We start from the raw sequence: 57,671 nt of genomic DNA, 5'->3' as shown, positions 1-57,671 counted from the left end.
GAGTCGGGCGGCCAGGTGGCCGACAAGGGCACCATCGTCGGCCCCGGCTTCGAGCTCGAGGTGCTCGACGTGCAGCGCCCCGTGGCGGGTCTCATCAGCCACACGGTCGAGGTCACGCGCGGCGAGGTGGGCGTGGGAGCCGCGGCCACGACCGTCGTCGACGCCGTCAACCGGCGCGCCGCACAGCAGGCGCACTCGGCCACGCACCTCGTGCACGCCGCGCTGCGCGACACGCTCGGCAAGGGCGCGACGCAGGCCGGATCGCTCAACCGCGCCGGCTACCTGCGCTTCGACTTCTCGTGGGGTCAGGCGCTCTCGGACGCCACGAAGAGCGAGGTCGAGGAGATCGCCAACAACGCCGTGCGCGACAACCTCGAGGTCACCACGCGCGTCATGTCGCTGGACGAGGCGAAGGCCGCGGGCGCCATGGCGCTGTTCGGCGAGAAGTACGGCGAGACGGTGCGCATGGTCGACATCGGCGGCCCCTGGTCGCGCGAGCTCTGCGGCGGCACGCACGTGGGCTCGAGCGCCGAGATCGGCCTCATCTCGCTCATCGGCGAGTCGTCGGTCGGTGCGTCCAACCGCCGCGTGGAGGCGCTCGTCGGGCTCGACGCGTTCCGCGAGCTCACGCGCGAGCGGGCGCTCGTGGCCGAGCTGACGAACGCGCTGAAGACCCCGAAGGACCAGCTCGCCACGCGCGTGGCGGAGCTGTCGGCGAGCCTCAAGGCGGCCGAGAAGCGGATCGCCCAGTACGAGGCGCAGGCGCTGCAGCAGCGAGTGCCCGAGCTCGTCGCCGGGGCGAAGCGCGCCGGGCGCGTGACGCTCGTGGCGCAGGACCTCGGTGCGGTCGGATCGGCGGACGACGTGCGCTCGCTCGTCACGCAGGTGCGCGAGCGCCTGGGCTCGGAGCCGGCCGTCGTGGCGCTGGCCGGCACGGCGAACGGCCGCCCCGTGGTCGTCGTCGCGACGAACGACGCCGCCCGCGGCGCGGGCGCGAAGGCCGGGGCGCTCGTGCGCACCGCGTCGACGACGCTCGGCGGGGGCGGCGGCGGCAAGGACGAGCTCGCCCAGGGTGGCGGGCAGGACGCCGCGGCGATCCCGGCAGCCCTCGACGCCGTGCGCGCCGCGGTGGAGGCGCTGTAGGCGTGGCGGAGTTCCGTCGCGGGGTGCGGCTCGGCATCGACGTGGGCCGCGCCCGCGTCGGCGTGGCGCGCTGCGACGCCGACGGCATGCTCGCCGTCCCCGTCGAGACGGTGCCCCGCTCGGAGGCCTCGATCGCGCGGATCCTCGAGATCGCGCGCGAGCACGATCCCCTCGAGTACGTGGTGGGCCTGCCGCTGAACCTGCGGGGCGAGGACACGCCGTCGACCGCCGACGCCCGCGCCTTCGCGGCGGAGCTCGCCGCGCGCGACGAGCGCCCCGTGCGCCTCGTGGACGAGCGCCTCAGCACGGTGACGGCCCACGCGGCGCTGCGCCAGTCCGGGCGAAGCCAGAAGGGTTCTCGTAGCATGGTGGATCAGGTCGCCGCCGTGGTGCTGCTGCAGCATGCCGTCGACAGCGAGAAGCGCACCGGGTTACCCGCCGGTGAGCCGGTCCCGTCGATCCAGGAGTAGATCCGCATGCCCGAGACCCCCGAATCGGACGCGCCGCGCCCCCTTTCGCGTCGCGCGCTCCGTGAGGCCCGCCGTGCCGAGACGGGGGCCGTGGGCGTGCCGGCCGACGCCGAGACGGCCGAGGACGGCACGGGGCATGCCGCATCGTCGAGTCCCGACGAGCACGCGGCCGCGCACGCCGGCGGCGCAGCGGCGCGGCCCGACGAGGACGCCGCCGTGGGCGCGGACGCCACCTCGGACGCCGCCGCGGGCGAGGGTGCCGGCGCGGGCGAGGGCGCCGGCCGCGCGGCGACGCGCAGCACGCTCGCCGAGGCGGCGAGCGGTGACGCCGACGAGCTGACGGGCGCGGCGGGCTCGCTCGACGACCTCTTCGGCGACCCGGAGCCGCCCAGCCGCCGCCGCCGCGGGCTCGGCTGCCTCATCGCGTTCCTCATCGTCGCGGTCATCCTCGGCGGCATCGCCGCGGGCGGCTGGTGGGCGTGGAACCAGTACGGCGACCGGATCGCCGAGCAGCTGGGCTTCGACGGCCCCGACGACTACGAGCCGGGCGAGGCGACGGGCGAGGTGCTGTTCACGATCGAGGAGGGCGACACCGGCTCGTCCATCTCCCCGAAGCTGCACGAGGCGGGCGTCACGCTGAAGGCGGGCTCCTTCTACGACTACCTGATCCGCGAGAGCAAGTCGCCCACGTTCTACCCCGGCACCTACCGGCTGCAGGAGAGGATGACGTCCGAGGCGGTGCTCGAGGCGCTCGAGGACCCCGAGAACAAGCTCGAGGACACCGCCCAGCTGCGCGAGGGCCTCACGGTCGAGGCGACCCTGCCGATCCTCGCCGACGGGCTCGAGATGCCGATCGAGGAGCTCCAGGCCGCCGTCGCGGATCCCCGTGCGTACGGCGTCGAGGCCGACAGCCTCGAGGGCTGGCTCTTCCCGGCGACCTACACGTTCGGCCCCGACGTCACGGCGCAGGACGTGATCCGCACGCTCGTCGACCGCACCGTCCAGTCGCTCGACGCGGCCGGCGTCCCGGAGCAGGATCGACAGCGCATCCTCACGATCGCGTCGATCATCGAGCGCGAGGGGCGCTTCGAGGAGGACTACTACCGCGTCTCGCGCGTCATCCAGAACCGCCTGGATCCGAGCAACCAGGAGACGGGCGGCAAGCTCGAGATGGACTCCACGGCGCAGTACGGCGTCGGCGAGATCCACGCCGGCGAGGTGTGGAGCTCGGAGGAGGCCCTGACCGACGACAACCCGTGGAACACCTACGTGCACCCCGGGCTGCCGGTCGGGCCGATCGCGAACCCCGGCGACCTCGCGATCGACGCGGCGATGCACCCGGCGGACGGGCCCTGGCTCTACTTCACCGCCGTCAACCTCGATCCCGGCGAGTCGAAGTTCAGCGAGACGCTGGCCGAGCACGAGGAGGGCGTCGCGCAGCTGCGGCAGTGGTGCGCCGAGAACCCCGACTACGGATGCTGACCGGCACGCGCCTCGAGGTCTGGGGCGACCCGATCGCGCACAGCCGCTCGCCGCAGCTGCACCTCGCGGCGTACCGCGCGCTGGGTCTGGACTGGAGCTTCGAGCGGCGACGGGTCGATGCGGCCTCGTTCGACGCGCAGCTCGCGTCGCTCGACGCGTCGTTCCGCGGGCTCGCCGTGACGATGCCCGGCAAGGAGTGCGCCTTCGCGGCCACCGTCCGTCGCGACCGGCGCGCCGAGCTCACGGGCGCCGTGAACACGCTGCTGCTCGGCGACGGCGGGCCGCGCGGCTGGAACACCGACGTCGGCGGCATCGTCCGCGCCCTCGACGAGGCCGGCCTCGGCGCGGCGCGCGCCGTGCGGATCCTCGGCGCCGGGGCCACGGGCGCGTCGGCCCTCGTCGCCGTCGCGGAGCGGGGCGCGGAGCGGGCGACGATCGTCGCCCGCCGGCCCGAGCGCGCCGCGGCGCTCGTCGCGCTGGGGGAGCGGCTCGGCCTCTCGGTCGCGGCGACGTCGTTCGGCGAGGTCTCGGGCTCGGCCGAGCTCACGATCTCGACGCTGCCCGGCGGCGCCTCCCTCCCGGCCGCGCAGCTCGACCGGATCGCCGGCTCGGGCGGTGCGCTGTTCGACGTGGCGTACAGCCCGTGGCCGTCGCCGCTCGCGACGCGCTGGGAGGCGCGCGCCGTCTCCGGCCTCGGCATGCTCCTGCACCAGGCCGTGCTACAGGTGCGCGTGTTCACCTCGGGCGACGTGGACGAGCCCCTGCCGCGCGAGGACGCGGTCGTCGAGGCGATGCGCGCCGCCATGGGAGACTAGGGAGCATGCTCCGCGTGCTCACGGCCGGCGAATCGCACGGCCCCGAACTCATCGCCGTCATGGAGGGAATGCCCGCCGGCGTCCCGATCCTGGCCGAGCAGATCCAGGCCGATCTGCAGCGCCGCAAGCTGGGCTACGGCCGCGGCTCGCGCATGAAGTTCGAGCAGGACGAGCTGACGATCTCGGGCGGCGTGCGGCACGGCCTCACGCTCGGCAGCCCGATCGCGCTGCGCATCGGCAACACCGAGTGGCCCAAGTGGACCGAGGTGATGAGCCCCGCGCCGGTGGAGCTCACGGAGAAGTCGCGCGGCCGCGGCGCCGCGCTCACGCGGCCCCGCCCGGGGCACGCGGATCTCGTGGGCATGCAGAAGTACGGCTTCGACGAGGCGCGCCCCGTGCTGGAGCGCGCCAGCGCCCGCGAGACGGCCGCCCGCGTCGCCCTCGGCGCGGTTGCCCGCGCGTTCCTGGGGGAGCTCGGCATCCGGCTCGTGAGCCACACCCTCTCGATCGGGCCGGTGCGCGTGCCCGAGGGATCGCCGCTGCCCGTGCCGGACGACGTCGACCGTCTCGATGCCGATCCGCTGCGCTGCTTCGACGCCGCCACGAGCGCGGCGATGGTCGCCGAGGTCGACGACGCGCGCAAGGCCGGCGACACCCTCGGCGGGATCGTCGAGGTGCTCGCGTACGGCCTGCCGCCCGGGCTCGGATCGCACGTGCACTGGGACCGCCGCCTCGACGGCCGCCTCGCGCAGGCGCTCATGAGCATCCAGGCGATCAAGGGCGTGGAGGTGGGCGACGGATTCCTCACGACAACGCGCCGCGGCTCGCAGGCGCACGACGAGCTCATCGCCGGCGGCGACGCCATCGGGCGCGCCTCGGGACGAGCCGGCGGCACCGAGGGCGGCATGTCGACGGGCACGCCGCTGCGCGTGCGGGCCGGGATGAAGCCGATCGCGACCGTGCCGCGCGCGCTGCGCACGGTCGACGTCGCCTCCGGCGAGGAGGCCTCCGCGCATCACCAGCGCTCCGATGTGTGCGCCGTGCCCGCCGCCGGCGTCGTCGCCGAGGCCATGGTCGCCCTCGTGCTGGCCGAGGCGGTGCTCGAGAAGTTCGGGGGAGACTCCGTGGCCGAGACGCGCCGCAACCTCGACGCGTACCTCGCCGCCATCCCCGCCAACCTGCGCACGAGCGACGACGACGCGCTCGGATACGAGGGCACCGCGGGCGATGGGCTCTCCTGAGCCGCGGGCCGTGCCCGTCGTCGTGCTCGTCGGTCCGATGGGAGCCGGCAAGTCGAGCGTGGGCCGGCGCGTGGCGAAGGCCCTCGGCCTCGGCTTCACCGACACCGACTCGGTGATCGTGCAGGAGCACGGGCCGATCACGCAGATCTTCGAGCGCCGCGGCGAGAGCGCGTTCCGCGCGATCGAGCACGACACGGTGCTGCGCGCGCTGGGCGCCGGCGGGATCGTCGCGCTGGGCGGGGGAGCGCCGCTGCACCCCGGCACGCGCGAGGCGCTGACGGGGCTTCCCGTCGTGCTGCTCGACGTGGCCGATGACGCCGTGGCGGGGCGGATCCGCGGGCAGAAGCGCCCGCTGCTGAACGGGGAGGACCGCGATCCGGTCGCGGAGTGGATCCGCATCCGCGACGAGCGCCGGCCGGTGTACGACGCCGTCGCGACGGTGCGCCTGGACACCTCCGGGCGGCCGATGCAGGCGGTGGTCGACGAGATCGTCGCATGGGCGCGCGCCGAGGGGATCGTCCCCGGCGCCCGGGAGGAGTGAGATGACCGACATCACCACGATCGCCGTGAGTGGCACGCCGGGGTACGAGATCACGATCGGGCACGGGGTGCGCGACCGGCTCGGCGCGGCGCTGCCGCCCGCCGCGCGCAAGGTGCTCGTGATCCACGCGCCCACGCTGCAGCGCGAGGCCGAGGCGCTGCGCGAGAGCCTGCTGGGCGAGCGGGAGGTGCTGCTGGCCGAGATCCCCGACGCCGAGAGTGGCAAGCGGATCGAGGTCGCGGCGTTCTGCTGGCAGATCATGGGGCAGGCCGACTTCACGCGCTCCGACGCCGTGATCGGCCTCGGCGGCGGCGCGGTCACCGACGTCGCGGGCTTCGTCGCCGCGACCTGGCTGCGCGGCGTCGCGGTCGTGCAGGTGCCGACGACGGTGCTGGGCATGGTCGACGCGGCCGTGGGCGGGAAGACGGGCGTCAACACGACCGAGGGCAAGAACCTCGTCGGCGCGTTCTGGGCCCCGCACGCCGTGCTCTGCGACCTCGAGCTGCTCGCCACCCTGCCCCGCAACGAGGTCGTCGCCGGCTTCGCCGAGGTCGTCAAGGCCGGCTTCATCCGCTACCCCGAGATCCTCGAGATCGTCGAGGCCGATCCCGAGCGCGCCGTCGACGTGGCGAGCGCCGAGTTCCGGCGGTGCATCGAGCTGGCCATCCGCATGAAGGCCGACGTCGTGGGCGAGGACTTCCGCGAGGCCGGCCTGCGCGAGATCCTGAACTACGGCCACACGCTCGGGCACGCGATCGAGCACGCCGAGCGCTACCAGTGGCGGCACGGCGCCGCGATCTCGATCGGCATGATGTTCGCCGCCGAGGTGTCGCGCCTGGCCGGGCGGCTCTCGGACGAGGCGGTCGACCGGCACCGCGCGATCCTCACGTCGCTCGGGCTGCCCACGACCTACCGGATGGGCGCCTGGGCGCAGCTGCTGGCCACCATGAAGCGCGACAAGAAGACCCGCGGCGACATGCTGCGCTTCATCGTGCTGGACGACATCGCGAAGCCGACCGTGCTGCAGGCGCCCGACGAGTCCCTGCTGTTCGCGGCGTACCAGGAGATCGGCGAGGAGCAGCAGCCGGGCATCCGGAAGGCGACCACCGTCCGCCTGTAGGCGTCCGTCGGGCCGCCCTCAGCAAGCGGCGCCGGCGACCCGATAGAATCGTCCGTCGGGCCGCCGCGCCCCCGCAGCTTCACATCACACGAAACGGAACTCATTCCATGGCATCCACCGCAGACATCAAGAACGGCGTCGTGCTGTCCATCGACGGGCAGCTCTGGAGCGTCATCGAGTTCCAGCACGTCAAGCCCGGCAAGGGCGGCGCCTTCGTGCGCACCAAGCTGAAGAACGTCGTCAGCGGCAAGGTCGTCGACAAGACCTTCAACGCGGGCGCCAAGGTCGACATCCAGAACGTCGACCGCAGCGACTACCAGTACCTGTACACCGACGGCGAGTCGTTCGTCTTCATGGACGTGAAGGACTACGACCAGATCAACGTCCCCGCCACCGTCGTCGGCGACGCCTCGCGGTTCCTCCTCGAGAACATGAACGTCACCATCGCGATGCACGACGGCACGCCGCTGTACATCGACATGCCGCCGTCGGTCGTGCTCGAGATCACGTACACCGAGCCCGGCCTGCAGGGCGACCGCTCGAACGCCGGCACGAAGCCCGCGACGGTCGAGACCGGCGCCGAGATCCAGGTCCCGCTCTTCGTGGACGCCGGCACCAAGGTCAAGGTCGACACCCGCACGGGCGACTACCTCGGCCGCGTGAACGACTGAGTTGTCGGCACGCACCAAGGCGCGCAAGCGCGCCCTCGACATCCTCTTCGCCGCGGACGTGCGCGGCGACGCGATCCCCGTCGCCCTGGCCGCCGAGGCCAAGCGCGCCGCGAGCGAGCCGGCTCGGCAGGCGTCGTGGCTGTACGCCCGCGAGATCGTGGACGGGGTGATCGACCACCGCGACGAGATCGACGAGCAGATCGCCACGCACAGCCGCGACTGGAAGCTCGAACGCATGCCGGCGGTCGACCGCGCCCTGCTGCGGATCGCGGCGTGGGAGATCCTCTACAACGACGAGGTCCCGACGGCCGTCGCGATCGACGAGGCCGTGGAGCTCGCGAAGGAGCTGTCGACGGACGACTCGCCCGCCTTCGTGCACGGCGTGCTCGCGCGCATCGCGCGTTCTTGATTTCGTCTCGCACGCTGCGGGGCCGCAAGCGACCAGGCGGACCCCGCTAGACTCGACAGAACGTGCACCTTTAACACCGTCCCGTGAGGCGGAGAAGGGAGCGGCGGATGAGTACGCGTGCCGTGCTTGCAGAAGCCGATATCAGCCGGGCTCTCACCCGGATCGCCCATGAGATCCTCGAGGCGAATCGCGGCCCCGACGATCTCGTCCTGCTGGGCATCCCCACCCGCGGCGTGTTCCTGGCCCGACGGCTCGCCGCGCTCATCGAGCGCTTCGGAGGTGCGCCCGTCCCGACCGGCGCCCTCGACGTGACGATGTACCGCGACGACCTGGCGCACCAGCCGACGCGCGCCCCGCGCCCCACCGAGATCCCCGACGGCGGGATCGACGGCCGCGTCGTCGTGCTCGTCGACGACGTGCTCTTCTCGGGCCGCAGCATCGGCGCGGCGCTCGACGCGCTCAAGGACATCGGCCGGCCCGCCGCCGTGCGCCTCGCGATCCTCGTGGACCGGGGTCACCGCGAGCTGCCGATCCGGCCCGACTTCGTCGGCAAGAACCTGCCATCGGCACGCGCCGAGCGGGTGAACGTGCGCCTGGCGGAGATCGACGGCGCCGACGAGGTCACGATCGAGGAGGCACGATGAGGCACCTGCTCGACACCCAGACACTCGCGCGCGACGAGGCGATCCGGATCCTCGACGTGGCCGAGGACATGGCCGCCACCCAGGGGCGCGAGGTCAAGAAGCTGCCGACCCTGCGCGGCCGCACCGTCGTGAACCTCTTCTTCGAGGACTCCACGCGCACGCGCATCTCGTTCGAGGCGGCCGCGAAGCGGCTCTCGGCCGACGTCATCAACTTCGCCGCGAAGGGCTCGAGCGTCTCGAAGGGCGAGAGCCTGCAGGACACGGCGCAGACGCTGCAGGCGATGGGCGCCGACGCCGTCGTGATCCGCCACGGGGCGTCCGGCGCGCCGCACACCCTCGCGACGAGCGGCTGGATCACCGCGGGCGTCGTCAACGCCGGCGACGGCACGCACGAGCACCCCACGCAGGCCCTGCTCGACGCGTTCACGCTGCGCCGCCGCGTCCACGGCGCCGCCAGCCGCGGTCGCGACCTCGAGGGCGTGCGCGTTGCGATCGTCGGCGACATCCTGCACTCGCGCGTCGCGCGATCCAACGTCTGGCTGCTCACGACGCTCGGCGCGCACGTCACGCTCGTCGCGCCGCCCACGCTGCTGCCGCAGGACCTGTCGGCCTGGCCGGCGACCGTGCGGTACGACCTCGACGAGGCGATCGCCGAGGGGCCGGACTCGGTCATGCTGCTCCGGATCCAGCTGGAGCGCATGAACGCGGCCTATTTCCCGTCTGAACGGGAGTATTCGCGCAGGTGGGGGCTCGACCCCGTGCGCCTGGCACAGCTGCCGGCGGATACGATTGTGATGCACCCGGGTCCCATGAACCGGGGCATGGAGATCAGCGCAGCCGCTGCCGACTCGCCGCGCTCGACCGTGCTCGAGCAGGTGGCGAACGGCGTCTCGGTGCGCATGGCGGTGCTCTACCTGCTGCTGACGGGCGAGCGGACGACGGAGGAGGAGCGATGAGCGAGGTGCTCCTCATCACCGGAGCGGCGATCGAGGGCGGCGCACGCGCCGACCTGATCATCGAGGACGGCCGGATCGCGGAGGTCGGCACGGGTCTGTCGCGCGCCGGGGCGACGGTCATCGATGCGGAGGGGCTCGTGGCGCTGCCCGGCCTCGTCGACCTGCACACGCACCTGCGCGAGCCGGGCGCCGAGGCGAGCGAGACCGTGCTCACGGGCACGCGCGCCGCCGCCGCGGGCGGCTTCACCGCCGTCTTCGCCATGCCCAACACGAGCCCCGTGGCCGACACGGCGGGCGTCGTCGAGCAGGTGCTCGCCCTCGGCGAGGCCGCCGGCTACGCGACCGTGCAGCCCATCGGCGCCGTCACGGTCGGGCAGAAGGGCGAGCGGCTCGCCGAGCTCGGCGCGATGGCCTCGTCCCGCGCCCGCGTGCGCGTGTTCAGCGACGACGGCTTCTGCGTGTGGGACCCGCTCATCATGCGCCGCGCGCTCGAGTACGTGAAGGCGTTCGGCGGCGTCGTCGCGCAGCACGCGCAGGACCCGCGCCTCACGGAGGGCGCCCAGATGAACGAGGGCGTCGTGTCGGCCGAGCTCGGGCTCGCCGGCTGGCCCGCCGTCGCCGAGGAGTCGATCATCGCCCGCGACGTGCTGCTGGCCGAGCACGTCGGCTCGCGGCTGCACGTGTGCCACCTGTCGACCGCGGGCTCCGTCGACATCATCCGCTGGGCCAAGAGGCGTGGCATCGCCGTCACCGCCGAGGTCACGCCCCACCACCTGCTGCTCACCGACGAGCTCGTGCGCGGCTACGACGCCCGGTACAAGGTCAACCCGCCGCTGCGCCGCGAGGAGGACGTGCAGGCGGTCCGCGAGGGCCTCGCCGACGGCACGATCGACATCGTCGCCACCGACCACGCGCCGCACCCGCACGAGGCGAAGGCCTGCGAGTGGCAGGCGGCGGCCCATGGCATGGTGGGGCTGGAGAGCGCGCTGCGCGTGGTCGACGAGACGATGGTGCGCACCGGGCTGCTCGACTGGGACGGCGTCGCGCGCGTGCTGTCGAAGGCGCCCGCGCGCATCGGCGGCCTCGAGGGCCACGGCACCGACCTGGTCGCCGGGGCGCCCGCCGAGCTGACGCTGTACGACCCGTCCGCCGGCGGCGCGTTCACCGAGGCCGACCTGCGCGGCCGCAGCGTGAACTCGCCCTACCTCGGCCGCGAGTTGCCCGGCCGCGTCGTGTGGACGATCCACCGCGGCGCGCCGACGCTCGCCGACGGAGAGCTCGTGGAGGTGGCCCGCTGATGGACGACGTCATGGCGTACGTGCCGGGGCTCGCGCTCCTCGCAGCCCTCATCGCCCTCGCGCTGTTCGGCATGTGGCGCAGCTGGCGACGACGATCCCGCGCCGCGGCCGCCCTGGGCGTGCCGTTCGGCCCGGCTTCCGGCACCGAGGTCGCCGCCTTCGGCGGCCTGTACGTGGCCACCACGGCGCACGACGAGCCGCTGCAGCGCCTGGCGCTGCCGCACCTCGGCTTCCGTGCGAAGGTCACCGCCACCGTCACCACCGAGGGGCTCGCGCTCGACATGCCCGGCGCCCCGACGGTCTTCCTCGCGGCCTCCCGCCTCGTCGGCGCCGGCCGCGCCACCTGGACGATCGACCGCGTCGTGGAGCGCGACGGCCTCGTGCTGATCGCGTGGACCACCGACGACGGCACGGTCGTCGACAGCTATCTCCGCCTGCAGTCCTCCGACCCCGACGCGCTCGTCGCGGCGATCGAGGACCTGCGCACCACCACGACAGGAGCATCCCTGTGACCGCCAACACCGCCATCCGCTCGCTGCTCGACCGCGAGCCGGCCGTGCTCGTCCTCGAGGACGGGTCCCGCTTCCCCGGCACCGCGTACGGCGCGCGCGGCACCACCGTGGGCGAGGTCGTCTTCACCACCGGCATGACGGGGTACCAGGAGACCCTGACCGACCCGTCCTACGCCGGCCAGATCGTCCTCCAGACCGCCCCGCACATCGGCAACACCGGCGTGAACACCGAGGACCCCGAGTCGCGTCGCGTCTGGGTCGCCGGCTACATCGTGCGCGACCCGTCCCGCGTCGTGTCGAGCTGGCGCGCCGAGGAGTCGCTCGACGACGCCCTCACGCGCGACGGGATCGTCGGCATCGCCGGCATCGACACCCGAGCCGTGACCCGCCACATCCGCTCCGACGGATCCATGCGCGGCGCGATCTTCTCGGGCGAGGCCGCGGCGCTCGACCCGCAGGAGCAGCTGCGGATCGTCTCGGAGGCGCCGCAGATGAGCGGCCAGAACCTGTCGGCCGAGGTGTCGGTGGACGCCGCGACGGTGACACCCGCGGTGGGGGAGAAGATCGGCAACCTCGCCGTCATCGACCTCGGCATCAAGCAGGCCACGGTCGAGAACCTCGCGCGCCGCGGGTTCGAGGTGCACGTGCTGCCGCAGTCCGTGACGTTCGCCGAGCTCAAGGCGATCGATCCCGTCGCCGTCTTCTACTCGAACGGGCCGGGCGATCCCGCCGCCTCCGATGCGCACGTCGCGCTGCTGCAGGACGCGCTGCGCGACGGGCTGCCGTTCTTCGGCATCTGCTTCGGCAACCAGCTGCTCGGGCGCGCCCTGGGCCTGGGCACCTACAAGCTGCCGTACGGGCACCGCGGCATCAACCAGCCCGTGCTCGACCGCACCACGGGCAAGGTCGAGATCACCGCGCACAACCACGGCTTCGCGGTGGACGCGCCCCTCGACGGGCCCTTCGACAGCCCGGCCGGCTTCGGCCGCGTCGAGGTGAGCCACGTCGACCTCAACGACGACGTCGTGGAGGGCCTGCGCGCCCTCGACATCCCGGCCTTCTCGGTGCAGTACCACCCCGAGGCGGCCGGCGGCCCGCACGACGCCAACTACCTCTTCGACCGTTTCCAGGCCATGGTGATCGACCACCTCGGCAAGAAGGACGCCAATGCCTAAGCGCGACGACATCCACTCCGTCCTCGTCATCGGATCGGGCCCGATCGTCATCGGCCAGGCCTGCGAGTTCGACTACTCGGGCACCCAGGCGTGCCGCGTGCTGCGCGAGGAGGGCGTGCGCGTCATCCTCGTGAACTCCAACCCGGCCACGATCATGACCGACCCGGACTTCGCGGACGCGACCTACGTCGAGCCGATCACCCCGGAGGTCATCGAGACGATCATCGCCAAGGAGCGCCCCGACGCGATCCTGCCGACCCTCGGCGGCCAGACGGCGCTCAACGCCGCCATGGCGCTGCACGAGCGCGGCATCCTCGAGAAGTACGACGTCGAGCTGATCGGCGCGAAGGTCGAGGCCATCCGCAAGGGCGAGGACCGCCAGGTCTTCAAGCAGCTCGTGCTCGACGCGGGCGCCGACGTGGCCCGCAGCGCCATCGCGCACACGATGGACGAGGTGCTCGCGGCGGCCGACGAGCTGGGCTACCCGCTCGTCGTGCGCCCCTCGTTCACGATGGGCGGGCTCGGCTCGGGCTTCGCGCACGACGAGGAGGAGCTGCGCCGCATGGCCGGACAGGGCCTGCGCGAGTCGACCACGACCGAGGTGCTCCTGGAGGAGTCGATCCTCGGCTGGAAGGAGTACGAGCTCGAGCTCATGCGCGACACGGCCGACAACACGGTCGTCGTCTGCTCGATCGAGAACGTCGACCCGGTCGGCGTGCACACGGGCGACTCGATCACGGTCGCCCCGGCGCTGACGCTGACCGACCGCGAGTACCAGAAGCTGCGCGACATCGGCATCGACATCATCCGCGCCGTGGGCGTGGACACCGGCGGCTGCAACATCCAGTTCGCCGTGAACCCCGAGAACGGGCGGATCATCGTCATCGAGATGAACCCGCGCGTCTCGCGCTCGTCGGCGCTCGCGTCGAAGGCGACGGGCTTCCCCATCGCCAAGCTGGCGGCCAAGCTCGCGCTCGGCTACCGCCTCGACGAGGTGCCCAACGACATCACGAAGGTCACGCCGGCGTCGTTCGAGCCGACCCTCGACTACGTCGTCGTCAAGGTGCCGCGCTTCGCGTTCGAGAAGTTCCCGGCCGCCGACCCCACGCTCACGACGGCCATGAAGTCGGTCGGCGAGGCCATGGCGATCGGCCGCAACTACGCCACGGCCCTGCAGAAGGCCCTGCGCTCGGTCGAGAAGCGCGGCTCGTCGTTCCACTGGGGCGAGCAGACGCGCTCGGTCGACGAGCTGCTCGAGTCGATCCGCACGCCCACCGACGGCCGCATCGTCGACGTGCAGCAGGCGCTGCGCCTCGGCGCGACGGTGGAGCAGGTGTTCGAGTCCACGAAGATCGACCCCTGGTTCCTCGACCAGATCGTGCTGATCAACGAGGTCGCGAGCCTCGTCGCCGAGGCGCCCGAGCTCGACGAGCGCGTGCTGCGCCTGGCGAAGGAGCACGGCTTCTCGGACGCCCAGATCGCGCAGCTGCGCGGCGTCGGCGAGGCCGAGGTGCGCGGCGTCCGCCACGGCCTCGGGCTGCGCCCGGTGTTCAAGACGGTCGACACGTGCGCCGGCGAGTTCCCTGCCCTCACGCCGTACCACTACTCGTCGTACGACCTCGAGACCGAGGTCACGCCGTCCGATCGGCGCAAGGTCGTCATCATCGGCTCGGGCCCCAACCGCATCGGCCAGGGTGTCGAGTTCGACTACTCGTGCGTGCAGGCGTCGTTCGCGCTCGGCGCCGCGGGCTTCGAGACCGTGATGATCAACTGCAACCCCGAGACGGTCTCGACCGACTACGACACGTCCGACCGCCTCTACTTCGAGCCGCTCACGCTCGAGGACGTGCTCGAGGTGCTGCACGCCGAGGCGGCCTCGGGCGAGATCTACGGCGTCATCTGCCAGCTCGGCGGCCAGACCCCGCTCGGCCTGGCCAAGGGCATCGAGGAGGCCGGCTACCGCATCCTCGGCACGAGCCCCGCGGCCATCGACCTGGCCGAGGACCGCAAGCTGTTCGGCGAGATCCTGGAGCGCGGCGGCCTCATGGCGCCCCGCAACGGCACGGCCACCGACGAGGCCGAGGCCGTGCGCATCGCCGAGGAGATCGGCTACCCCGTGCTCGTGCGCCCGTCGTTCGTGCTCGGCGGCCGCGGCATGGAGATCGTCTACGACACGGCGAACCTGCGCGACTACTTCGCGCGGATCGCGGAGCACGCGATCATCGGACCGGACGCGCCGCTGCTCGTGGACCGCTTCCTCGACGACGCGGTGGAGATCGACGTCGACGCGCTGTTCGACGGCGACGACCTCTACGTTGGCGGCGTGATGGAGCACCTCGAGGAGGCCGGCATCCACTCCGGCGACTCGAGCTGCGCGCTGCCGCCGATGTCGCTCGGCAAGGGCGAGATCGACCGCGTGCGCGAGGCGACCCGCGCCATCGCCGAGGGCGTGGGCGTGCGCGGGCTGCTCAACGTGCAGTTCGCGATCAGCGCCGGCGTGCTCTACGTCATCGAGGCCAACCCGCGCGCCAGCCGCACGGTGCCGTTCGTGTCGAAGGCGCTCGGCCTGCCGATGGCGCAGGCGGCCAGCCGCATCATGGCCGGCGCGACGATCGCGCAGCTGAAGGCCGAGGGCCTGCTGCCGGCACGGGACGGATCGGTCGTGCCCGCCGATTCGCCGGTCTCCGTCAAGGAGGCCGTGCTGCCGTTCAAGCGCTTCCGGACGAAGGACGGCAAGGTCGTCGACTCCGTGCTCGGCCCCGAGATGCGCTCCACGGGCGAGGCGATGGGCATCGACCGGAACTTCCCGATCGCGTTCGCCAAGAGCCAGTCGGCGGCCTACGGCGGCGTGCCGTCCGAGGGATCCGTGTTCATCTCGGTGGCCGACGACGACAAGCGCGACGTCATCCTGCCGGCGCACCGCCTGCACCAGCTGGGCTTCCGCCTGTACGCGACCGAGGGCACGGCCGAGATCCTCGTGCGCAACGGCATCCCCGCCGAGGTGGTCGCGAAGTACAGCGAGACGCAGGACTCGGGTCAGAAGAACGTCGTCGACCTCATCAACGAGGGCGCCATCGACATCGTGGTGAACACGCCGAGCGGCATGTCGGCACGCGCCGACGGCTACGAGATCCGCGCCGCCGCCGTGGCGGCCGACAAGGCGCTGTTCACGACGATCGTCACCCTCGGCGCCGCGGTGAGCGCGATGGACGCCACGCGCGCGGGCTACGAGGTGAAGAGCCTGCAGGAGTACGCCGCCGACCGCGCGGCCCGGGTGGGCGCCTGATGGTGCAGTCCTTCGGCGCCCGCGTGCGCGAGACGATCGCGTCGCGCGGACGCCTGTGCGTGGGGATCGACCCGCACGCGGGCCTGCTGGGCGAGTGGGGGCTGGACGACTCGGCCGAGGGCGTGCGCGACTTCGGCTTGCGTGTGGTCGAGGCCGCCGCCGGCCGCACCGGCGTCGTCAAGCCGCAGGTGTCGTTCTTCGAGCGGCACGGGTCGGCCGGCCTCGCCGCCCTCGAGCAGGTGATCGCGGCCGCGCGCGCGGCGGGGCTGATCGTCATCGCCGACGCCAAGCGGGGCGACATCGGCTCCACCATGGACGCCTACGCCGAGGCGTGGCTGCGGCCGGGCGCCGCGCTCGAGGCCGACGCGCTGACGGCGAGCCCGTACCTGGGTGTCGGCGCGCTGACGGGCACGTTCGACCTCGCCTACCGCGAGGGCAAGGGCGTGTTCGTTCTCGCCGCCACGAGCAACCCGGAGGCGCGCGCGCTGCAGTCCGCCGCCGTGGACGGCGGCACGGTCGCGGCGCGCGTGGTCGCGGAGGTCGCCGCGCGCAACGCGGCATCCGTGAGCGGCGACGAGTGGGGCTCGCTCGGCCTCGTCGTCGGCGCGACGATGGACTGGGCCGAGGTCGGACTGGAGCCGTTCGCCCCGCCCGCGCCGATCCTCGCGCCCGGGTTCGGCCACCAGGGCGCCGTGCCGAGTGATCTGGCCGCCCGCTTCGGGGCGATGGCCCCGTGCGTGCTGGCCGCGGAGAGCCGGTCGATCCTGTCGGCGGGGCCCGCGGGCGTCGCCGACGCGGTCCGCGGCGCGGCCGCCGCGTACCGGACAGCGCTACCGGACAGGGGAGCAGACACATGACCGACGCACGCCGTCCCCCCGAGGTCGACCGCGCCGCCGCCTCGCGCAAGGCGGTCGCCGCGCGGCGCGCCCGCGCGAGCCTGAAGCGCGACATCGCCATGCGCGTGGTCACGCCCCAGGAGGTGCTGCGCCGCGCCGTGGCCGATCCCGCCTCACCCGCCGGCACCCTGCGCGTCACGGAGTTCCTGACCGCCCTTCCCGCCATCGGCGAGGGGAAGCGCGACCGCATCCTGGCCGAGCTGCGCATCTCGCCCGTGAAGCGACTCGGGGGCCTCGGGCCGCGCCAGCGCACCGACCTCGCCGCGTGGCTCGACCGCCGCATGCCCGAGCCGCGCCCCCGGCCCGGTCGCAGTCGGCTCATCGTGCTCGCGGGCCCGACGGCGGTGGGCAAGGGCACGGTGTCGACGTACATCCGCGACCACTATCCCGAGGTGCGCCTCTCCGTGAGCGCCACGACGCGCAAGCCCCGGCCGGGGGAGGTGCACGGCGAGCACTACTACTTCGTCGACGACGCGGAGTTCGACCGGATGATCGCCGACGGCGAGCTGCTCGAGTACGCCACCGTGCACAACGCCTACCGCTACGGCACGCCGCGCGGACCGGTGCAGCAGGCGCTGGAGGCCGGCCACACCGTGCTGCTCGAGATCGATCTGCAGGGCGCGCGCCAGGTGAGGGCGACCGATCCGAGCGCGACGCTCGTGTTCCTGCTGCCGCCGAGCTGGGACGAGCTGGTGCACCGGCTCGTGGGCCGCGGCACCGAGGACGCGGAGGAGCGGGCGCGCCGCCTGCGCACCGCGAAGGTCGAGCTGGCGGCGCAGCGCGAGTTCGACTTCTTCGTCGTCAACGACGTCGTCGCCGACGCCGCGCGCCAGGTCGTAGAATTGACGGATGGACCCGCGCGCCCCGGCGCCGGGGGACAGGCTTTCGATCCGCTCGGATCGCGAATTCAGGAGGACGCGCATGGCCGCTGAGAACAAGGGCATCATCGACCCGCCCATCGACGAGCTGCTCGATCGAGTCGACTCGAAGTACCAGCTCGTGATCTACGGCGCCAAGCGCGCCCGTCAGATCAACGACTACTACACCGATCTGCACGAGGGGAACCTGTTCGACAACGTCGGCCCGCTCGTCGACTCGGAGATCCAGGACAAGCCGCTCACGATCGCGCTGCGCGAGATCCACGAGGACAAGCTGCGCCTTCGTCCTGTGGAGTGATCCCATCGGAGTCGGTGGTCGCTGTCATCATGGACGGCGACCACCGTTCCTGTTTCTGAGCCGCGCCCCCGACCGGGCGCGATCCCGCCGCATTCCCCTCGGAGCATCATGACCCTGCGCCTGTTCACCTCGGAGTCCGTCACCGAGGGCCACCCCGACAAGATCTGCGATCAGATCTCCGACAGCGTGCTCGACGCGCTGCTGGCGCAGGATCCGCGGGCGCGCGTCGCCGTCGAGACGCTCGTGACGACGGGCCTCGTCCACGTCGCCGGCGAGATCCGCACCGAGGGATACGCCGACATCTCGTCGATCGTCCGCGACGTCATCCGCGGCATCGGCTACACCTCGAGCGAGATGGGCTTCGACGCCGACTCGTGCGGCGTCACGGTGTCGGTGGGCGAGCAGTCGCGCGAGATCGGCGACGGCGTGACGTCGTCGGAGGAGCAGCGCGGTGGCCTGTCGGGCGACGAGCTCGACCGCCAGGGAGCCGGCGACCAGGGCATCATGTTCGGCTACGCCACGAACGAGACGCCCGAGTACATGCCGATGGCCATCTGGGCCGCGCACCGCATGTCGGAGCGGCTCACGAAGGTGCGCAAGTCGGGGGAGCTCGCCTTCCTGCGCCCGGACGGCAAGACGCAGGTGACGCTCGGCTACGACGGGCAGACGCCGAAGACGGTCGAGACGGTGGTCCTGTCGACGCAGCACCACCCGGACATCTCGCAGGCCGACCTCGCCGACGCCGTCGAGCGCGTCGTGATCCGGCCCGTGCTCGAGGAGACCGGCCTCGACGCCTCGGGTGTGCAGCTGCACATCAACCCCTCCGGCAGCTTCGTGCTCGGCGGCCCGAAGGCCGATGCGGGCCTGACGGGGCGCAAGATCATCATCGACACCTACGGCGGCGCGGCGCGGCACGGCGGCGGCGCGTTCAGCGGCAAGGACCCCTCGAAGGTCGACCGCTCGGCGGCCTACGCCATGCGCTGGGTGGCGAAGAACGCCGTCGCGGCGGGGCTCGCCGAGCGCCTCGAGGTGCAGGTGGCGTACGCCATCGGCAAGGCGAACCCCGTGGGCCTCTACGTGGAGTCGTTCGGCACGGGCGCGGTGTCGGATGAGGCCATCATCTCGGCGATCCGCGAGGTGTTCGACCTGCGCCCCGCGGCCATCATCCGCGACCTCGACCTGCTGCGGCCCATCTACGCGCAGACGGCGGCCTACGGCCACTTCGGGCGCGAGCTGCCCGAGTTCACGTGGGAGCGCGTCGACCGCGTCGACGAGCTGCGCCGGGCCGCCGGGCTCTGAGGGCGTGACCGCGCCGCCCGACCAGGAGCCGGTCACCGACCGGGGCGCCGATGGCGCGCGGCCGGACGCGGATGGCGGCCGCGCCGCGCGGGGTCCGCGATCCGTCGCGCGGGTGCTCATCGACTCGCCGCTGCCGCAGCTGGACCGGCTGTTCGACTACGCGATCCCGCCCGAGCTGGAGGAGCAGGCCCAGCCCGGCGTGCGCGTGAAGGCGCCGCTGCGCACGGCGGGCCGGGTGATCGAGGGCTTCGTCGTCGAGCGCGCCGTCGAGAGCGACGCCGACCGCGCGCTGTCGGAGCTCGACGCCGTCGTGTCGGCCGCGCCGGTGCTGCCCGATCGGCTCTACCGGCTCGCGCGCCGCGTGGCCGATCGCGCCGCGGGCTCGGCCTCCGACATCCTGCGCCTCGCGGTGCCCAAGCGCATGGTGCGGGCGGAGAAGTCGTGGCTGGCCGGGCCGCGCGCCGCCGCGCCGGTGGTCACGGCCGGGGCCCGCGAGCGGGCCGCGGCCGCGCTCGGCGAGTTCCCCGGGCTGGGCGAGCGGATCGCGCAGGGCGAGCGCCTGGCGGTCGACGCACCGCCCGGCCTCGTGGAGGTCGGTGACGCCGTGCTGCCCGCCTGGGCGCTGCTGCTCGCGGCGGCCGCGACCGACACCCTCGCGCGCGGGCGCTCGGCGATCCTCGCCGTACCCGATCACCGCGACCTCGACCGCCTGCAGGCCGCGCTCGCGCCCCTCGTGCCCGCCGAGGCGATCGTGCGCCACGACGCCGCGCAGTCGGGGCCGGAGCGCTATGCGGGCTACCTGCGCACGCTCGAGGAGGCCCCGTGCGTCGTGGTGGGAAACCGCTCGGCGGTGTACGCGCCGGTGGCCGATCCCGGCCTGGTCGCGCTGTGGGACGACGGCGACACGCTGTTCGAGGAGCAGCTCGCGCCCTACGTGCACGCGCGCGACGCCGCCCTCGTGCGGCAGGAGCTGGACGGCTGCGCGCTGCTGTTCGCCGGCCACACCCGCACGAGCGACGTGCAGCGGCTCGTCGAGCTCGACTGGGTGAAGGAGGCGCCGCAGCAGCGACGGCCGGTGCCGAACGTCGTGCTGAGCCCCGTGCACGAGGGGGAGCGCGGCGCGCGCGTGCCGTCGGCGGCGTTCCGGGCGGCGCGCGAGGCGCTCGCGCACGGTCCGGTGCTCGTGCAGGTGTCTCGGCCCGGCTACGCGCCCTCCCTCGTCTGCGCCGACTGCCGCGTGCCGGCCCGGTGCGCGGCGTGCGGCGGTCCGCTGCACGCCCGCTCCCGCGGGGCCGTGCCGGTGTGCGGCTGGTGCGGCCGGTCGGCGCACGCGTGGGCGTGCCCGAAGTGCTCGTCGGTGCGCGTGCGCCTGGCCTCCTCCGGCAGCGAGCGGACCGCGGACGAGCTGGGCCGGGCCTTCGCCGGCACGCGCGTGATCGTGTCGGACGGCGCCCACCCGGTCACCGAGGTCGACGAGCGGCCCGCCCTCGTCGTGGCCACGCGCGGCGCGGAGCCGGTGGCGCGCGGCGGCTACCGCGCCGTCATCCTGCTGGACGGCGAGCGCATGCTGCAGTCGCCGGATCTGCGCGTGGGGGAGGCGTGCCTGCGCTGGTGGTCGAACGCGGCGGCGCTCGCGGCCCCGGGCGCCCCCGTGCACCTCGTCGGCGTCACGGGGCCCGTGGCGCGGGCGCTCGCGTCGTGGACCCAGCCCGCCTACGCGCGGCAGGAGCTCGCCGAGCGTCTGCCGCTGCACCTGCCGCCGGCCGCGCGCATCGCCCGCCTCGACGGCGACGCGGCGGCGGTGGACCGTGCGCTCGCGTCGCTGCGCGAGGACGTGCCCGACCTGCCGCCCGACGCGGTGCTCGGGCCCGTCCCGCTCGAGGGGGCCGACGGGCCGCCCGGCGCGCGGGCGCTCATCCGCTTCGACTACGCGAGGGGCGCCCGTGTCACGGCCTCGTTGCGCGCATCCGTCGTCGCCGAGGCCGTCGCGGGCCGACGCCGCCGCGGCGCGGGGCGCCGCCCCGGCGGCCACGCAGGCACGCGCAATACACTCGCAGTGCGGGTCGACATCGCCGATCCCGAGCTCTGAGACCGACTCGTCGCACGAGCCGCGCACCCGATCCGCCGCACCACAGAACCACCCGAGAGGACCGCATGAGGCTGATCTTCGCCGGCACCCCGTCCGCGGCGGTGCCGTCGCTGCGATCGCTGCACGCCTCCGGCCACGAGATCGCCGCCGTCGTCACGCGCCCCGACGCCCCGCTGGGGCGCAAGCGCGTGCTGACGCCCTCGCCGGTCGGCCGGACGGCCGAGGAGCTGGGGCTGCCCGTGATCAAGGCCGCCCGGCTGGACGACGAGGCCACCGCGCGCATCCTCGCGCACGAGCCCGACCTCGGCGTGATCGTCGCCTACGGCGGGCTCGTGCGGGAGCCGTTGCTCTCCGGCCCCGCGCACGGCTGGATCAATCTGCACTTCTCGCTGCTGCCGCGCTGGCGCGGCGCGGCGCCCGTGCAGCACGCCCTCATGGCCGGCGACGCCGTGACCGGCGCGACGGTCTTCCAGCTCGTGCCGGAGCTCGACGCGGGGGACATCCTGGGCATGGCGGAGCACGAGGTCGGGCCGGACGCGACCGCCGGCGACCTGCTCGAGACGCTGAGCGCGAGCGGCGCCGAGCTGCTGCGCGACACGGTCGACGCCATCGCCGCCGGCACCGCCGTGCCGCGGGCGCAGCAGGGCGAGCCGACGTTCGCGCCCAAGCTCGCGCTCGAGGACGGGCGGCTCGACTGGGCGCAGCCCGCTGAGCGCGTGCGCGACCGCTTCCGCGGCGTCACGCCCGAGCCGGGCGCCTTCACGACGATCGGGGAGGAGCGCCTGAAGATTCGCGTGCTGTCGCCGGCGCCGGCCTCCTCGCACCTCGGCGACGCCGCCGCGCTGCGCCCCGGCGAGATCGCCCCCGCGAAGGGCGGCGTGCTCGTCGGCACGGCGAGCGCGCCGCTGCTCGTGACGCGGCTGCAGCCCGCCGGGCGCGCCGAGATGGCCGCCGCCGACTGGTTCCGCGGGCTGCGCACCGTGCCGAGGCTGGGCGCGTGAGCGAGCGGGACGACGCGGCCGGCGGCGCGCGCCGCGAGCGGGGCAGGGCTGGGGCGCCCCGGCGCGCGCCGCAGCGCCGGCGGGAGGCGCGCGGGCGCGACGAGGTGCAGCCGGCGCGCCGCGTGGCGTTCTCCGTGCTGCGGGCCGTGAGCGACTCGGACGCCTATGCCAACCTGCTGCTGCCGCGGGAGCTCGAGCGGGCCGGCCTGAGCGGACCCGACGCGGGCCTGGCGACGGAGCTGACGCACGGCACGCTGCGGCGGCAGGGGACCTACGACGCCATCCTCGCCGCCGCCGCGGACCGCGATCCGGCGCAGATCGATCCCGCCGTGCGCGACGCGCTGCGCCTCGGCATCCACCAGCTGATGTCGACGCGCGTCGCCTCGCACGCCGCCGTCAACGAGTCGGTCGAGCTCGCGGCCGAGTCGTCCGGTCGGGGCGCCGCCGGCTTCGCGAACGCCGTGCTGCGCCGCGTCGCGCGCGAGACGCCCGGCGAATGGCTCGACCGGATCGCCGACGCGGCGCGCTCCGACGACGAGCGGCTCGGGCTGGCGCAGTCCCATCCGGTCTGGATCGTCCGCGCCCTGCGGCGCGCTCTCGCGGCGGAGGGCAGGCAGGGCGAGCTCGAGGACCTGCTCGCCGCCGACAACGCCTCGCCGCGCGTGTCGATGGCCGCGCTGCCCGGCCTGGCCGAGCCGCGCGAGCCGGTCGCTCCCTACTCGCCCGTGGGGTTCCGGCTCGACGCCGGCGATCCCGAACCCGTCGTGCGCGCCTCGGAGGGACGGCTGCGGGTGCAGGACGAGGGCTCGCAGCTCGTCGCCCTCGCGCTCACCCGCCTGTCGCCCGTGCGCGCGGGGGAGCGGTGGCTGGACCTGTGCGCCGGCCCCGGCGGGAAGACCGCGCTGCTCGCGGCCGAGGCGCTGGCCGGCGGCGCGTCGCTCGAGGCGAACGAGGTGGTGCCCGCGCGCGCCGGGCTCGTGCGCCGCGCCGTCGCGGCCGTGCCGCTCGACGTGACCGTGCACGAGCGCGACGGCCGCGAGCTCGCCGCCGAGCGCGCTGGGGAGTTCGACCGCATCCTCGTCGACGCGCCGTGCACGGGGCTGGGCGCGCTGCGGCGGCGGCCCGAGGCGCGCTGGCGCAAGCAGCCGGCCGACGTGGCGGAGCTCACGGCGCTTCAGGAGCAGCTGCTCCTCGAGGCGTTCGGCGCGCTGCGCCCGGGAGGCGTCGTCGCGTACGTCACGTGCTCGCCGCACCTGGCCGAGACCATGGCCGTCGTCGGGGCGGTCCGCGACCGCCTGGGCGACGCGGCCGAGGAGCTCGACGCCCGCGCGGCGCTGCAGTCGGTCGCCCGCCGTCCGCTGGACCTGCCGGTCCCGGGGGACGGATCCCGCCGCGCCCAGCTGTGGCCGCATCGTCACGGCACCGACGCGATGTTCCTCGCCCTGCTCCGCCGCCGTTGACCGCCGGACGCGTCAGTCGGGCGTCGCGGCGTCGATGAGCGCCTCGAGGTCGGCCTGCGCCGCCTCCGCGTCGGCGCGCAGCTGGGCGGCCCGAGCCTTCTCGGCCTCGAGGGCCGCGCCGCGCGCCTCGATGTCGGCGCGGAACGCCTCGAGCTCGGCATAGCGCGCCGCGAGCGCGGCCTCCCACGACATCCGCTCGGTGCGCCCGTCGGGATACGTGACGATGCTCGCGTACTGGGCGCGCAGCTCGGGAGTCGTCGCGTTGAACTCGTCGGCGTCGGCGTTGTACGAGGCGAGCGCCGCCTCGTGCGCGCCGCGATCCGCCGAGAGCTGCGCCTCCTCCTGCGCGTTCGCCTGCTCGAGCGCCGACACCTCGTCCCACCGCGCGCGCAGCGCCTCGTTCGCCTGCGGGATGACCGATTCGGCGCGACGGTGCGTCTCGACCAGGGCGGCGCGGTCGCTGATGTAGCGGCCGTAGACGCCCTCGAGCTCGGCGGCGAAGCCTCCGGCGCCATGCACCTGGGTGCCGAGGTAGGCGAACCGCTCGTTCGCGAGCGAGCCCGTGTGATCGCCGACGGACGCATCGATCTGCGCATGGATCGGATCGTCCGCCGGCAGGCGCGCGGCCTCCTCGGTGATGAGACGGTCGACGAGATCCCGCTCCGCATCGTCCAGCCCCGCGTAGACGGCGTGGAGCAGCTCGTGCGCCGCGGTGATCACCGTGGTGTCGTGCAGCCGCGGGTCGGCGGCCTGGAACACCGCGATGCGGTGATCGGATCGGTAGCAGCCGAGCACCTGGAACGACCCCTCGGCGGCCGCCCGGTGGGCGCTGTCGCAGCGGGTGCGGATGCCGTCACCGTCGACGATCTCGGGCGCCGTGGACAGGAACAGCTCGCGCCCCTCCGCGGTCAGCGGCATCCGGTCGGCCAGCTCCACGGCGGCCGCGCTCGGCTCCCCGTGCCGCGGCAGACCGCCGTCCGGCGCCGCCAGGCCGGGCGCCGGCGGTCGCCACCCGTCCTCGCCCGACAGCGCCGCCTGGATGAGGGTGCCGGCGAACAGCGCGACGCCGATCACGGCGACGACGATCGCGAGCACGCCGGTGCGGCGCGCGCCCGATCGCCGGCCGTCGCGGGGCGGGCGGGGCGCGGCGGGCGGCGCCTCGAAGAGGGTCACGAAGCACATCATGCCCGAGCCGGGGTCGCCGCGGGCGGCGGATTCCGCACGACGCCATAGGCTCGGATGTCTATGGCGACTTCCGACTCCGCGGCCCGGCGCGCGCGCTTGGCCGTCTCGGCCTGGTTCTTCCTCAACGGCGCGACGCTCGCGAACCTCGTGCCCCACTTCCCGGCGATCAAGGCCGAGCTGGGGCTGAGCAACGCCGCGTACGGGCTCGCGATCTCGGCCACCGCCCTCGGCTCGGTGATCGTGGGGCTGAGCGCGGGCTGGTTCGTGCAGCGCTTCGGGTCGGCGCGCACGGCGGCCTACGCCATGGTGCTCTCCACACTGGCCGCGGCGCTGGCGGGCATGGCGCCCACCGGCGTGCTGTTCGCGGCCGGCCTGTTCGCGCTCGGGGCGACCGACGCGATCACCGACGTCGGCCAGAACGCCCACGGCCTGCGCGTGCAGCGCCGGCTCGGGCGGTCGATCATCAACTCGCTGCACGCCATGTGGTCGGTCGGCGCCGTCACCGGCGGTCTCATCGCCGCGGGCGTGCTCGCCCTCGGCATCCCGCGTGCCTGGCACCTCGGCACGGTCGCGGTGCTCATCGCGCTGTGCGGCGTGCTCTCGCTGCGGCTCGCGCTGCCCGGCGCCGACGGCTCCGACCTCGAGGGAGAGCACGCGGCGGCGCGCGGCGGTCACTGGTCGCGCATGCGCATCGTGCTCGTCATCACGGCTCTCGTCGTCATCGCGATCGCCGGCGCCCTGACGGAGGACGCCGGGAGCACGTGGGCGGCGGTGTACCTGTCCACAGAGCTGGGTGCCGCCACGACCGTCGCGGCCTGGGGGTACATCGCGCTCCTCGTCGCGCAGACGGTGGGCCGGTTCGCGGGCGACCGGCTGATCGACCGCTTCGGCCAGAGGCTCGTCACGCAGGCCGGCGGCCTGCTGATCGCGGCCGGCCTGGGCGCGGCGCTGCTGTTCCCGAGCATCCCGGGGACGATCGTCGGCTTCGCGCTGGCCGGTCTCGGCTGCGCGACGATGATCCCCACGGCGATGCACGAGGCCGACGCGATCCCGGGCCTGAAGCCCGGCACCGGGCTCACGATCGTGTCGTGGCTGCTGCGGATCGGGTTCCTCGCCTCGCCGCCGATCGTCGGGCTCATCGCCGACGCGACCGCGATCCGCTACGGACTCGCGATCGTGCCCGTCGCCGGCGCGCTCGTCATCGCGCTGGCCATGGCGCTGCCGCGCAGGGCCGTGCAGGGATAATGGCGACGTGACCCTCCCGCAGGCCCCCCGCATCAACCCGAGCATCCTGTCGGCCGACTTCGCCAACATGCAGTCGGAGCTCGCGCGCATCGCGGCTGCGGACTTCGTGCACGTCGACGTGATGGACAACCACTTCGTGCCGAATCTCACCTTCGGCCCGCAGATGGTGCAGCGCATCCAGGCCACGAGCCCCGTGCCGCTCGACGTGCACCTCATGATCGACGACCCCGACCGCTGGGCGCCGGGCTACGCCGAGCTCGGCGCGGCGTCGGTGACGTTCCACCTCGAGGCCGCGGCCGATCCGCTCGCCCTCGCGGCGCGCCTGCGCGAGATCGGCGCCCGCGCGGGCGTCGCCGTCAAGCCCGCCACGCCCGTCGAGCAGCTCTTCGACCACCTGGACGCCTTCGACCAGATCCTCGTCATGACCGTCGAGCCGGGCTTCGGGGGGCAGTCGTTCCTGGCCGATCAGATGCCCAAGCTGCGCAGCCTCGCCGACGAGGCGCGCCGCCGCGGATCGGACGTGTGGCTCCAGGTGGACGGCGGCATCTCGGCCGACACGATCGCGCAGGCGGCCGCGGCGGGCGCCGACACGTTCGTCGCGGGCTCGGCCGTCTACGGCGCGGACGACATCGACGCCGCCATCGCGGCCCTGCGCGACGCCGCGGCGGCGCACCGCCACTGACCGCGCGGGCGGGCTTCCCGGCACCTGCCGGTAGCCTAGACGGGTGAAGACGTTCGACGAGCTGTTCGCGGAGCTGAGTGAGAAGGCGCAGACGCGGCCGGAGGGATCCGGCACCGTCAGGGAGCTGGACGCCGGCGTGCATGCGATCGGCAAGAAGATCGTCGAGGAGGCGGCCGAGGTCTGGATGGCCGCCGAGTACCAGTCGGACGAGGAGGCGGCCGAGGAGATCTCGCAGCTGCTGTACCACCTGCAGGTGCTCATGATCGCGAAGGGTCTGACGCCGGCCGACGTCTACCGACATCTCTGAGGCGCGCCCGGAACCGTCATCCTCGACCCGAAAGACCCCATGCTCCGCATCGCCGTTCCCAACAAGGGCTCGCTCTCCGAGACCGCCATCGCCATGCTCGCCGAGGCCGGCTACGCCACCCGCCGCGACACCAAGCAGCTGCACCTGATCGACGCCGCCAACGACGTCGAGTTCTTCTACCTGCGCCCGCGCGACATCGCCACGTACGTCGCCTCCGGCGCCCTCGACGTGGGCATCACCGGCCGCGACCTGCTGCTCGACACCCGCATGCCCGCGCGCGAGATCGAGGCGCTCGGCTTCGGCAACTCCACGTTCCGCCTCGCTGCCCGGCCCGGACGCTTCTCGCGCATCGAGGACCTCGAGGGCGTGCGCGTGGCGACCGCGTTCCCCGGCGTCGTCGACGCGCTCCTCGACGCTCGCGGCGTGGCCGTCGACATCGTGCCGCTCGACGGCGCCGTCGAGTCGGCGGTGGAGCTGGGCGTCGCCGACGCCGTCGCCGACGTGGTCGAGACCGGCACGACCCTGCGCCAGGCCGGCCTGGAGATCTTCGGCGACGTGCTCATGGAGTCGGAGGCCGTGCTCATCGGGGCGCCCACCGAGGCGCCCGGCACCGACCGGCTGCTGCGCCGGCTGCGCGGCGTCATGGTCGCCCGCCGCTACGTGATGGTCGACTACGACCTGCCCGTGGCCCTGCTCGACCAGGCCACCGCGATCGCGAAGGGCATCGAGTCGCCCACCGTGTCGCCGCTGCGCGACCCGGAGTGGGTGGCCGTGCGGGTGATGGTGCCCCGCAAGGGCATGAACCGCGTCATGGACGAGCTCTACGAGCTCGGCGCGCGCGCCATCCTCGTCACCGCGATCGACAACGCGAGGCTCTGATGTCGGTCGTGACCCGGGTGATCCCGTGCCTCGACGTGGCGGCCGGGCGCGTGGTGAAGGGCATCAACTTCGAGAACCTGCGCGAGATGGGCGACCCCGTCGAGCTCGCGCGGCGGTACTTCGAACAGGGCGCCGACGAGATCACGTTCCTCGACGTCACCGCCACGGTCGACGAGCGCGCGACGATGCACGACGTCGTGCGGCGCACCGCCGAGCAGGTCTTCATCCCGCTCACGGTCGGCGGCGGCATCCGCAGCGTCGACGACGTCGCCCGCCTGCAGGAGGTCGGGGCCGACAAGGTCGGCGTCAACTCCGCGGCGATCCGCCGGCCGGCGCTGATCGGCGAGATCGCCGACCGCTTCGGCGCGCAGGTGCTCGTGCTCTCGCTCGATGTGAAGCGGTCGCCGCGCACGCCGTCGGGCTTCGTCGTGACGACGCACGGCGGGCGGCAGGAGACCGACCTCGACGCGCTCGACTGGGCGCGCGAGGCGATCGAGCGCGGCGCGGGCGAGCTGCTCGTCAACTCGATCGACGCCGACGGCACGAAGCAGGGCTTCGACCTCGAGCTCGTGGGGCTCATGCGCGAGCTGTCGACCGTGCCGGTGATCGCCTCGGGCGGCGCCGGCGACGTCTCGCACTTCGCCCCGGCGGTGCGCGCGGGGGCGGACGCGGTGCTCGCGGCGAGCGTGTTCCACTCGGGGCAGATGACCGTCGGCGACGTGAAGACGGCGCTGCGCGCGGAGGGGGTACCGGTCCGATGAGCCAGCCCATCGATGTCGAGGCCCGGCTGGACCGGGTCGCCTTCAACGCCGACGGGCTCGTGCCCGCCGTCGTGCAGCAGCACGACACCCTCGAGGTGCTCATGCTCGCGTGGATGGATCGCGAGGCGCTGCGGCGCACGCTGACCGGCGGGCGCGCCGTGTACTGGTCGCGCTCGCGCGGGGAGTACTGGCGCAAGGGCGACACGTCCGGTCACGTGCAGGAGGTGCGCGGCGTGCGCATCGACTGCGACGGCGACACCGTGCTGCTGCTCGTGGACCAGACGGGAGCGGCCTGCCACACCGGCACGCACACGTGCTTCGACACCGACGAGCGCGACCTGCTGGCGGGAGCGCGCTGATGGGTGCGATGCGCCGGATCGACGGCTGGGCGGGCCGCCGCGGTCGCTCGCTCTCGGTGCTGCTCGTCCTCATCGGCGGCGCCGTGCTGCTCGTGGGCTCGACCCAGACGTGGCTGAGCGCGCAGCTCGCCGACGCGACGCTGCCCGTGCCGGGTGCGTCCGCCTCGCCCGTGCTGCAGCCCCTCGCGCTGGCGGCGCTGGCCCTCGCGCTCGTGCTGGCGCTCGCGGGCGTCGTGCTGCGCTACATCCTCGGCGTGCTCGCGGTGCTCCTCGGGTTCGTGCTCGTCGCCACCACGAGCCGGATCGCGTTCGCCCCGCCCGTGTCGGCCGCGGCGTCGGCCGTCACCGAGCACACCGGCCTCGCGGGCGAGGAGGCCGTCGGCGAGCTCGTGGTCTCGCTCGCCGTCACGCCGTGGCCGATCATCTCGCTCGTCGCCGCCGCGCTCGTGGTGCTCGGCGGCGCAACGGTCGTCTCGACGGCGCGGCACTGGAAGCGGTCCGGCCGCCGGTACGAGACCGCGAGCGCGGCTCCCGCCGACGGCCCGCTCGACGCGATCGACTCGTGGGACGACCTGAGCCACGGCCAGGACCCCACCGCCCGCTGAGCGCCGCCCCGCGGCGCGGTCCCTCGGCCCCTCCCGATAGACTCGAACCGGTCCCATGCATCGAAGGAGCACCCACGAGATGAGCAACCCCCTCACCGACCCCGGTCACGGACACTCGCCCGCCGCGTGGACGGCGGTGATCATCATGCTGGTGGCGCTGGCCATCGGCACGGCGGCGCTGTTCCTCGACCAGATGTGGCTCGTGTGGGCATCGGTGGTGCTCTTCGTGATCGGTCCCATCGCGGGCTGGATCCTGTCCAAAGCCGGCTACGGCGCGAACGGTCCGAAGTACTCGACCAAGGCGCACTGATGTCTCTCCTGGCGGAGCTCACCGCCGGGTCGGTCGCGGATGCCGAGGCACGCGAGGCCGTCCGCCCGCTCGCCGAGGTCGAGCGGGCCGCGCTGGCCCAGCCGGCGGCGCGCGACGCGCTCGCATTCCTCGCGCCCGCCGACCGCGTCAAGGTCATCGCCGAGGTGAAGCGCGCGAGCCCCTCGCGCGGCGACCTCGCCGAGATCCCCGATCCCGCACGCCAGGCGGGGCTCTACGAGACGGGCGGCGCGTCGGCGATCAGCGTGCTGACGGAGCAGCGCCGGTTCAAGGGCTCGCTCGACGACCTGTCGGCCGTCAAGGCCGCCGTCGGGCTGCCGGTGCTGCGCAAGGACTTCGTCGCCACGCCCTACCAGGTGTGGGAGGCCAGGGCCGCCGGCGCCGACCTCGTGCTGCTCATCGCGGCGGCGCTCGAGCAGCCGCTGCTGGAGCGGCTCTACGCACTCGTCGTCGAGCTGGGCATGACGCCGCTCGTCGAGGCGCACACCGCCGACGAGGTGGCGCGCGCGGCGCAGCTCGGCGCGCGCCTCATCGGGGTGAACGCGCGCGATCTGTCGACGTTCGAGCTCGACCGCGACCTGTTCGGCCGGCTCGTGGACGGCATCCCGTCCGATGCCGTGAAGGTCGCGGAGTCCGCCGTGCTCGAGCCGGCCGATGTCGCGCACTACCGCGCGGCCGGCGCCGACGCCGTGCTCATCGGCGAGGCGCTCGTGACGGGCGATCCCGTTCTCACCCTTCGATCCTTCCTGGAGGCGTCATGACACTCCGCGAGCAGCCGGGGCCGTTCTTCGGCGAATTCGGCGGGCGCTACATGCCGGAGTCGCTCATCGCGGCCATCGACGAGCTCGACGTCGCCCACCGCGAGGCGATGGCGGACCCGGCGTTCCGCGCGGAGCTCGCGGCGCTGCTGGCCGACTACGCCGGCCGCCCGTCGGCGCTCACCGAGGTGCCGCGCTTCGCGGAGCACGCGGGCGGGGCGCGCATCTTCCTCAAGCGCGAGGACCTCAACCACACCGGCAGCCACAAGATCAACAACGTGCTCGGTCAGGCGCTGCTCACCCGGCGCCTGGGCAAGACGCGCGTGATCGCCGAGACCGGCGCGGGCCAGCACGGCGTGGCGACGGCGACGGCCGCCGCGCTGTTCGGCCTGGACTGCACGATCTACATGGGCGAGGTCGACACCGAGCGCCAGGCGCTCAACGTCGCCCGCATGCGCCTGCTCGGCGCCGACGTCGTCCCCGTGACGACCGGATCGCGCACCCTGAAGGACGCGATCAACGAGGCGTACCGCGACTGGGTGGCGAGCGTCGAGACGACCAACTACATCTTCGGCACGGCCGCGGGACCGCACCCGTTCCCGGCGATGGTGCGCGACTTCCAGAAGGTGATCTCGGAGGAGGCGCGCGCGCAGCTGCTGGAGCGCACCGGGCGCCTGCCCGATGCGGTGCTCGCGTGCGTCGGCGGCGGCTCGAACGCGATCGGCATGTTCGACGCGTTCATCGACGACGAGTCCGTCGCGCTCTACGGCGTGGAGGCGGCGGGCGACGGCGTCGACACCGAGCGGCACGCCGCGTCGATCGCCCGCGGCCGCGAGGGCGTGCTGCACGGGGCGCGCACCTTCGTGCTGCAGGACGAGGACGGCCAGACCGTCGAGTCGCACTCCATCTCGGCGGGCCTCGACTACCCGGGCGTCGGGCCGGAGCACGCGTGGCTCGCCTCGATCGGCCGCGCCACGTACATCCCGGCCACCGACGACGAGGCGATGCAGGCGCTGCGCCTGCTCAGCCGCACGGAGGGGATCATCCCGGCCATCGAGTCGGCGCACGCCCTCGCGGGCGCGCTGCGCATCGGCCGCGAGCTGGGTCCCGACGCTGTGCTGGCGGTGTGCCTCTCGGGCCGCGGCGACAAGGACATGGACACCGCGGCGCGGTACTTCGAGCTCTACGACGAGGGGGCGGGCGCGTGACCTCCACCGTCGAGGCCGCGATCGACGCGGCGAACGCCGAGGGCCGCGCGGCGTTCATCGGCTACCTGCCCGCGGGCTTCCCGGACGTCGACACCTCGCTCGAGGCGGCGGTCGCCCTGGCCGAGAACGGCGCCGACGTCATCGAGCTGGGCCCGCCCTACAGCGACCCCGTGATGGACGGCCCGATCATCCAGGAGGCGACGAACGCGGCGCTCGCCTCGGGCTTCCGCACGCCCGATCTGTTCCGCCTCGTACGCGCCATCACGGAGCGCGTGCGCACGCCCGTGCTCGTCATGTCGTACTGGAACCTCGTCGTGCAGTACGGCGTGGACCGCTACGCCGACGCCCTCGCCGAGGCCGGCGCCGCGGGCCTCATCACGCCGGACATCACGCCGGACGCCGCGGCGGAGTGGATCGCCGCCTCGGATCGCGCGGGCCTGGATCGAGTGTTCCTCGCGGCGCCGACGTCGACCGACGCGCGGATCGACATGATCCGCGACGCCTCGCGGGGCTTCGTGTACGCGGTCTCGACGATGGGCATCACGGGCGAGCGCGCCGAGCTCGACCGCGCCGCGCGCACGCTCGTCGGGCGCCTGCGCGAGCGTGGGGTGCGCCGCGCGTGCGTGGGCATCGGCATCTCGACGCCGGCCCAGGTCGCCGGCGTCGCGGAGTACGCCGACGGCGCGATCGTCGGCACGGCGCTCGTGCGCGCGCTGCGCGACGGGGGAGTAGCGGGGCTGAGCGAGCTCGCCCGCGAGCTCGCCGCCGGCACCCGTCGCTGACGCGCGGCAGCCTGGCTCAGGGCCGCGCGAGCGCGTCGAGGATCCGCTCGGCGTACTCGGCGTGGCCCGCGGCCGTGAGGTGCACGCGGTCGCGGTCGAGCGGCAGATCCCACTCGAGCGCCGAGACATACGTGATCCCGCGTGCGGCGGCCTCGTCGCCGAGCACCGCGTCGACGGCCGCCTCGCCGTCGCGCTCCGGCACGTCCATCGGCCCCACCACGACGACGTGCGGCACCGCCGCGGCGGCGTCGAGCACGGCCTCGACGCCCCGCCGCAGCGTCTCGGGCTCGGCCGACACGTCGTTCAGCCCGCCCTGGATGACGAGCGCGTCCGCGCCCGTGTCGACGAGGCGGTCGATGCGGTCCTCGAACGCGTTCGGGCCGCACGCGCCCTCGTTGACGTACCCCGTCAGCGGCACCGCATCGAGCAGGACGGTGTCGCCGGTGGCGCGCTGCGCGAGGAAGTCGCTCCAGCGCGTGCCGCGATCGCTCAGGGCGTTGCCGGCCGCGTACGAGTCGCCGAGCACCGCGATCCGGCCGCTGCCGTCGCCGAGGGTCTCGATCTGGCCGTAGCGCTGCTGATAGGCGCGGATGTCGTCGCACCCGGCGGGCTCGTCCGCACGCGTCACGCTCATCGCGATCGTCCCGGCGGCCGCAAGGGCCGCGACGGCGGCCAGGGAGAGGAGCAGGGTGCGGCGACGCATCCGGCCAGTCTGGACCGGACACCTGCCCCGTTGCTGAGCGGCGCGCGGGGCGGGTGCGTGCGCGTCCCGCGCGTGACGGCGCGACGCGCCGCCTGAACTAGACTCGCAACCATGCTGTCTACTGCCCTGACGAACGTCGTCGCGAGCATCCCCAGCCCGCCGGTGAGCTCCTGGAGCTGGGAGTTCGGACCCATCACCCTCGGTCCGTTCACGTTCGGGCAGTTCACGATCCACTTCTACGCACTGTGCATCATCGCCGGGATCATCGTGGCGACGATCCTGACGAACCACCGCCTCACCAAGCGCGGCGCCGAGCGCTGGATCGTCATCGACATCGCGCTGCTCGCGGTGCCGCTGGCGATCATCGGCGCGCGCATCTTCCACGTCGTCACGCACCCCGGCTACTACTTCGGCGAGGGTTCCAACCCGTGGAACATCACCCAGCCCGGCTCGGTGTGGGCGATCTGGGAGGGCGGCATCGCCATCTACGGCGCGCTCATCGGCGGAGCGATCGGCGCCTGGCTCGGCTGCCGCTGGACGGGCATCCGGTTCTGGACCTTCGCCGACGCCCTCGCACCCGGGCTGCTGCTCGCGCAGGCGATGGGCCGCTTCGGCAACTGGTTCAACCAGGAGCTGTTCGGCTGGCCGACGGATCTGCCCTGGGGCCTCGAGATCGACGCCGACAACCCGGCGATCCCCGCTGGCCTGCCCGAGGACACGCTGTTCCACCCGACCTTCCTCTACGAGGTGATCTGGAACGTGGCGGGCGTCGTCGTGCTGCTGTGGCTCGGCCGCAAGCTCGCCTTCCAGTGGGGCCGCCTCTTCGCGATCTACCTGCTCTGGTACGGCGCCGGCCGCGTCGTGTGGGAGTCCATCCGCATCGACCCGAGCGAGGTCATCCTCGGCCTGCGCACGAACGTGTGGGCCTCGCTCGCCGCGATCGTCGTCGGTCTCGTCATCCTGGCCCTGCAGCGCCGCCACACCGGCATCGAGCCCTCGCCGTATGTGGCCGGGCGCGAACCGGCCCCCGAGGCCGGGGTAGAATCCTCGGAAGGCTACGTCGACACCAGCGACCCCACGTCGACGGACGCCCCTCTCGAGGCCGCCGCCACAAGCACCGCCGCCGCGAAGTAGCGCTTCCGAGCTCCCGCCCGTACCGTCGAGTAACGGGCCGCCCGAGCCACGCGCTTCGCAGGCATCCCGCGGCTCCCTTCCCGGGTCAGCGCCGCCCCGCTCAGCAACAACCTCAAGGACGGTCAGCCATGGCATCGAGCCCGCGCAACGTCGCTCCCGTCGGCGGATCCCTGCCGGCCAAGCAGGGCATGTACAACCCCGCGTTCGAGAAGGACGCGTGCGGTCTGGCGATGGTGGCCACCCTCCGCGGCGAGCCCGGCCACGACATCGTCGATCTGGCCCTCACCGCGCTGCGCAACCTCGAGCACCGCGGCGCGATCGGATCGGACGCGGGCACGGGCGACGGCGCGGGCATCCTCACCCAGATGCCCGACGCGTTCCTGCGCGCCGTGGCGGGCTTCGAGCTGCCCCCGGTGGGGGAGTACGCCGCCGGCATGGCCTTCCTGCCCCGCGAGGACGAGGCCAGGGCCGAGCTGAAGCGCGGCATCGAGCGGATCGCGCAGACCGAGAACCTCGTGGTGCTCGGCTGGCGCGAGGTGCCGGTGGAGCCGGAGCACCTCGGAAAGCTCGCCGACGACGCGCGCCCCGCGTTCGAGCAGCTCTTCCTCGCGCGCCCCGCCGTCGGCGACGAGCCCGCGCTGTCGGGCATCGCGCTCGACCGCCGCGCCTACCGCCTGCGCAAGCGCGCGCAGCACGAGCTCGGCGCCTACTTCGTGTCGCTGTCGAGCCGCACCCTCGGCTACAAGGGCATGGTCACGACGCTGCAGCTCGAGCCGTTCTACCCCGACCTGCAGGACGAGCGCTTCGCGACCGAGCTCGCGGTGGTGCACAGCCGCTACTCGACCAACACGTTCCCGTCGTGGCCGCTCGCGCAGCCGCTGCGCATGCTCGCGCACAACGGCGAGATCAACACCGTCGGCGGCAACCGCAACTGGATGCGCGCGCGCCAGTCGCAGCTCGCGTCCGACCTGCTCGGCGAGATCGAGCCGCTGCTGCCCATCACGAGCGACACCGAGAGCGACTCCGCGTCGTTCGACGAGGTGCTCGAGCTGCTCACGCTCACGGGCCGCAGCCTGCCGCACGCCATGCTCATGATGGTGCCGGAGGCGTACGAGAAGCAGGCCGACATCGATCCGGATCTGCGCGCGTTCTACGAGTACCACTCGCTGCAGATGGAGCCGTGGGACGGGCCCGCGTCGCTGCTGTTCACGGACGGCACGGTCGTCGGCGGCATGCTCGACCGCAACGGCCTGCGTCCGGGCCGCTGGACGGTCACGACCGACGGCCTCGTCGTCGTGGGCAGCGAGACCGGCGTGCTCGACTTCGCGCCCGAGCGCATCGCGCGCCGCGGCCGGCTGCTGCCCGGCCGCATGTTCCTCGTCGACACGGCGCAGGGGCGGATCATCGGCGACGACGAGATCAAGCGCGAGCTGGCGACCATGCACCCCTGGCGCGAGTGGCTCGACGCGGGCGGCGTGCGCCTGGCCGACCTGCCCGAGCGCGAGCACATCGTGCACCCGATCGCCTCGATCAACCGGCGCCTGCGCACCTTCGGCTACACGGAGGAGGAGGTCCGCATCCTCCTCACCCCCATGGGGCGCACGGGCGCGGAGCCGATCGGCGCGATGGGATCGGACACGCCCATCGCCGTGCTCAGCGACCGGCCGCGGCTGCTGTTCGACTACTTCACGCAGCAGTTCGCGCAGGTCACGAACCCGCCGCTCGACTCGATCCGCGAGGAGGTCGTCACGAGCCTCCGCCTCGGGCTCGGACCCGAGGGCAACCTGCTGTCGTGGGGGCCGAAGCACACGCGCATGGTCGGTCTGGACTTCCCCGTGATCGACAACGACGAGCTCGCGAAGATCCAGCACATCCACTCGGCGCTGCCCGGGCGCACGTCGGTGACGATCCGCGGCCTGTATCGCGTGGCGGGCGGGCACAAGGGCCTGCGCAAGCGCCTCGAGCAGATCTGCGACGAGGTGGACAACGCCATCGAGGACGGCGCGGAGTTCATCGTGCTGAGCGACCGCGACAGCAACCGCGACCTCGCGCCCATCCCGTCGCTGCTGCTCGTGGCGGCCGTGCACCACCACCTCATCCGCAACTCGACCCGCATGCGGGTGGGGCTCGTCGTCGAGGCCGGCGACGTGCGCGAGGTGCACCACGTGGCGACGCTGCTCGGCTACGGCGCGTCGGCGGTGAACCCGTACCTCGCGATGGAGACCGTCGAGAACCTCGTGCGCCGCGGCGCCATCACGGGCGTCACGCCCGAGAAGGCCGTGAAGAACCTTATCTACGCGCTCGGCAAGGGCGTGCTGAAGATCATGTCGAAGATGGGCATCTCGACCGTGTCGTCGTACACGGGCGCGCAGGTGTTCGAGGCCGTCGGGCTCTCGCAGGAGCTCATCGACGCCTACTTCACGGGCACCGAGTCGAAGCTCGGCGGCATCGGCCTCGAGCAGATCGCGGCCGAGAACGCCGCGCGGCACGCCTTCGCCTACCCGGAGGACCGCGCCCCGCGCGTGCACGAGCGGCTGTGGACCGGCGGCGAGTACCAGTGGCGCCGCGACGGCTCGCCGCACCTGTTCAACCCCGAGACGGTGTTCCGCCTGCAGCACTCCACGCGCACGAAGCGCTACGACATCTTCCGCGAGTACACGCGCCTCGTCGACGACCAGGCCGCCGAGCTGAAGACGCTCCGCGGGCTGTTCAAGCTGAGGACCGCCGGGCGCAAGCCCGTGCCGATCGACGAGGTCGAGCCCGTCTCGTCCATCGTGAAGCGCTTCTCGACGGGCGCGATGAGCTACGGCTCCATCTCGAAGGAGGCGCACGAGACGCTCGCGATCGCGATGAACCGCCTCGGCGGCAAGTCGAACACGGGCGAGGGCGGCGAGGACGTCGAGCGCCTCGTCGATCCGGAGCGCCGCAGCGCGATCAAGCAGGTCGCCTCCGGCCGGTTCGGCGTGACGAGCATGTACCTCGCCGAGGCCGACGACATCCAGATCAAGCTCGCCCAGGGCGCCAAGCCCGGCGAGGGCGGCCAGCTGCCGCCCGGCAAGGTATACCCGTGGGTCGCGCGCACGCGCCACGCGACGGCCGGCGTCGGCCTCATCTCGCCGCCGCCGCACCACGACATCTACTCGATCGAGGACCTGAAGCAGCTCATCTTCGACCTCAAGCGGGCCAACCCGAAGGCGCGCATCCACACGAAGCTCGTCAGCCAGTCGGGCATCGGCGCGGTCGCGGCCGGCGTGGCCAAGGCCCTCAGCGACGTCATCCTCGTCTCGGGCCACGACGGCGGCACGGGCGCGAGCCCGCTGAACTCCCTCAAGCACGCCGGTACGCCGTGGGAGCTCGGGCTCGCCGAGACGCAGCAGACGCTCATGCTCAACGCCATGCGCGACCGCGTGGTCGTGCAGGTGGACGGCCAGCTCAAGACGGGCCGCGACGTGCTCATCGGCGCGCTGCTGGGCGCGGAGGAGTTCGGCTTCGCCACGGCGCCGCTCGTGGTGAGCGGCTGCATCATGATGCGCGTGTGCCATCTCGACACCTGCCCGGTGGGCGTGGCCACGCAGAACCCGGTGCTGCGCGACCGCTTCACGGGCAAGGCCGAGTACGTGGTCAACTTCATGGAGTTCATCGCGCAGGAGGTGCGCGAGTATCTCGCGGAGCTGGGCTTCCGCTCGCTCGACGAGGCGATCGGCCGCAGCGACCTGCTCGACGTCGACGGCGCGATCGAGCACTGGAAGGCGAGCGGCCTCGACCTCTCGCCGATCCTGCACGGTCCGCAGTTCGCCGAGGACGAGCCGCGCCGCCACCGGCGGGCGCAGGCGCACGAGCTCGACGAGCACTTCGACGTGCAGCTCATCGAGCGCGCCCGCGACGTCATCGCGCACGGCGGCCAGGTCGAGATCGACCTGCCGGTGCGCAACACGGCGCGCGCGGTCGGGACGATGCTGGGCCACCACGTCACGAAGGCGCACGGCGAGCAGGGCCTGCCCGCCGGGTCAATCACCGTGTCGCTGCGCGGCTCGGCCGGACAGTCCTTCGGGGCGTTCCTGCCGAGCGGCATCACGCTGCGGCTCGAGGGCGACTCGAACGACTACGTGGGCAAGGGCCTCTCGGGCGGGCAGATCGTGATCCGCCCGCCGCGGGGTGCGGCGTTCGACGCGTCCGAGAACGTCATCGCCGGCAACGTCATCGGCTACGGCGCCACGCGCGGATCGATGTTCCTCAGCGGCGTGGTGGGGGAGCGGTTCTTCGTGCGCAACTCCGGCGCCACCGCCGTGGTCGAGGGCGTGGGCGACCACGCGCTCGAGTACATGACCGGTGGCCTCGCCGTCATCCTCGGGCAGACCGGCCGCAACCTCGGCGCCGGCATGTCGGGCGGCACGGCGTACGTGTACCGGCTGGACGAGAAGCTCGTCAACGCCGACGCGCTGCGCACGGGCGAGCTCACGCTCAGCCCGCTCGGATCCGGCGACGCCGAGATCCTGCGCGACCTGCTGGAGCAGCACGTCGAGCAGACCGGCTCGGCGCTCGCGCGGCGCCTGCTGGACGACTTCGAGAACGAGACGGCGAACTTCGTGCGCGTGCTCCCGCGCGACTACGCCGCCGTCATGGAGACCCGCCAGGCGGCGGTCGCGGAGGGGCTGGACCCCGACGGCGACGTCGTCTGGAACCGCATCCTGGAGGTGACCGGTGGCTGATCCCAAGGGCTTTCTGAAGGTGACCGAGCGGGAGCTGCCCGCTCGGCGCCCCGTGCCCGTGCGCATCCTCGACTGGAAGGAGGTGTACGAGCCGGGCGACTCGGCCGTGCTCCGCCGCCAGGCGAGCCGCTGCATGGACTGCGGCATCCCGTTCTGCCACCAGGGCTGCCCGCTCGGGAACCTCATCCCCGAGTGGAACGACCTGATGTACCGCGGCGAGGGCCGCGAGGCGATCGAGCGCCTGCACGCGACGAACAACTTCCCCGAGTTCACGGGACGGCTGTGCCCCGCGCCGTGCGAGAGCGCGTGCGTGCTGGGGATCAACCAGCCGGCCGTCACGATCAAGCAGATCGAGGTCTCGACGATCGACGAGGCGTTCGCGAACGGCTGGGTCGAGCCCAAGGCGCCCTCGCGCCTCACCGGCAAGACCGTCGCCGTCGTCGGCTCGGGTCCGGCGGGCCTGGCCGCGGCGCAGCAGCTCACGCGCGCCGGCCACACGGTGGCGGTCTACGAGCGCGACGACCGCATCGGCGGCCTGCTGCGCTACGGCATCCCCGATTTCAAAATGGAGAAGCGCCACCTCGAGGCGCGCCTGCGCCAGATGCAGGACGAGGGCACGAAGTTCCGCGCGGGCGTCACGATCGGCGTCGACATCAGCTGGGACGAGCTGCGCAGCCGCTACGACGCCGTCGTCATCGCGACGGGCTCGACCCTGCCGCGCGACCTGCCGATCCCGGGTCGCGACCTCGACGGCGTGCACTTCGCGATGGAGTACCTCGTCGAGTCGAACAAGGCCGTCGCGGGCGACCAGGTGCCCAACCAGATATCCGCGGAGGGCAAGCACGTCGTGGTGATCGGCGGCGGCGACACCGGCGCCGACTGCATCGGCACGGCGCACCGCCAGGGCGCGCTGAGCGTGACCAACCTCGCGATCGGCACGCGCCCCGCCGACTCCCGCCCCGACCACCAGCCGTGGCCCATGACCCCGCAGGTGTTCGAGGTCTCCTCGGCGCACGAGGAGGGCGGGGAGCGGCAGTACCTCGCCACCACGGTCGAGTTCCTGGGCAACGACGCGGGCGAGGTGCGCGCGCTGCGCGTGGCCGAGACGGAGTTCGTCGACGGCCGCCGCGTTCCCAAGAGCGGCACCGAGCGCGAGATCCCCGCCGACCTCGTGCTCATCGCGATGGGCTTCACGGGCCCCGAGCGCGACCTGCTCGAGGAGCAGACGAGCACGCAGTTCACCGACCGCGGCAACGTCGAGCGCGACGGCGACTTCCAGACGACGGTCCCCGGCGTGTTCGTCGCGGGCGACGCCGGCCGCGGCCAGTCGCTCATCGTGTGGGCGATCGCCGAGGGCCGGTCGGTCGCGTCGAAGGTGGACGAGTACCTCATGGGCGAGACGCTGCTGCCCGCGCCGGTGCGACCCACCGACGCTCCCATCGGGCTGTAGCATGGCGAAGGCGGCCGGCATCGGCCGCAACCCGACATCGCGGCCCTCGTGCGGAGGGGCGTGTCGGGCACACATGTGCGGAAGGTGAATCGTTGAGACGTGCCAAGATCGTCGCCACCCTCGGGCCGGCGACGTCGACGAAGGAGACAGTCAAGGAGCTCATCGAGGCGGGTGTGGATGTCACCCGGTTCAACCTGAGCCATGGTGACCACTCCGTCCACGACAACAACTACGCGAACGTGCGGGCGGCCGCCGAGGAGCTCGGCAAGCCCGTCGCGATCCTCGTCGACCTGCAGGGCCCGAAGATCCGCCTCGGCAAGTTCGCGGACGGACCCCACGAGCTCGCCGTCGGCGACATCTTCAAGATCACGGTGGAGGACATCCCCGGGACGAAGGAGATCGTCTCGACGACCTTCAAGGGCCTGCCGGGGGACGTCAAGCCCGGCGACTTCCTGCTGATCGACGACGGCAAGGTGCGCGTCAAGGTGATCGAGGCCGACGACACGGTCGTCACGACCGAGGTGATCGTCGGCGGCCCCGTGTCGAACAACAAGGGCATCAACCTGCCCGGCGTCGCCGTGAGCGTGCCCGCCCTGAGCGAGAAGGACGAGGACGACCTCCGCTGGGGTCTGCGCAAGGGCGCCGACCTCATCGCGCTGTCGTTCGTGCGCGACGCGTCGGACGTGCAGCGCGTACACGAGATCATGGCCGAGGAGGGCCGGTTCGTGCCGGTCATCGCCAAGGTCGAGAAGCCGCAGGCGGTGGACAACCTCGAGGAGATCATCGAGGCCTTCGACGCGATCATGGTGGCGCGCGGCGACCTGGGCGTCGAGCTGCCGCTCGAGGCCGTGCCGATCGTGCAGAAGCGCGCCGTCGAGATCGCCCGCCGCCTCGCGAAGCCCGTCATCGTGGCCACGCAGATGCTCGAGTCGATGATCGAGAACCCCGTGCCCACGCGCGCCGAGACGAGCGACGTCGCCAACGCCGTGATCGACGGCGCCGACGCGGTCATGCTCTCCGGCGAGACGAGCGTGGGCAAGTACCCGATCGTCACCGTCCAGACGATGGCGCGCATCGTGGAGTCGACCGAGGAGCACGGCCTGGAGCGCATCCAGCCCCTCACGGCGCGGCCCCGCACCCAGGGCGGCATCGTGACGATGGCCGCCGTCGAGGTGGCCGACTTCGTCGAGGCCAAGTTCCTCTGCATCTTCACGGAGGGCGGCGACTCGGCCCGCCGCATGGCGCGGCTGCGCTCGCGCATCCCGATGATCGCGTTCACGACCGACGAGGCCGTCCGCCGCCGCATGGCGCTGACGTGGGGCATCCGCTCGGCGCTCGTCGACCCGGTGGACCACACCGACCGCATGTTCCCGCAGGTGGACGACTACCTGCTGTCGAACGACCTCGCGAAGGTCGGCGACAAGGTCGTCGTGATCTCCGGATCCCCTCCCGGGATCGCGGGATCGACCAACGACGTGCGCATCCACAAGGTCGGCGACGCGGTGCACGGCGCCGCGCCGGTGTACCAGAACGAGGGCTGAGCGCGCTTCGGTGAGAGCGGGCGGGCGCGAAGGCGTCCGCCCGCTTTCCCGTAGGCTGGGACCGGGCCGGCGTGGCGGAATGGCAGACGCGGCGCACTCAAAATGCGCTGTCCTCACGGGCGTGTGGGTTCGAGTCCCACCGCCGGCACCACGTGACGGTGGTGGGCGAGAAACCACACAGGGCCCCCGCGGCGGAGGCTCCGCGCGCCGCGCATGCGGCGTGTGGAGGGCCGTCGGGGCGGGGTTCGAGTCCCACCGCCGGCACCAACAGGCTCATCCGGCGCGCGCGGGGCGCTCCCAGGTGCGGGCGCGGGCTGAGATTAGGATGGATTCGTGAGCGAAGAGCAGAACGAGCAGGCCACGGCACCGCGACGCGTGGTCGTCGCCGAGGACGAGTCCCTCATCCGCCTCGACATCGTGGAGATCCTCCGCGACAACGGCTACGACGTGGTCGGCGAGGCCGGCGACGGCGAGACGGCGGTCCAGCTCGCCACCGAGCTGCGCCCGGATCTCGTGATCATGGACGTGAAGATGCCGCAGCTCGACGGCATCAGCGCCGCCGAGAAGCTCAGCAAGAACCACATCGCCCCCGTCGTGCTGCTCACGGCCTTCAGCCAGAAGGAGCTCGTCGAGCGCGCGAGCGAGGCGGGCGCGCTGGCCTACGTGGTCAAGCCGTTCACCCCGAACGACCTGCTGCCCGCGATCGAGATCGCCATGGCGCGCCACGAGCAGATCATCACACTCGAGGCCGAGGTGGCCGACATGGTCGAGCGCTTCGAGACCCGCAAGCTCGTCGACCGCGCCAAGGGCCTGCTGAACGAGAAGATGGGCCTGTCGGAGCCCGAGGCGTTCCGCTGGATCCAGAAGGCCTCGATGGACCGCCGCCTCACCATGCAGGACGTCGCCAAGGCGATCATCGAGCAGCTCGCCCCCAAGAAGGGCTGAGCCCGGGCGGTTCCGCGCCGACCGCTCGTGTCAGGGGCGCTCGTCGCGGATCAGGTTGGTGATCCGGATCGTCGAGCAGCGGCGGCCGTTCTCGTCCGTCACGGCGATCTCGTGCACGGTGAGGGAGCGGCCGAGGTGGATGGGCGTGCACACGCCGGTGACGAGACCGCTCGTCGCGGAGGCGGTGTGCGTGGCGTTGATGTCGATGCCCACGGCGTAGCGGCCCGGGCCGGCGTAGAGGTTCGCGCTCATGGATCCGAGCGACTCGCCGAGCACGACGTAGGCGCCGCCGTGCAGCAGCATGCGCGGCTGCGTGTTGCCCTCGACCGGCATGGTCGCCACGGCGCGCTCGACGGAGAACTCCGTGAAGCGGATTCCCATCTTCTCGGCGAGGGCGCCGAGGCCCCGCTCGTTCGCCCAGGCCAGCTCGTCGGTGTCGCTCATCCCGCTCCTCACACTGCGATGTCCGCCGCCCTCGTTAGGCTGGCAGGGTGACGGACTCCGCAAAGCCTACCCTTCTGGTGGTAGACGGCCACTCGCTCGCCTACCGGGCCTTCTACGCCCTCCCCGTCGAGAACTTCTCGACGAAGGACGGTCAGCACACGAACGGGATCTACGGCTTCCTGTCGATGTTCGTCAACCTGCTGAAGGCCGAGAAGCCCACGCATCTGGCGGTCGCCTTCGACACGGCGCGGGAGTCGTTCCGCACCCGCGAGTACGCGGAGTACAAGGCGAACCGCTCCGAGACGCCCGCGGAGTTCAAGGGTCAGATCCCGCTGCTGCAGGAGTGCCTGCAGGCGATGGGCGTGACCGTGCTCACCAAGCCCGACTTCGAGGCCGACGACATCCTCGCCACGCTCGCGACGCGCGGCGCGGCGGCCGGCTGGAACGTGCTCGTCTGCTCGGGCGATCGCGACACGATCCAGCTCGTGAACGACGACATCACGCTGCTGTACCCCTCGGTCCAGGGCGTCTCGCAGCTGAAGCGCTACGACCCGCAGGCCGTGCGCGAGAAGTACGGCGTCGAGCCCGAGATGTACCCCGACATCGCGGCGCTCGTCGGCGAGACGAGCGACAACCTGCCCGGCGTGCCCAAGGTGGGCGAGAAGACCGCCGTGAAGTGGCTGACGCAGTTCGGATCGCTCGACGCGCTGCTCGAGGGGGCCGACACGATCAAGGGCGTCGTGGGCGGCAACCTGCGCGAGCACCTCGACGACGTGCGGCGCAACCGCCGGCTGAACCGGCTGCTCCGCGACGTCGAGCTTCCCGTGGAGGTGGAGGACCTCGTCCGGCAGCCGATCGACGGCCAGGCGGTGCGCGACATCTTCGCGCGCCTGGAGTTCCGCGCACTGCTGCCGCGCGTGTTCGAGGCCGCTGGCATGACGGATGAGCCGGAGCCCGCCGCGGTCGTGGCCGCCGCGCCCGTGCCGCGTCAGCTCGAGGCGGCGGAGCTCGCCGCCTGGGTCGAGGCGGCCGCGCCGGGCGAGATCGGCGTCACCGTCACGACGCTGGCCGGACTGCCCGAGCGCGTCGGGCTCGCGACCGCCGACGAGGCCGTCGAGGCGACGTGGTCGGACGAGGTCGCCGCGGCGCTGCGGGAGTGGTTCGCCTCGGACGCGCCGAAGGTGCTCTCGGACGCGAAGGCGCAGATCAAGGCGCTCGGTCGCGCCGACGTCTTCGTGCGGGGGCTCGCCTTCGATCCGCTGCTGGCCGGATGGCTGCTGCGGCCCTCGTTCCCCGACAAGACGCTCGCGCACCTCGTCGAGCGGCTGCTGGGCGAGAAGCTGCCGGAGGCCGATCCGTCGCAGCTCGTGCCCGAGACCGACGGCGCCACCCCCGGCCAGCTGTCGTGGTACGTGCTGCGGGTCACCGCGGCGCTGCGCGACGACCTGCCCGAGCAGCTGCTGCGCGTGCTCGTCGACATCGAGCTGCCCACGGCCCTGACGCTCGCGGACATGGAGCTCGCGGGCGTGGCCGTCTCGCACGCGAAGCTGTCGGACTTCTCGCGCGAGCTCGGCGCGCGGGCCGAGGCACTCGCGCAGCAGGCGTACGCCGCCATCGGCCACGAGGTGAACCTCGGCTCCCCGAAGCAGCTGCAGGAGGTGCTGTTCGAGGAGCTGCAGCTGCCGAAGACCCGCAAGACCAAGACGGGGTACACGACCGACGCCGGCGCCCTCGCCGACATCCAGGAGAAGGCGCCGCACCCGTTCCTCGGGCTGCTGCTGCAGCACCGCGAGGCGACCAAGCTCAAGCAGATCATCGACGGCCTCGACGCGGGGATCGACGACACGGGGCGCGTCCACACCACCTACGTGCAGACGGGCAGCCAGACCGGGCGCCTGTCGAGCACCGATCCGAACCTGCAGAACATCCCCGTCCGCACCGAGGAGTCCAAGCGCATCCGCGCCGCCTTCGAGGTCGGCGCCGGGTACGAGACGCTGCTGACGGCCGACTACTCGCAGATCGAGATGCGGATCATGGCGCACCTGTCGGGCGATCCGGGACTCATCGAGGCGTTCAACTCGGGGGAGGACCTGCACCGCTTCGTCGGCGCCCGGGTCTTCGGCGTCGACCCGGCCGAGGTCACGTCCGAGATGCGCACCAAGGTGAAGGCGATGTCGTACGGGCTCGTCTACGGGCTCTCGGCCTTCGGCCTGTCGAAGCAGCTGCGCATCGACCAGTCCGAGGCCAAGCAGCTGATGCTGGAGTACTTCGCCCGCTTCGGCGCCGTGCGCGACTACCTGCGCGCGTCGGTCGAGGCGGCGCGCGAGGTCGGCTACACCGAGACGATCTTCGGGCGGCGCCGCCCGTTCCCCGACCTGAAGAGCCCCAACCGCGTGCTGCGCGAGAACGCCGAGCGCGCCGCGCTCAACGCCCCGATCCAGGGCAGCGCGGCCGACATCATGAAGATCGCGCTGCTGCGCATCCACGAGGACCTGCGCGGCATGGGCTCGCGCGTGCTGCTGCAGATCCACGACGAGCTCGTGGTGGAGGTCGCGCCGGGGGAGTGGGACGCCGTCGAGGACATCGTGCGCCGGCGCATGGGCGGCGCGGCCGAGCTGTCGGTGCCGCTGGACGTGCAGGTCGGCCGCGGCTCCGACTGGAACGAGGCCGCGCACTGACGCGCGGCACGACGAAGAACGGATGACATGACCGAACGCACCCCCACCGAGATCGACCGCATCGCCGACGCGTGGGTCGACACGTCCGCGCGGCTGAGCCCCGAGCTCGGCACGTACATCGGCCGCGCCGAGGGCCAGGACGGCTTCAGCGACTACAGCCCCGCCGGGCTGGACGCGTGGGCCGACGCCGCGCGCTCCGCTCTCGCGCAGCTGCGCGCCGCCGCGCCGGCGGACGACGTCGACCGCGTGACGCAGCAGGACCTGGGCGACCAGCTCGAGCTCGACCTGCAGCTGCAGGAGGCGCGCTGGCCGCTGCGCGACCTCAACGTCATCGAGAGCCCCTCGCAGCAGGTGCGCAACGTCTTCGACCTCATGCCCACCGACACGACCGATGACTGGGCCACCATCGCGCGGCGCCTGCGGGCGATCCCCGCCGCGCTCGGCGGGTACACCGAGACGCTGCGCCGCGGCATCGCGGAGGGCGTCGTGCCCGCCGTGCGCCAGGTCGCCGAGGTCGCGGGGCAGATCGACCGCTACACGGCGGGCGACGGCTTCTTCGCGACGCTCGCGGGCGGCGCCGCACCGGCCGAGGGCGAGCTGCCCGCGTCGCTGCGCGCCGAGCTCGACCGCGGCCAGGCCGCCGCGCGCGAGGCGTACGCGGCGCTGCAGGCGTTCCTGCGCGACGAGCTCGCCCCGGTCGCCGGGGAGGCCGACGGCGTGGGGCGCGAGCTCTACGCGCTGCACTCCCGCAGCTTCCTCGGCGCCGTGATCGACCTCGACGAGACCTACGAGTGGGGCGTCGAGGAACTTGCCCGCATGGTCGACGAGCAGGAGCGGATCGCGGACCGGATCCTGCCCGGCGCGAGCGTCGAGGAGGCCATCGCGTTCCTCGAGCAGGACGCGAGCCGCAAGCTGCACGGCACGACAGCGCTGCGCGGGTGGATGCAGCGCACGAGCGACGCGGCCGTGGCCGAGCTGGGCCGCACGCACTTCGACATCCCCGAGCCCGTGCGCGCGCTGGAGTGCATGATCGCGCCCACGCAGGAGGGCGGGATCTACTACACGGGCCCGACCGACGACTTCTCGCGCCCGGGCCGCATGTGGTGGTCGGTGCCCGAGGGCGTCACGGAGTTCGACACGTGGCGCGAGCTGACGACGGTGTACCACGAGGGCGTCCCCGGCCACCACCTGCAGATCGGCCAGGCGGTGTACAACCGCGCCGAGCTCAACTCGTGGCGGCGCCTGCTGGCCGGCACGTCCGGGCACGCCGAGGGCTGGGCGCTCTACGCCGAGCGGCTCATGGAGCAGCTCGGGTACCTCGACGATCCGGCCGACCGCCTCGGCATGCTCGACGGCCAGCGCATGCGCGCCGCGCGCGTCGTGCTCGACATCGGCGTGCACCTGGGCAAGCAGCGCCCGGACGGCCAGGGCGCGTGGGACGCGGATCACGCCCTCGACTTCATGCGGCGCAACGTGAACATGGAGGACGGCTTCGTGCGCTTCGAGGTGAACCGCTACCTCGGCTGGCCGGGGCAGGCGCCCTCGTACAAGGTCGGGCAGCGCATCTGGGAGCAGGTGCGCGACGCGTACGCCGCGCAGCGCGGCGCCGACTTCTCGATGAAGGAGTTCCACAAGCGCGCGCTCGACCTCGGCGGCGTCGGCCTCGACACCCTGCGGACGGCGCTGGTCGGCTGAGCCACCCCTCAGCGAAACAGCTTCTGTGCGCCGAGACAGCGTCGTTTGCACGCTGTCTCGGCGCGCAATTGCTGTCTCGCGGAATCCGGATGCAGTAAATGTCACGCTGACCATTAGTATGGCGGCATGACCTCCGCCTCGTCGCGCCTCGACGGACTGCCGCTCACCCGCAAGCACCTGCGCGTCCTCACCGGATCGGGTATCGGGTGGGCGCTCGACGCCATGGACGTCGGCCTCATCTCGTTCATCATCGCGGCGCTGTCGGTCGAGTGGGACCTCACGCGCACCGAGACGGGATGGATCACCTCGATCGGCTTCCTCGGCATGGCCGTGGGGGCGAGCGTCGGCGGCCTGCTGGCCGACCGGCTCGGGCGCCGGCAGGTGTTCGCCCTTACGCTGCTCGTCTACGGGATCGCGACGGGCGCGAGCGCGCTCGTCGGCGGGGTGGCGGCGCTGCTCGTGCTGCGTTTCGTCGTCGGCCTCGGGCTCGGCTCCGAGCTGCCGGTGGCGTCCACCTACGTGAGCGAGCTGGCACCCGCGCGCATCCGCGGCCGCATGGTCGTGGTCCTCGAGGCGTTCTGGGCGCTCGGCTGGACGGCGGCGGCGCTCATCGGCTACTTCGTCGTGCCGCTCGAGAACGGCTGGCGATGGGCGTTCGCCCTCGGCGCCGTGCCGGTCGTGTACGCGCTCGTCGTCCGCTGGGGTCTGCCCGAGTCGCCGCGCTTCCTCGAATCCCGCGGCCGCACGGACGAGGCCGAACGCGTCGTGCAGGCGTTCGAGGTGTCGCCGGCCGTGCTCGGCTCGACGGCGCAGCCGGTCGCCGCGGACTCGGGGCCGGCGACCGCGGGCACCGCGCGCCGCCCCGGGTTCGCGGACCTCTGGTCGGCGCCGCTGCGGGCGCGCACGGCCGGCCTGTGGGCCGTGTGGTTCTGCGTCAACTTCTCGTACTACGGGGCGTTCATCTGGATCCCCTCGATCCTGTTCGACCAGGGGTTCGACCTCGTGAAGTCGTTCGGCTTCACGCTGGTGATCACGCTGGCACAGCTGCCGGGCTACGCCGTGGCCGCGTGGCTCATCGAGGTGTGGGGCCGGCGGGCGACGCTCGCGACGTTCCTCGTCGGGTCGGCGGCGGCGGCGCTGTGCTTCGGGATGGCGGCCGCGGAGTGGCAGATCATCGCCGCGGGCATGGCGCTGTCGTTCTTCAATCTCGGCGCGTGGGGCGCGCTCTACGCCGTCAGTCCCGAGATCTACCCCACGGCGATCCGCGGCACGGGCACCGGCGCGGCGGCGGGCGCCGGCCGCATCGCGTCGATCCTCGCTCCGCTGTTCGTCCCGTGGGCGCTCGGCTGGGGGAGCGTCGGCCTGCTGTTCGGCGTGTTCGCGGCCTTCTTCGTGCTCGCCGCCCTCGCCGTGATCCCCCTCGTCGAACGCACCGGCGTGGCGCTCGAGGCGGAGCCGGTCGGCACCGGCACATAGGCTGGGCGCATGGCGGTGCGGTATGTCGCGATCGGCGATTCGTTCACGGAGGGTGTGGGGGACGAGCTGGAGGACGGCCGCCCGCGGGGCTGGGCCGATCTCGTCGCCCAGGGATGGGCGAACGGCACGGGCCAGACGGTGCAGTACGCGAACCTCGCCATCCGCGGCCGGCTGGCGTGGCCCGTCGTCGAGGAGCAGCTCGAGCCCGCGCTCGCGCTGCGCCCCACGCACCTGTCGTTCAACGGCGGCGGCAACGACATGCTCCGACCGCGCACGACGATCGCGCGCATCGCCGACGCCTTCACCCACGTGCTGCGCCGCTGTGACGAGGAGGGGGTGCGCTTCATTCTGCTCTCGGGCGCGAATCCCTCGTCGGGGCTGCCGCTCGGCCGACTCATCCAGCGGCGCGGCGACGAGCTGTCCGCGGCCGTCATCGCGCGCTTCGAGGGGCGCGACGACGTCGTCCGCGCGCTGAACTGGCCCGACCGCGAGCTCGCGACCCCGCCGTTCTGGTCGCCCGATCGCCTGCACATGAACGCCCGCGGGCATCACCGCGTCGCGGCCCGCGTGCTCCACGCACTCGGCGTCCCGGCCGACCCCACGTGGTGGGACCTGCCGGCACCGGCCGACCGACACCTGGGCGCGGGGGAGTACTACCGCGCGCACGTGCTGCCCTGGCTGCGGCGCCGGATCACGCGCACCTCCTCGGGAGACGGGCGCACCGCGAAGTACCCGGAGTGGGTCGACATCGCGCCCACGGGCGCCGCCGCGGCTGACGACCACGCCGAGCCCTAAGTGGCGAGCCTCTGTACGACTGAGTAGCCCTGACGTAGGGTCGGTCGCGTGAGCCTCACCACGACCGTGCACGACGACATCGTCGAATCCACCCTCGGCTACCTGCGCGACGGCACGAGCGTGAGCCTGCGCGGGCTGCCGGGGTCCGGGCGCTCGACGCTGCTCGGCCGCATCGCGGCGCAGCTGAACGCGGCCGGCTGGAAGACCCTCGAGCTGCGCGGCAATCCCGCGCTGCGCGATCGCCCGCTCGAGGCGCTCGCGATCGCCGGCCTCGTGCCGGCCAACCCCACGCACACCCGCAGCGCCGTCGCCGCCGCGACCGATGCGCTGCTGCGCTCGATCGAGCCGCGCCGCACGGTCGTCGTCGTCGACGACTCGGACGACCTCGATCCCGCCTCGATCGGCGCGATCTCGAGCGCGATCGGCCAGGTGCACACGCCGCTGCTGTCCTCGGCGTCGACGACCCGCCGCGCGCCCGATCTCTCGCTGCCCGCGCTCGTCCGGCCCGGCGTGCGGCTGAGCCTGGCCCCGCTCGTGTACGACGAGTCCGCGCAGCTGATCGAGACGATCTGCCGAGGGCCCGTGGACCGCGCGACGGTCGCGCTCATCCACGGCCGCGCCGGCGGGCTGCCCGCCCTCGTGCAGGCGATCGCGGACAACGCGCGCCGCCACGGTCTGCTGCGCCAGGTGGGCGGCATGTGGACGGCCGGCCCCGATCTGTGGACCCCGCAGCTCGCCCGCACGGTCGAGCCGTTCCTGCAGGGGCTGTCGCTGGAGGCGCTGGACGCGCTCATGAAGCTCTCGCTCGTGGGCGCCGTGGACATCTCGGTGGCGCATCGGCTCTCGGACTGGACGCCGCTCGAGGAGCTGGACGAGCGCGGGCTGCTCACCTTCACCTCCGTCTCCGGCACGGTCTCGGTCGGCGTGTACCCGCCGCTCGTGGCCGATCACGTCAGCCGCGAGCGGATCGGTGCCCGCCGGCTGCGCCTCGTGGGCGAGATCGCCGAGGCGCTCGGGCGCGAGCAGGACGCCTCGCCCTGGCGGGTCGCGACGGGGCGCCCCCTCGCGGGCGCCACCGAGCTGGGTCCCGTCTCCGACACCGAGAGCCGTCGGCTCGCCGATGCCGTGCTCAACCGCGTGGTGGCTGAGCGTCACTCCTCCCAGGTGCTCGTCCGGCGCGCGGAGTGGGAGCAGCACCGCGACGCCCGCTCGGCCCTCGCGTACGCGCGGGCGCTCTCGTACCGCGGCACCGATCTGCGCGAGCTCGACGCGATCCTCTCCGACGACGCCCCCGGCGAGCCGCACGACCGGGCGCTGGTGGCCGCGTGGCGGGGCCTCGTCGCCGCCTTCGGGGCGCACGATCTCGCCGGGGCCCTCGCGCGGCTCGAGGGCGAGGACTCCGAGTCGTGGCAGGGCGTGCTCACGGCGGCGGCGCGGCACGTCCGCCTGTTCCTGGATCGTGTGCCGGACGAGCCCGCGCCGGAGGACGTGCGCGATCCCTTCGGCGCCGAGGCGCTGCGGCTGACGCGCGGCGAGGAGCTGCTCGCCCTGGGCCGCGGGCGCGAGGCGCTCGCGCAGCTCGACGCCGTGGGCGATACCGCGCTCGCGCCGCTCGCGCGCATCGGTCGCGGCCTGGCCCTCCTGCTCGCCGGCGACCTCGACGCGGCCGAGGCGCACGCCACGCGCGCGTACCAGGAGGGGCTGTCGACCCTCGATCCGCAGCTGCTCGTGCCGCACGGCTACGTGCTGGCCCTCGTCCACCTCTTCCGCGGGGACGAGCGCGCGATGCGGGAGCACCTCGGACCGCTGCTGTCCGTCGGCGCCACGCCGCTCATCCACACGCAGTACGAGATCGGCACGCTCGTCCTGGCCGCCCGCGCCGCGGCGCGCACGGGACGGACCGGCGCGGCGCGCTCCCTCGCCGACCAGGCGAGGGCGTCGGGCCTGCCGACCGGGCCGTTCCCCGTCATGGTCGCCGCCCAGGCGACGGCGCACGCGCGCCTCGTCGAGGGCGAGTCGCCCGAATCGGTGGCCGACGAGCTGTGGGAACAGTTCGAGGAGCTGCGGGAGCGCCGCTACCTCGCCGCCGCCGTCGTCGCCGGCATGCGCGCGGTCGAGATCCATCCGGACGCCGCGCGCGCGGCGGAGGTGGCGCAGCTCGCCGACGCGGCCGACAGCCGGCTCCTCACGCTGATCGGGCGCTGCAGCGAGGCCCTCGCCTCCGCCGACGGCGCGGCCGTCGCCCGCACGGGCGAGGAGCTGATCAAGGCGGGCATGCGCGGCTACGGGCTCACCCTGCTCGCGGCGTCCGCGCGCATGCTCGCGGCGACGGAGCCGGATCGTGCCGCCGACATCCTGCGCCAGGCGCGGCGCCTCGCCACCAAGCTCGGCGGCGACTTCCCGCGCGTGGTCGATCCCGTGCCGCCGCGCTCGGCGCTCACGGCGCGCGAGCGGGAGGTCGCCGAGCTCGCGGCGCAGGGCATGTCGAACCAGGAGGTCGCCTCGACGCTCATGCTCAGCGTGCGCACCGTCGAGAACCACCTGCACCGCGCGTTCCAGAAGCTCGATGTCACGTCGCGCGCCGCCCTCGGCGAGGCGCTGCGGGGCACGGAATGACGGATCGGGAATGCCGGGGGATCCATGACGTTGAATGAATCCATGAGCACCGTACCGGGTCGCAAGAGCATCGGCTTCCTCTCGTTCGGGCACTGGACGCCGCATCCCGAGTCGGGCACGCGCAGCGCCTCCGACGTGCTGCACCAGTCGATCGACCTCGCGCAGGCGGCCGAGGACGTGGGCGCGGACGGCGCGTACTTCCGCGTGCACCACTTCGCCCGGCAGCTGGCCTCGCCGTTCCCGCTGCTGGCGGCGGTCGGCGCGCGCACGAAGCGCATCGAGATCGGCACGGGCGTGATCGACATGCGCTACGAGAACCCGATGTACATGGTCGAGGACGCCGGCGCCGCCGACCTCATCTCGGACGGACGGCTGCAGCTGGGCATCTCGCGCGGCTCACCCGAGCAGGTGATCGACGGCTGGAAGTACTTCGGCTACCAGCCCGCGTCGGACGACGACGCCGACGGCGCCGAGGCCGCCCGCCAGAAGACGCTGCTCCTCTTGCAACTGCTCGAGGGCCAGGGCTTCGCGCAGCCGAACCCGCGGCCGATGTTCCCGAACCCGCCGGGGCTGCTGCGCCTCGAGCCGCACTCGGAGGGCCTGCGCCAGCGCATCTGGTGGGGCGCCGGATCGGACGCCACGGCCGTGTGGGCCGCGGAGCACGGCATGCACATGATGACCTCCACCCTGAAGTGGGACGAGTCGGGCGAGCCGCTGCACGTGCAGCAGGCGACGCAGATCCGCAAGTTCCGCGAGGAGTGGGCCAAGCACGACTGGGGCTTCGAGCCGCGCGTGTCGGTGTCGCGCTCGATCTTCGCGGTCACGAACGACATGGACCGCCGTTACTTCCTCGGATCGGGCGAGCGCAGCGACAGCTTCGGCTACATCGACGAGTCCACGCGCGCCGTGTTCGGTCGCTCGTACGCGGCCGAGCCGGACGAGCTGATCGACGAGCTGCGCCGGGACGAGGCGATCGCCGAGGCCGACTCGCTGCTGCTCACGGTGCCGAACCAGCTCGGCGTGGAGTACAACACCCACGTGATCGAGTCGATCCTCACCCACGTCGCGCCCGCCCTCGGCTGGCGCTGACCCGCCCGGGCCGGGCGGCTTCGTGGCTGCCCGGCTCAGAGGCCCTGGCCGGCCTCCCACAGGCGCTCGGTCTGACCCGCGAGCAGCGCGTCGAGCGAGCTCGCCTGCGCGTCGGTGAGTGACGCGACGTAGTCGATGATGCCGCGGCCCACCGCGAGGCGGCGCAGCTGCGTCACGTCGGTGGTGTCGAGCAGGTCGGGCTCCTCGCGGCGGAGCCGCATGTAGTCGTCGGTGGCGAGCTCGACGACGTCGACGAGGCGGCGCGGCGCCCGGCGGGCGTCGTGCGCGTCGTCCAGCCACGCGGCGAAGCCGTCGACGAGGCGCTCGAGGACCGAGGCGCGCCCGCGCTGGTACACGGCCAAGTCCGGGCGGTGCAGGATGAAGCGCTGGTGCAGGAACTTCAGCACGGCGACCTCGTGCCATGCCGTGCGGTCGAGGCTGACGTGACCGGATCGGGTGTCGGGGGAGCGGTGCACGCGCACGCGGGCCTGCAGGTGCGCGATCCATCCGCTCGTGAAGCGCGCGAGCCCGCGCTCGGCGGCGAGCGAGCCGTCGAACGGCCGCAGCAGCAGGCCGTCGACGACCTCCTCCGACACCTTCGCGACCGCCGCCTCGAACGCGTCGGGGTCCGCGATCCACGGGTCCTTCTGCTCCAGTCGCCGCCACAGCAGCTCGAGCGAGCGGCCGGGCACGCGCTCGTCCGCGCGCAGCTCGGCGAGGTCGGCGCCGCGCAGGTGCGCGAGCTCGGCGCGCCAGGTGCGGAACTCTGCCGCGATGATCGCCTGGTCGAGCAGGCCGGCGCGGTAGAAGTCGTCGAGGTCGTGCAGCGAGTAGGCGATGTCGTCGGCGATGTCCATGACCGAGCACTCGACGGTCTGCTGGCCCTGTTCGATCCGGGGATAGGCGGCCAGCGCCTCGCGCTGCTCGTCGATGTCGAGCGCGTAGTACGAGAACTTGCCCGACCCGCCGCGGCGGACGCCGCCCTCGCCCCGCCGCCACGGGTACTTCAACACGGCGGCCCGCACGGCGGCCGTGAGGTTCAGGCCCACGCCGGGCTCGTCGAACTCGTCGAGGCGCGTGATGATGCGGAACGTCTGCGCATTGCCCTCGAAGCCCTCCCAGAGCCCGAAGCGCTCGCGCGCGAGCCGGTCCAGGGTCTGCTCGCCGAGGTGGCCGAACGGCGGGTGCCCGAGGTCGTGCGCCGCGGCCGCCGCCTGCACGACGACGGGATGGCAGCCGCCCAGCTCGGCGACGATCCGTCCGTCGTCGCCCGGCAGGCTCGACAGGTGCGTCGCGATCGCGCGCGCCACCGCCGCCACCTTGATGGAGTGCGTGAGCCGGTTGTGCACGGCCAGGCCGGCGCCCGTCTGCGAGATCACCTGCGTCACGGCCGACAGGCGCGAGTAGTACGGCGAGAAGCGGATGCGCTCCACGTCGACGCGGTACTCGGGCTGCTGCTCCGCGCTCTGGAACTCGTCGAGCGGTTCGGGGATGCGCCGGGCGGCGCGCGGGTCGGCCGGGCGAGCGATGCCCTGGCCGGCGTCAGCGGTGATGGCCATCACCACAGTGTCGCAGAGCGCGCGGGGGTGGCTCATCGCGCCGCGTCGGGCGCGCAGCCGGTGTCGGCGGTCAGCCGGCGGCGTCGGGCAGCGGTGTGGCCTGGTGGTGCACGAGCCGCCAGCCGTCCGCGTCGCGCCGCCACAGCGACGAGCGGCGGGCGTGCCGACCCGCGCGCTGCGAGAGCCACGTCACGAGCACCAGGCCCGTGCCGAGCGACCGGGCCTGGACCTCGCGCATCTCGATCGCGTCGGTGCCGGCCTCGTCGGTGCCGGCCTCGTCGCGCACGGTCTCGTTGCGCAGCAGGTCGACGATCTGCGCGCGGTCCCAGATGCGGCCCGATGCGCCGATCTCGGTGAAGTCGGCCGCGAGAAGCGACTCGAGGCGCGCGCCGTCCCGCCGCACGGCGGGGTCCTGCAGCTGCCGCTCGTTCTCGATGACCTCCGCGATCCCGTCGTCGCCCGCTGCCGGGGCTTCGCTTCGGAATCCCGGGCGCGCGCTGCGCTGCTCGAGGGTCTCGAGCTCCTGGAACAGCGTGACCTGAAGGTCGCCGGGGGTGCGCAGCCGGGAGTTGAGGGAGCGCCAGGGCGTCTCGCGGGGCGCGGCCTCGAGCTGCGCACCTGCGTCGACAAACCGGTCGGTCGTCGCCGCGGCGTCATCCACCTCGAACCCGACCCGCATCCGGTCGCTCGTGCCACCGTCGGTCTCGATGCCGTCGATCATCTCCACCTGTGCCCGGTTGGCGATCTCGAGGGTGGCGGCACCGGCGTCGAGGATGGCGACGCGCGCGCCGCCGTCCCCGTGGAACGCCGCCTGCTCGCGCAGCCCGAGCACGTCGCGGTAGAGGCGGAGGGTCGCGTCGAAGTCGTCCACCGCGACGACGAGTCGCAGCTGTCGCACCGAGGGGGAGTCGCTCATATGGCCACCCTAGGGCGGGTGCGGGTCCCGCGTGGCTGACCTGTGGAGCGGGCTGGCGACTTATCCCCACCCCGTACATTTCTTCGATGGTTGTCGGGGGTGGCTGGGAGAATCGGGGTATGGAAAGAGACACGGTCTTCTGGGAGCCCACGGCGTCGGAGCGCGCCGAGACGGGCCGGATCGTGTCGCGCCTGCGAGGGGTGCGGGCGGAGCGGGCGCGGTTGGAGGCCGAGGAGGCGCGCCTGCTGGGCCGGGCGTTGGATATCGCGGTCGGGCAGGTGGAGCGGGCGGGTGCCCCGCCGGAGTGGGACATGCCGGTGCGGTCGATGGCCGCGGAGGTCGCCGCGGCCCTGCGGGAGGGGCCGCGGACCGTGGAGAACCGGATGGTCGACGCCGCGCTGCTGGTGCGGGACTTCCCGGCGACGCTGGCGCAGGTGGAGGAGGGCCGCCTGCCCGGCCGTCACGCCGCGGTGATCGTGGCCGAGGGCACGCGGATCGGGGATCCCGCGGATCGGCGGGAGTACGAGGCCCGGGCGCTCGGTGTCGCGGAGGAGGCGACGGTGGCGGGGCTCAAGCCGATGTGCCGGGCGATCGCCGACGCGTTCCTGGAGGAGTCCCTCGCGCAGCGCCACGAGGCGGCCCGGGCCCGGCGGGGTGTGCGGGTGATGGCGCTGGAGGACGGGATGGCCGAGCTGCGGCTGACCGCACCGGTGCCGCTGGTGCAGGGGATCCACGACCGGCTGACCACGATGGCGCGGACGGTGATCGCCGAGCGGGATGCGTTCGGACGGACTGCCGGTACCGACGCGGGGACGGGGGAGGGTGCCGGTGCGGCGGCTGGGCCCGACAAGCGCCGCATCGATGAGCTGCGCGCCGACCTGGCGTGTGACCTGCTGCTCGCCGGCGCACCCAGCGGGCACATCGTTGAGGACGGGACCGGGCAGGACGTGCTCGCGCAGGTACGCGGCACGATCCACGTCACCATCCCCGCCCACGTCCTCACCGACGGCCGCATCCACGCCGACGCGGTCCCCGGCACGACGGCCGGCAACTCCATGCGCGAGCACCGGCACGAGCGGCGCGGGAGTTCCGGGTTGCACCGCGGCGCCCGGCGCCCGAGCGGCGTCCCCACGGCGGG

At 73.2% G+C, this 57,671-nt stretch carries 50 protein-coding genes and 1 tRNA gene (1 of these 51 running past the window's edge); 46 read left to right on the top strand and 5 right to left on the bottom strand.

Going from position 1 to position 57,671, the window contains the following annotated elements; translation table 11 throughout:
- From alaS to ACWDR7_RS01450, 22 genes are all read left to right on the top strand, one after another.
- A protein-coding gene (gene alaS / locus ACWDR7_RS01555; protein WP_449853179.1) for an alanine--tRNA ligase crosses the window boundary here: on the top strand, positions 1-1,143 show its final stretch. 1,518 nt of this gene lie to the left of the window's left edge; only the last 1,143 of its 2,661 coding nucleotides appear in the window; the start codon falls outside the window, past its left edge; the stop codon is at positions 1,141-1,143.
- A 2-nt stretch (positions 1,144-1,145) separates the two neighbouring features.
- Entirely contained in the window at positions 1,146-1,613 is a 468-nt protein-coding gene (ruvX, locus tag ACWDR7_RS01550) for a Holliday junction resolvase RuvX (protein WP_449853178.1), read from the top strand.
- A gap of 6 nt (positions 1,614-1,619) precedes the next feature.
- Positions 1,620-3,095: an endolytic transglycosylase MltG gene (gene mltG / locus ACWDR7_RS01545; protein WP_449853177.1), complete on the top strand. Its 1,476-nt coding sequence runs from the start codon at positions 1,620-1,622 to the stop codon at positions 3,093-3,095.
- A complete protein-coding gene (locus ACWDR7_RS01540) occupies positions 3,089-3,910 on the top strand; it encodes a shikimate dehydrogenase (protein WP_449853176.1) in 822 nt (273 codons plus the stop codon). The genes mltG and ACWDR7_RS01540 overlap by 7 nt, the downstream gene beginning before the upstream one ends.
- 5 nt (positions 3,911-3,915) lie before the next feature.
- Positions 3,916-5,151, top strand: a complete 1,236-nt coding sequence (gene aroC / locus ACWDR7_RS01535) for a chorismate synthase (RefSeq protein ID WP_449853175.1) — start codon at positions 3,916-3,918, stop codon at positions 5,149-5,151.
- Positions 5,138-5,692: a shikimate kinase gene (locus tag ACWDR7_RS01530; protein WP_449853174.1), complete on the top strand. Its 555-nt coding sequence runs from the start codon at positions 5,138-5,140 to the stop codon at positions 5,690-5,692. The genes aroC and ACWDR7_RS01530 overlap by 14 nt, the downstream gene beginning before the upstream one ends.
- A gap of 1 nt (position 5,693) precedes the next feature.
- Positions 5,694-6,812, top strand: coding sequence for a 3-dehydroquinate synthase (aroB, locus tag ACWDR7_RS01525; RefSeq protein WP_449853173.1), 1,119 nt, complete (start codon positions 5,694-5,696; stop codon positions 6,810-6,812).
- Between the two features lie 107 nt (positions 6,813-6,919).
- Positions 6,920-7,483 carry an elongation factor P gene (gene efp / locus ACWDR7_RS01520; protein ID WP_449853172.1) on the top strand — a complete coding sequence of 188 codons (564 nt, stop codon included), beginning with the start codon at positions 6,920-6,922 and terminating at the stop codon, positions 7,481-7,483.
- 1 nt (position 7,484) lies between these two features.
- Positions 7,485-7,892, top strand: coding sequence for a transcription antitermination factor NusB (nusB, locus tag ACWDR7_RS01515; protein ID WP_449853171.1), 408 nt, complete (start codon positions 7,485-7,487; stop codon positions 7,890-7,892).
- Positions 7,893-7,999: 107 nt separating this feature from the next.
- The gene (gene pyrR / locus ACWDR7_RS01510) at positions 8,000-8,536 is read left to right on the top strand and encodes a bifunctional pyr operon transcriptional regulator/uracil phosphoribosyltransferase PyrR (RefSeq protein WP_449853170.1); all 537 of its coding nucleotides are present in this window, start codon (positions 8,000-8,002) and stop codon (positions 8,534-8,536) included.
- Complete coding sequence (locus tag ACWDR7_RS01505; RefSeq protein WP_449853169.1) at positions 8,533-9,492, top strand: aspartate carbamoyltransferase catalytic subunit; 960 nt, start codon at positions 8,533-8,535, stop codon at positions 9,490-9,492. Before pyrR ends, ACWDR7_RS01505 begins: the two co-directional genes overlap by 4 nt.
- Positions 9,489-10,790 carry a dihydroorotase gene (locus tag ACWDR7_RS01500; protein WP_449853168.1) on the top strand — a complete coding sequence of 434 codons (1,302 nt, stop codon included), beginning with the start codon at positions 9,489-9,491 and terminating at the stop codon, positions 10,788-10,790. The genes ACWDR7_RS01505 and ACWDR7_RS01500 overlap by 4 nt, the downstream gene beginning before the upstream one ends.
- A complete protein-coding gene (locus ACWDR7_RS01495) occupies positions 10,790-11,302 on the top strand; it encodes a PH-like domain-containing protein (protein WP_449853167.1) in 513 nt (170 codons plus the stop codon). Before ACWDR7_RS01500 ends, ACWDR7_RS01495 begins: the two co-directional genes overlap by 1 nt.
- Before the next feature lie 14 nt (positions 11,303-11,316).
- Positions 11,317-12,477 (top strand): glutamine-hydrolyzing carbamoyl-phosphate synthase small subunit, encoded by a 1,161-nt coding sequence (gene carA / locus ACWDR7_RS01490; RefSeq protein ID WP_449853301.1) that lies wholly within the window; start codon positions 11,317-11,319, stop codon positions 12,475-12,477.
- Complete coding sequence (gene carB / locus ACWDR7_RS01485; protein WP_449853166.1) at positions 12,470-15,763, top strand: carbamoyl-phosphate synthase large subunit; 3,294 nt, start codon at positions 12,470-12,472, stop codon at positions 15,761-15,763. Before carA ends, carB begins: the two co-directional genes overlap by 8 nt.
- Positions 15,763-16,620 carry an orotidine-5'-phosphate decarboxylase gene (gene pyrF, locus ACWDR7_RS01480; protein ID WP_449853165.1) on the top strand — a complete coding sequence of 286 codons (858 nt, stop codon included), beginning with the start codon at positions 15,763-15,765 and terminating at the stop codon, positions 16,618-16,620. The genes carB and pyrF overlap by 1 nt, the downstream gene beginning before the upstream one ends.
- On the top strand, positions 16,617-17,591 hold the full coding sequence (gmk, locus tag ACWDR7_RS01475) for a guanylate kinase (RefSeq protein ID WP_449853164.1): 975 nt from the start codon (positions 16,617-16,619) through the stop codon (positions 17,589-17,591). The genes pyrF and gmk overlap by 4 nt, the downstream gene beginning before the upstream one ends.
- Positions 17,581-17,835, top strand: a complete 255-nt coding sequence (gene rpoZ / locus ACWDR7_RS01470; RefSeq protein ID WP_449853163.1) for a DNA-directed RNA polymerase subunit omega — start codon at positions 17,581-17,583, stop codon at positions 17,833-17,835. The genes gmk and rpoZ overlap by 11 nt, the downstream gene beginning before the upstream one ends.
- 105 nt (positions 17,836-17,940) lie before the next feature.
- A complete protein-coding gene (gene metK / locus ACWDR7_RS01465) occupies positions 17,941-19,134 on the top strand; it encodes a methionine adenosyltransferase (RefSeq protein ID WP_449853300.1) in 1,194 nt (397 codons plus the stop codon).
- Between the two features lie 112 nt (positions 19,135-19,246).
- Entirely contained in the window at positions 19,247-21,223 is a 1,977-nt protein-coding gene (locus ACWDR7_RS01460) for a primosomal protein N' family DNA-binding protein (RefSeq protein ID WP_449853299.1), read from the top strand.
- A gap of 65 nt (positions 21,224-21,288) precedes the next feature.
- Entirely contained in the window at positions 21,289-22,224 is a 936-nt protein-coding gene (gene fmt / locus ACWDR7_RS01455) for a methionyl-tRNA formyltransferase (RefSeq protein ID WP_449853162.1), read from the top strand.
- Between the two features lie 104 nt (positions 22,225-22,328).
- Positions 22,329-23,684 carry an RsmB/NOP family class I SAM-dependent RNA methyltransferase gene (locus ACWDR7_RS01450; protein ID WP_449853298.1) on the top strand — a complete coding sequence of 452 codons (1,356 nt, stop codon included), beginning with the start codon at positions 22,329-22,331 and terminating at the stop codon, positions 23,682-23,684.
- 12 nt (positions 23,685-23,696) lie between these two features.
- Here ACWDR7_RS01450 and ACWDR7_RS01445 read toward each other — a convergent pair whose 3' ends face one another.
- On the bottom strand, positions 23,697-24,857 hold the full coding sequence (locus ACWDR7_RS01445) for a hypothetical protein (RefSeq protein WP_449853161.1): 1,161 nt from the start codon (positions 24,855-24,857) through the stop codon (positions 23,697-23,699).
- Between the two features lie 72 nt (positions 24,858-24,929).
- Here ACWDR7_RS01445 and ACWDR7_RS01440 point away from each other — a divergent pair, with 72 nt between their 5' ends.
- The 11 genes from ACWDR7_RS01440 (at position 24,930) to trpA (ending at position 32,783) form a co-directional block, all read left to right on the top strand.
- A complete protein-coding gene (locus tag ACWDR7_RS01440; RefSeq protein WP_449853160.1) occupies positions 24,930-26,114 on the top strand; it encodes an MFS transporter in 1,185 nt (394 codons plus the stop codon).
- 7 nt (positions 26,115-26,121) lie between these two features.
- Complete coding sequence (gene rpe / locus ACWDR7_RS01435; RefSeq protein ID WP_449853159.1) at positions 26,122-26,796, top strand: ribulose-phosphate 3-epimerase; 675 nt, start codon at positions 26,122-26,124, stop codon at positions 26,794-26,796.
- Between the two features lie 43 nt (positions 26,797-26,839).
- The gene (locus ACWDR7_RS01430; RefSeq protein WP_449853158.1) at positions 26,840-27,103 is read left to right on the top strand and encodes a phosphoribosyl-ATP diphosphatase; all 264 of its coding nucleotides are present in this window, start codon (positions 26,840-26,842) and stop codon (positions 27,101-27,103) included.
- 39 nt (positions 27,104-27,142) lie between these two features.
- Positions 27,143-27,982, top strand: coding sequence for an ATP phosphoribosyltransferase (gene hisG / locus ACWDR7_RS01425; RefSeq protein WP_449853157.1), 840 nt, complete (start codon positions 27,143-27,145; stop codon positions 27,980-27,982).
- Positions 27,982-28,743 (top strand): imidazole glycerol phosphate synthase subunit HisF, encoded by a 762-nt coding sequence (hisF, locus tag ACWDR7_RS01420; protein ID WP_449853156.1) that lies wholly within the window; start codon positions 27,982-27,984, stop codon positions 28,741-28,743. Before hisG ends, hisF begins: the two co-directional genes overlap by 1 nt.
- Positions 28,740-29,102 carry a phosphoribosyl-AMP cyclohydrolase gene (gene hisI, locus ACWDR7_RS01415; RefSeq protein ID WP_449853155.1) on the top strand — a complete coding sequence of 121 codons (363 nt, stop codon included), beginning with the start codon at positions 28,740-28,742 and terminating at the stop codon, positions 29,100-29,102. The genes hisF and hisI overlap by 4 nt, the downstream gene beginning before the upstream one ends.
- On the top strand, positions 29,102-29,707 hold the full coding sequence (locus tag ACWDR7_RS01410; RefSeq protein ID WP_449853154.1) for a Trp biosynthesis-associated membrane protein: 606 nt from the start codon (positions 29,102-29,104) through the stop codon (positions 29,705-29,707). Before hisI ends, ACWDR7_RS01410 begins: the two co-directional genes overlap by 1 nt.
- A 79-nt stretch (positions 29,708-29,786) precedes the next feature.
- Positions 29,787-30,017: a DUF6704 family protein gene (locus ACWDR7_RS01405; RefSeq protein ID WP_449853153.1), complete on the top strand. Its 231-nt coding sequence runs from the start codon at positions 29,787-29,789 to the stop codon at positions 30,015-30,017.
- Positions 30,017-30,796: an indole-3-glycerol phosphate synthase TrpC gene (trpC, locus tag ACWDR7_RS01400; protein ID WP_449853152.1), complete on the top strand. Its 780-nt coding sequence runs from the start codon at positions 30,017-30,019 to the stop codon at positions 30,794-30,796. The genes ACWDR7_RS01405 and trpC overlap by 1 nt, the downstream gene beginning before the upstream one ends.
- Complete coding sequence (trpB, locus tag ACWDR7_RS01395; RefSeq protein WP_449853151.1) at positions 30,793-32,001, top strand: tryptophan synthase subunit beta; 1,209 nt, start codon at positions 30,793-30,795, stop codon at positions 31,999-32,001. Before trpC ends, trpB begins: the two co-directional genes overlap by 4 nt.
- Positions 31,998-32,783, top strand: a complete 786-nt coding sequence (trpA, locus tag ACWDR7_RS01390; RefSeq protein WP_449853150.1) for a tryptophan synthase subunit alpha — start codon at positions 31,998-32,000, stop codon at positions 32,781-32,783. The genes trpB and trpA overlap by 4 nt, the downstream gene beginning before the upstream one ends.
- A 16-nt stretch (positions 32,784-32,799) precedes the next feature.
- Here the strand turns inward: trpA and ACWDR7_RS01385 are convergent, their stop codons facing one another.
- Positions 32,800-33,486, bottom strand: a complete 687-nt coding sequence (locus ACWDR7_RS01385; protein WP_449853149.1) for an SGNH/GDSL hydrolase family protein — start codon at positions 33,484-33,486, stop codon at positions 32,800-32,802.
- A gap of 111 nt (positions 33,487-33,597) precedes the next feature.
- On the opposite strand from ACWDR7_RS01385, the gene lgt reads away from it, so the two are divergent.
- The 6 genes from lgt to ACWDR7_RS01355 all read left to right on the top strand — a co-directional run bounded on the left by lgt (position 33,598) and on the right by ACWDR7_RS01355 (position 43,265).
- Positions 33,598-34,620: a prolipoprotein diacylglyceryl transferase gene (gene lgt, locus ACWDR7_RS01380; protein ID WP_449853148.1), complete on the top strand. Its 1,023-nt coding sequence runs from the start codon at positions 33,598-33,600 to the stop codon at positions 34,618-34,620.
- A 128-nt stretch (positions 34,621-34,748) separates the two neighbouring features.
- Positions 34,749-39,329 (top strand): glutamate synthase large subunit, encoded by a 4,581-nt coding sequence (gene gltB, locus ACWDR7_RS01375; RefSeq protein ID WP_449853147.1) that lies wholly within the window; start codon positions 34,749-34,751, stop codon positions 39,327-39,329.
- Positions 39,322-40,779, top strand: coding sequence for a glutamate synthase subunit beta (locus ACWDR7_RS01370; RefSeq protein WP_449853146.1), 1,458 nt, complete (start codon positions 39,322-39,324; stop codon positions 40,777-40,779). Before gltB ends, ACWDR7_RS01370 begins: the two co-directional genes overlap by 8 nt.
- A 92-nt stretch (positions 40,780-40,871) precedes the next feature.
- The gene (pyk, locus tag ACWDR7_RS01365; RefSeq protein ID WP_449853145.1) at positions 40,872-42,320 is read left to right on the top strand and encodes a pyruvate kinase; all 1,449 of its coding nucleotides are present in this window, start codon (positions 40,872-40,874) and stop codon (positions 42,318-42,320) included.
- Positions 42,321-42,385: 65 nt separating this feature from the next.
- A tRNA-Leu gene (locus ACWDR7_RS01360) sits at positions 42,386-42,471 on the top strand.
- A gap of 182 nt (positions 42,472-42,653) precedes the next feature.
- The gene (locus ACWDR7_RS01355; RefSeq protein WP_449853144.1) at positions 42,654-43,265 is read left to right on the top strand and encodes an ANTAR domain-containing response regulator; all 612 of its coding nucleotides are present in this window, start codon (positions 42,654-42,656) and stop codon (positions 43,263-43,265) included.
- A 30-nt stretch (positions 43,266-43,295) separates the two neighbouring features.
- On the opposite strand, the gene ACWDR7_RS01350 is transcribed toward ACWDR7_RS01355, so the two are convergent.
- The gene (locus ACWDR7_RS01350) at positions 43,296-43,709 is read right to left on the bottom strand and encodes a hotdog fold thioesterase (RefSeq protein ID WP_449853143.1); all 414 of its coding nucleotides are present in this window, start codon (positions 43,707-43,709) and stop codon (positions 43,296-43,298) included.
- A gap of 47 nt (positions 43,710-43,756) precedes the next feature.
- Here ACWDR7_RS01350 and polA point away from each other — a divergent pair, with 47 nt between their 5' ends.
- The 6 genes from polA (at position 43,757) to ACWDR7_RS01320 (ending at position 54,058) form a co-directional block, all read left to right on the top strand.
- The gene (gene polA, locus ACWDR7_RS01345; RefSeq protein WP_449853142.1) at positions 43,757-46,387 is read left to right on the top strand and encodes a DNA polymerase I; all 2,631 of its coding nucleotides are present in this window, start codon (positions 43,757-43,759) and stop codon (positions 46,385-46,387) included.
- Between the two features lie 27 nt (positions 46,388-46,414).
- Positions 46,415-48,082: a DUF885 domain-containing protein gene (locus ACWDR7_RS01340; RefSeq protein WP_449853141.1), complete on the top strand. Its 1,668-nt coding sequence runs from the start codon at positions 46,415-46,417 to the stop codon at positions 48,080-48,082.
- 126 nt (positions 48,083-48,208) lie between these two features.
- A complete protein-coding gene (locus tag ACWDR7_RS01335; RefSeq protein ID WP_449853140.1) occupies positions 48,209-49,558 on the top strand; it encodes an MFS transporter in 1,350 nt (449 codons plus the stop codon).
- Positions 49,559-49,567: 9 nt separating this feature from the next.
- Complete coding sequence (locus ACWDR7_RS01330) at positions 49,568-50,353, top strand: SGNH/GDSL hydrolase family protein (RefSeq protein ID WP_449853139.1); 786 nt, start codon at positions 49,568-49,570, stop codon at positions 50,351-50,353.
- Between the two features lie 48 nt (positions 50,354-50,401).
- Entirely contained in the window at positions 50,402-52,969 is a 2,568-nt protein-coding gene (locus tag ACWDR7_RS01325) for a LuxR C-terminal-related transcriptional regulator (RefSeq protein ID WP_449853138.1), read from the top strand.
- Positions 52,970-53,011: 42 nt separating this feature from the next.
- On the top strand, positions 53,012-54,058 hold the full coding sequence (locus tag ACWDR7_RS01320) for an LLM class flavin-dependent oxidoreductase (RefSeq protein WP_449853137.1): 1,047 nt from the start codon (positions 53,012-53,014) through the stop codon (positions 54,056-54,058).
- Between the two features lie 35 nt (positions 54,059-54,093).
- Here ACWDR7_RS01320 and ACWDR7_RS01315 read toward each other — a convergent pair whose 3' ends face one another.
- Entirely contained in the window at positions 54,094-55,617 is a 1,524-nt protein-coding gene (locus ACWDR7_RS01315; RefSeq protein ID WP_449853136.1) for a deoxyguanosinetriphosphate triphosphohydrolase family protein, read from the bottom strand.
- 70 nt (positions 55,618-55,687) lie between these two features.
- Positions 55,688-56,533 carry a DUF4440 domain-containing protein gene (locus tag ACWDR7_RS01310; protein WP_449853135.1) on the bottom strand — a complete coding sequence of 282 codons (846 nt, stop codon included), beginning with the start codon at positions 56,531-56,533 and terminating at the stop codon, positions 55,688-55,690.
- A 119-nt stretch (positions 56,534-56,652) separates the two neighbouring features.
- Here ACWDR7_RS01310 and ACWDR7_RS01305 point away from each other — a divergent pair.
- Positions 56,653-57,671: DUF222 domain-containing protein (locus ACWDR7_RS01305; protein WP_449853134.1), on the top strand; the 1,019-nt coding region annotated here is incomplete at its 3' end.

Source organism: Microbacterium sp. NPDC003461 (assembly GCF_053588335.1).
Note: the sequence above shows the minus strand (reverse complement) of the source record. Positions and strands in the feature narration are given on the sequence as shown.

Bases quoted from the DNA above. Each gene is read 5' to 3' on its own strand.
- ACWDR7_RS01340 (WP_449853141.1), top strand. From the start codon at position 46,415: ATGACCGAACGCACCCCCACCGAGATCGACCGCATCGCCGACGCGTGG.
- ACWDR7_RS01335 (WP_449853140.1), top strand. From the start codon at position 48,209: ATGACCTCCGCCTCGTCGCGCCTCGACGGACTGCCGCTCACCCGCAAG.
- ACWDR7_RS01410 (WP_449853154.1), top strand. From the start codon at position 29,102: ATGGGTGCGATGCGCCGGATCGACGGCTGGGCGGGCCGCCGCGGTCGC.
- rpoZ (WP_449853163.1), top strand. From the start codon at position 17,581: ATGGCCGCTGAGAACAAGGGCATCATCGACCCGCCCATCGACGAGCTG.
- pyrR (WP_449853170.1), top strand. From the start codon at position 8,000: ATGAGTACGCGTGCCGTGCTTGCAGAAGCCGATATCAGCCGGGCTCTC.
- ACWDR7_RS01405 (WP_449853153.1), top strand. From the start codon at position 29,787: ATGAGCAACCCCCTCACCGACCCCGGTCACGGACACTCGCCCGCCGCG.
- ACWDR7_RS01350 (WP_449853143.1), bottom strand. From the start codon at position 43,709: ATGAGCGACACCGACGAGCTGGCCTGGGCGAACGAGCGGGGCCTCGGC.
- efp (WP_449853172.1), top strand. From the start codon at position 6,920: ATGGCATCCACCGCAGACATCAAGAACGGCGTCGTGCTGTCCATCGAC.
- lgt (WP_449853148.1), top strand. From the start codon at position 33,598: ATGCTGTCTACTGCCCTGACGAACGTCGTCGCGAGCATCCCCAGCCCG.
- ACWDR7_RS01440 (WP_449853160.1), top strand. From the start codon at position 24,930: ATGGCGACTTCCGACTCCGCGGCCCGGCGCGCGCGCTTGGCCGTCTCG.
- ACWDR7_RS01315 (WP_449853136.1), bottom strand. From the start codon at position 55,617: ATGGCCATCACCGCTGACGCCGGCCAGGGCATCGCTCGCCCGGCCGAC.
- ACWDR7_RS01385 (WP_449853149.1), bottom strand. From the start codon at position 33,486: ATGCGTCGCCGCACCCTGCTCCTCTCCCTGGCCGCCGTCGCGGCCCTT.
- ACWDR7_RS01500 (WP_449853168.1), top strand. From the start codon at position 9,489: ATGAGCGAGGTGCTCCTCATCACCGGAGCGGCGATCGAGGGCGGCGCA.
- trpB (WP_449853151.1), top strand. From the start codon at position 30,793: ATGACACTCCGCGAGCAGCCGGGGCCGTTCTTCGGCGAATTCGGCGGG.
- gltB (WP_449853147.1), top strand. From the start codon at position 34,749: ATGGCATCGAGCCCGCGCAACGTCGCTCCCGTCGGCGGATCCCTGCCG.
- aroC (WP_449853175.1), top strand. From the start codon at position 3,916: ATGCTCCGCGTGCTCACGGCCGGCGAATCGCACGGCCCCGAACTCATC.
- hisF (WP_449853156.1), top strand. From the start codon at position 27,982: ATGTCGGTCGTGACCCGGGTGATCCCGTGCCTCGACGTGGCGGCCGGG.
- ACWDR7_RS01310 (WP_449853135.1), bottom strand. From the start codon at position 56,533: ATGAGCGACTCCCCCTCGGTGCGACAGCTGCGACTCGTCGTCGCGGTG.
- ACWDR7_RS01540 (WP_449853176.1), top strand. From the start codon at position 3,089: ATGCTGACCGGCACGCGCCTCGAGGTCTGGGGCGACCCGATCGCGCAC.
- ACWDR7_RS01530 (WP_449853174.1), top strand. From the start codon at position 5,138: ATGGGCTCTCCTGAGCCGCGGGCCGTGCCCGTCGTCGTGCTCGTCGGT.
- ACWDR7_RS01320 (WP_449853137.1), top strand. From the start codon at position 53,012: ATGAGCACCGTACCGGGTCGCAAGAGCATCGGCTTCCTCTCGTTCGGG.
- trpC (WP_449853152.1), top strand. From the start codon at position 30,017: ATGTCTCTCCTGGCGGAGCTCACCGCCGGGTCGGTCGCGGATGCCGAG.
- mltG (WP_449853177.1), top strand. From the start codon at position 1,620: ATGCCCGAGACCCCCGAATCGGACGCGCCGCGCCCCCTTTCGCGTCGC.
- ACWDR7_RS01495 (WP_449853167.1), top strand. From the start codon at position 10,790: ATGGACGACGTCATGGCGTACGTGCCGGGGCTCGCGCTCCTCGCAGCC.
- ACWDR7_RS01505 (WP_449853169.1), top strand. From the start codon at position 8,533: ATGAGGCACCTGCTCGACACCCAGACACTCGCGCGCGACGAGGCGATC.
- hisG (WP_449853157.1), top strand. From the start codon at position 27,143: ATGCTCCGCATCGCCGTTCCCAACAAGGGCTCGCTCTCCGAGACCGCC.
- carB (WP_449853166.1), top strand. From the start codon at position 12,470: ATGCCTAAGCGCGACGACATCCACTCCGTCCTCGTCATCGGATCGGGC.
- gmk (WP_449853164.1), top strand. From the start codon at position 16,617: ATGACCGACGCACGCCGTCCCCCCGAGGTCGACCGCGCCGCCGCCTCG.
- fmt (WP_449853162.1), top strand. From the start codon at position 21,289: ATGAGGCTGATCTTCGCCGGCACCCCGTCCGCGGCGGTGCCGTCGCTG.
- hisI (WP_449853155.1), top strand. From the start codon at position 28,740: ATGAGCCAGCCCATCGATGTCGAGGCCCGGCTGGACCGGGTCGCCTTC.
- ACWDR7_RS01330 (WP_449853139.1), top strand. From the start codon at position 49,568: ATGGCGGTGCGGTATGTCGCGATCGGCGATTCGTTCACGGAGGGTGTG.
- pyrF (WP_449853165.1), top strand. From the start codon at position 15,763: ATGGTGCAGTCCTTCGGCGCCCGCGTGCGCGAGACGATCGCGTCGCGC.
- aroB (WP_449853173.1), top strand. From the start codon at position 5,694: ATGACCGACATCACCACGATCGCCGTGAGTGGCACGCCGGGGTACGAG.